Origin of the sequence: Pseudomonas citronellolis (assembly GCF_900112375.1) — a bacterium.
Taxonomy (GTDB): domain Bacteria; phylum Pseudomonadota; class Gammaproteobacteria; order Pseudomonadales; family Pseudomonadaceae; genus Pseudomonas; species Pseudomonas citronellolis.
Genome location: NZ_FOLS01000018.1, coordinates 1 through 55,143 on the forward strand (window position 1 = coordinate 1; position 55,143 = coordinate 55,143).

Annotated in this window: 51 protein-coding genes, 2 tRNA genes and 1 pseudogene (1 of these 54 only partly in view); 29 read left to right on the forward strand and 25 right to left on the reverse strand. The window is 67.6% G+C overall.

Translation table 11 applies throughout. The features are described 5' to 3' along the window. On the forward strand, positions 1 to 325 hold a 325-nt coding region (locus tag BM060_RS17460), incomplete at its 5' end, for a transposase (RefSeq protein ID WP_143096596.1). Positions 326 to 479: 154 nt separating this feature from the next. Here BM060_RS17460 and BM060_RS17465 read toward each other — a convergent pair. From BM060_RS17465 to BM060_RS17485, 5 genes are all read right to left on the reverse strand, one after another. Next, the gene (locus BM060_RS17465) at positions 480 to 1,043 is read right to left on the reverse strand and encodes a cytochrome b (protein WP_058073370.1); all 564 of its coding nucleotides are present in this window, start codon (positions 1,041 to 1,043) and stop codon (positions 480 to 482) included. Between the two features lie 119 nt (positions 1,044 to 1,162). Next, complete coding sequence (locus BM060_RS17470; protein ID WP_074981412.1) at positions 1,163 to 2,443, reverse strand: virulence factor family protein; 1,281 nt, start codon at positions 2,441 to 2,443, stop codon at positions 1,163 to 1,165. Position 2,444: 1 nt separating this feature from the next. Continuing rightward, positions 2,445 to 5,078, reverse strand: a complete 2,634-nt coding sequence (gene mprF / locus BM060_RS17475; protein ID WP_074981414.1) for a bifunctional lysylphosphatidylglycerol flippase/synthetase MprF — start codon at positions 5,076 to 5,078, stop codon at positions 2,445 to 2,447. A 164-nt stretch (positions 5,079 to 5,242) separates the two neighbouring features. Beyond that, a tRNA-Met gene (locus tag BM060_RS17480) sits at positions 5,243 to 5,319 on the reverse strand. A 114-nt stretch (positions 5,320 to 5,433) separates the two neighbouring features. Continuing rightward, positions 5,434 to 5,510 (reverse strand) — tRNA-Met (locus tag BM060_RS17485). A 147-nt stretch (positions 5,511 to 5,657) separates the two neighbouring features. On the opposite strand from BM060_RS17485, the gene dinB reads away from it, so the two are divergent. The 5 genes from dinB (at position 5,658) to gcvT (ending at position 13,380) form a co-directional block, all read left to right on the forward strand. Next, the gene (dinB, locus tag BM060_RS17490) at positions 5,658 to 6,785 is read left to right on the forward strand and encodes a DNA polymerase IV (RefSeq protein WP_255314670.1); all 1,128 of its coding nucleotides are present in this window, start codon (positions 5,658 to 5,660) and stop codon (positions 6,783 to 6,785) included. Positions 6,786 to 6,986: 201 nt separating this feature from the next. Next, positions 6,987 to 8,513 carry a transcriptional regulator GcsR gene (gene gcsR / locus BM060_RS17495; protein ID WP_074981417.1) on the forward strand — a complete coding sequence of 509 codons (1,527 nt, stop codon included), beginning with the start codon at positions 6,987 to 6,989 and terminating at the stop codon, positions 8,511 to 8,513. A gap of 265 nt (positions 8,514 to 8,778) precedes the next feature. Further along, entirely contained in the window at positions 8,779 to 9,156 is a 378-nt protein-coding gene (gene gcvH / locus BM060_RS17500) for a glycine cleavage system protein GcvH (protein ID WP_043271120.1), read from the forward strand. A 14-nt stretch (positions 9,157 to 9,170) separates the two neighbouring features. Beyond that, positions 9,171 to 12,032 (forward strand): aminomethyl-transferring glycine dehydrogenase, encoded by a 2,862-nt coding sequence (gcvP, locus tag BM060_RS17505; protein ID WP_074981420.1) that lies wholly within the window; start codon positions 9,171 to 9,173, stop codon positions 12,030 to 12,032. A gap of 235 nt (positions 12,033 to 12,267) precedes the next feature. Next, a complete protein-coding gene (gene gcvT / locus BM060_RS17510; RefSeq protein WP_074981422.1) occupies positions 12,268 to 13,380 on the forward strand; it encodes a glycine cleavage system aminomethyltransferase GcvT in 1,113 nt (370 codons plus the stop codon). Positions 13,381 to 13,676: 296 nt separating this feature from the next. Here gcvT and BM060_RS17515 read toward each other — a convergent pair whose 3' ends face one another. The 4 genes from BM060_RS17515 to BM060_RS17530 all read right to left on the reverse strand — a co-directional run bounded on the left by BM060_RS17515 (position 13,677) and on the right by BM060_RS17530 (position 18,367). Next, positions 13,677 to 14,078, reverse strand: a complete 402-nt coding sequence (locus BM060_RS17515) for an META domain-containing protein (protein WP_074981424.1) — start codon at positions 14,076 to 14,078, stop codon at positions 13,677 to 13,679. Further along, a complete protein-coding gene (locus tag BM060_RS17520) occupies positions 14,075 to 14,515 on the reverse strand; it encodes a hypothetical protein (RefSeq protein ID WP_074981426.1) in 441 nt (146 codons plus the stop codon). The genes BM060_RS17515 and BM060_RS17520 overlap by 4 nt, the downstream gene beginning before the upstream one ends. Positions 14,516 to 14,594: 79 nt before the next feature. Continuing rightward, the gene (locus BM060_RS17525; protein WP_074981428.1) at positions 14,595 to 15,584 is read right to left on the reverse strand and encodes a 2-hydroxyacid dehydrogenase; all 990 of its coding nucleotides are present in this window, start codon (positions 15,582 to 15,584) and stop codon (positions 14,595 to 14,597) included. 8 nt (positions 15,585 to 15,592) lie between these two features. Then, a complete protein-coding gene (locus tag BM060_RS17530; RefSeq protein WP_074981430.1) occupies positions 15,593 to 18,367 on the reverse strand; it encodes a response regulator in 2,775 nt (924 codons plus the stop codon). A gap of 140 nt (positions 18,368 to 18,507) precedes the next feature. Here BM060_RS17530 and BM060_RS17535 point away from each other — a divergent pair, with 140 nt between their 5' ends. Both BM060_RS17535 and BM060_RS17540 read left to right on the forward strand, forming a co-directional pair. Beyond that, the gene (locus tag BM060_RS17535) at positions 18,508 to 19,218 is read left to right on the forward strand and encodes a response regulator transcription factor (protein WP_074981606.1); all 711 of its coding nucleotides are present in this window, start codon (positions 18,508 to 18,510) and stop codon (positions 19,216 to 19,218) included. Next, positions 19,196 to 20,575, forward strand: a complete 1,380-nt coding sequence (locus BM060_RS17540; protein ID WP_074981432.1) for a HAMP domain-containing sensor histidine kinase — start codon at positions 19,196 to 19,198, stop codon at positions 20,573 to 20,575. Before BM060_RS17535 ends, BM060_RS17540 begins: the two co-directional genes overlap by 23 nt. Before the next feature lie 30 nt (positions 20,576 to 20,605). Here the strand turns inward: BM060_RS17540 and BM060_RS17545 are convergent, their stop codons facing one another. Further along, positions 20,606 to 22,834, reverse strand: a complete 2,229-nt coding sequence (locus tag BM060_RS17545; RefSeq protein WP_074981434.1) for a TonB-dependent receptor domain-containing protein — start codon at positions 22,832 to 22,834, stop codon at positions 20,606 to 20,608. A gap of 332 nt (positions 22,835 to 23,166) precedes the next feature. On the opposite strand from BM060_RS17545, the gene cysM reads away from it, so the two are divergent. The 4 genes from cysM (at position 23,167) to mazG (ending at position 28,607) form a co-directional block, all read left to right on the forward strand. Beyond that, positions 23,167 to 24,066, forward strand: coding sequence for a cysteine synthase CysM (cysM, locus tag BM060_RS17550; RefSeq protein WP_043271274.1), 900 nt, complete (start codon positions 23,167 to 23,169; stop codon positions 24,064 to 24,066). A gap of 1 nt (position 24,067) precedes the next feature. Continuing rightward, on the forward strand, positions 24,068 to 25,432 hold the full coding sequence (gene rlmD, locus BM060_RS17555) for a 23S rRNA (uracil(1939)-C(5))-methyltransferase RlmD (RefSeq protein WP_074981437.1): 1,365 nt from the start codon (positions 24,068 to 24,070) through the stop codon (positions 25,430 to 25,432). A 90-nt stretch (positions 25,433 to 25,522) separates the two neighbouring features. Beyond that, positions 25,523 to 27,781, forward strand: a complete 2,259-nt coding sequence (gene relA / locus BM060_RS17560; protein WP_074981439.1) for a GTP diphosphokinase — start codon at positions 25,523 to 25,525, stop codon at positions 27,779 to 27,781. Further along, positions 27,774 to 28,607 carry a nucleoside triphosphate pyrophosphohydrolase gene (gene mazG / locus BM060_RS17565; RefSeq protein WP_074981441.1) on the forward strand — a complete coding sequence of 278 codons (834 nt, stop codon included), beginning with the start codon at positions 27,774 to 27,776 and terminating at the stop codon, positions 28,605 to 28,607. The genes relA and mazG overlap by 8 nt, the downstream gene beginning before the upstream one ends. Before the next feature lie 96 nt (positions 28,608 to 28,703). Here mazG and BM060_RS17570 read toward each other — a convergent pair whose 3' ends face one another. Continuing rightward, complete coding sequence (locus BM060_RS17570) at positions 28,704 to 29,636, reverse strand: aspartyl/asparaginyl beta-hydroxylase domain-containing protein (RefSeq protein WP_074981443.1); 933 nt, start codon at positions 29,634 to 29,636, stop codon at positions 28,704 to 28,706. Between the two features lie 163 nt (positions 29,637 to 29,799). On the opposite strand from BM060_RS17570, the gene BM060_RS17575 reads away from it, so the two are divergent. Then, positions 29,800 to 30,339 (forward strand): DUF2058 domain-containing protein, encoded by a 540-nt coding sequence (locus BM060_RS17575; RefSeq protein ID WP_074981445.1) that lies wholly within the window; start codon positions 29,800 to 29,802, stop codon positions 30,337 to 30,339. A gap of 57 nt (positions 30,340 to 30,396) precedes the next feature. Here BM060_RS17575 and BM060_RS17580 read toward each other — a convergent pair whose 3' ends face one another. Genes BM060_RS17580 through purM form a run of 3 tightly spaced genes read right to left on the reverse strand, consistent with a single transcriptional unit; the run spans position 30,397 to position 32,835 of the window. Beyond that, positions 30,397 to 31,113 (reverse strand): DUF3108 domain-containing protein, encoded by a 717-nt coding sequence (locus BM060_RS17580; RefSeq protein ID WP_074981447.1) that lies wholly within the window; start codon positions 31,111 to 31,113, stop codon positions 30,397 to 30,399. A gap of 10 nt (positions 31,114 to 31,123) precedes the next feature. After that, positions 31,124 to 31,774, reverse strand: a complete 651-nt coding sequence (gene purN / locus BM060_RS17585) for a phosphoribosylglycinamide formyltransferase (protein ID WP_074981449.1) — start codon at positions 31,772 to 31,774, stop codon at positions 31,124 to 31,126. Beyond that, the gene (gene purM, locus BM060_RS17590) at positions 31,774 to 32,835 is read right to left on the reverse strand and encodes a phosphoribosylformylglycinamidine cyclo-ligase (RefSeq protein WP_074981451.1); all 1,062 of its coding nucleotides are present in this window, start codon (positions 32,833 to 32,835) and stop codon (positions 31,774 to 31,776) included. Before purM ends, purN begins: the two co-directional genes overlap by 1 nt. A 215-nt stretch (positions 32,836 to 33,050) precedes the next feature. Between purM and BM060_RS17595 the strand changes: the two genes are divergently transcribed. Next, positions 33,051 to 34,091, forward strand: a complete 1,041-nt coding sequence (locus tag BM060_RS17595) for a DUF2066 domain-containing protein (protein WP_074981453.1) — start codon at positions 33,051 to 33,053, stop codon at positions 34,089 to 34,091. Positions 34,092 to 34,235: 144 nt separating this feature from the next. Further along, positions 34,236 to 34,943, forward strand: coding sequence for a DnaA regulatory inactivator Hda (hda, locus tag BM060_RS17600; protein WP_009616904.1), 708 nt, complete (start codon positions 34,236 to 34,238; stop codon positions 34,941 to 34,943). Positions 34,944 to 35,181: 238 nt separating this feature from the next. On the opposite strand, the gene BM060_RS17605 is transcribed toward hda, so the two are convergent. From BM060_RS17605 to arsC, 3 genes are read right to left on the reverse strand one after another with little or no spacing between them, the layout of a single operon-like run. Next, a complete protein-coding gene (locus tag BM060_RS17605; RefSeq protein ID WP_043267557.1) occupies positions 35,182 to 35,601 on the reverse strand; it encodes a DUF2069 domain-containing protein in 420 nt (139 codons plus the stop codon). Then, complete coding sequence (gene wrbA, locus BM060_RS17610; RefSeq protein WP_064582419.1) at positions 35,602 to 36,198, reverse strand: NAD(P)H:quinone oxidoreductase; 597 nt, start codon at positions 36,196 to 36,198, stop codon at positions 35,602 to 35,604. After that, the gene (arsC, locus tag BM060_RS17615; RefSeq protein WP_074981455.1) at positions 36,195 to 36,548 is read right to left on the reverse strand and encodes an arsenate reductase (glutaredoxin); all 354 of its coding nucleotides are present in this window, start codon (positions 36,546 to 36,548) and stop codon (positions 36,195 to 36,197) included. Before arsC ends, wrbA begins: the two co-directional genes overlap by 4 nt. A 113-nt stretch (positions 36,549 to 36,661) precedes the next feature. Between arsC and BM060_RS17620 the strand changes: the two genes are divergently transcribed. Continuing rightward, complete coding sequence (locus tag BM060_RS17620) at positions 36,662 to 37,891, forward strand: YihY family inner membrane protein (RefSeq protein WP_074981457.1); 1,230 nt, start codon at positions 36,662 to 36,664, stop codon at positions 37,889 to 37,891. 158 nt (positions 37,892 to 38,049) lie between these two features. Continuing rightward, positions 38,050 to 38,247: a hypothetical protein gene (locus tag BM060_RS17625; RefSeq protein WP_074981608.1), complete on the forward strand. Its 198-nt coding sequence runs from the start codon at positions 38,050 to 38,052 to the stop codon at positions 38,245 to 38,247. Between the two features lie 3 nt (positions 38,248 to 38,250). Here BM060_RS17625 and BM060_RS17630 read toward each other — a convergent pair whose 3' ends face one another. Together BM060_RS17630 and BM060_RS17635 are read right to left on the reverse strand one after the other, a co-directional pair. Then, positions 38,251 to 38,649, reverse strand: coding sequence for a hypothetical protein (locus tag BM060_RS17630; protein ID WP_074981459.1), 399 nt, complete (start codon positions 38,647 to 38,649; stop codon positions 38,251 to 38,253). Positions 38,650 to 38,826: 177 nt separating this feature from the next. Beyond that, positions 38,827 to 40,239, reverse strand: coding sequence for a PilZ domain-containing protein (locus BM060_RS17635; RefSeq protein ID WP_074981461.1), 1,413 nt, complete (start codon positions 40,237 to 40,239; stop codon positions 38,827 to 38,829). Positions 40,240 to 40,269: 30 nt separating this feature from the next. On the opposite strand from BM060_RS17635, the gene BM060_RS17640 reads away from it, so the two are divergent. Both BM060_RS17640 and BM060_RS17645 read left to right on the forward strand, forming a co-directional pair. Beyond that, the gene (locus BM060_RS17640) at positions 40,270 to 40,740 is read left to right on the forward strand and encodes a TlpA disulfide reductase family protein (RefSeq protein WP_043267547.1); all 471 of its coding nucleotides are present in this window, start codon (positions 40,270 to 40,272) and stop codon (positions 40,738 to 40,740) included. Beyond that, positions 40,740 to 41,015 carry an acylphosphatase gene (locus BM060_RS17645; protein WP_074981463.1) on the forward strand — a complete coding sequence of 92 codons (276 nt, stop codon included), beginning with the start codon at positions 40,740 to 40,742 and terminating at the stop codon, positions 41,013 to 41,015. The genes BM060_RS17640 and BM060_RS17645 overlap by 1 nt, the downstream gene beginning before the upstream one ends. Before the next feature lie 19 nt (positions 41,016 to 41,034). On the opposite strand, the gene BM060_RS17650 is transcribed toward BM060_RS17645, so the two are convergent. The 3 genes from BM060_RS17650 to BM060_RS17660 form a co-directional block, all read right to left on the reverse strand. Next, complete coding sequence (locus BM060_RS17650; RefSeq protein ID WP_074981465.1) at positions 41,035 to 41,988, reverse strand: hypothetical protein; 954 nt, start codon at positions 41,986 to 41,988, stop codon at positions 41,035 to 41,037. Positions 41,989 to 41,996: 8 nt separating this feature from the next. Further along, positions 41,997 to 43,712, reverse strand: coding sequence for a proline--tRNA ligase (locus BM060_RS17655; RefSeq protein WP_074981467.1), 1,716 nt, complete (start codon positions 43,710 to 43,712; stop codon positions 41,997 to 41,999). Between the two features lie 160 nt (positions 43,713 to 43,872). Continuing rightward, on the reverse strand, positions 43,873 to 45,210 hold the full coding sequence (locus BM060_RS17660) for an OprD family porin (protein ID WP_074981469.1): 1,338 nt from the start codon (positions 45,208 to 45,210) through the stop codon (positions 43,873 to 43,875). Between the two features lie 711 nt (positions 45,211 to 45,921). On the opposite strand from BM060_RS17660, the gene BM060_RS17670 reads away from it, so the two are divergent. Next, entirely contained in the window at positions 45,922 to 46,344 is a 423-nt protein-coding gene (locus BM060_RS17670) for an HIT family protein (RefSeq protein WP_009616918.1), read from the forward strand. A 5-nt stretch (positions 46,345 to 46,349) separates the two neighbouring features. Continuing rightward, entirely contained in the window at positions 46,350 to 46,556 is a 207-nt protein-coding gene (locus BM060_RS17675) for a SlyX family protein (protein WP_009616920.1), read from the forward strand. A gap of 935 nt (positions 46,557 to 47,491) precedes the next feature. Here BM060_RS17675 and BM060_RS32520 read toward each other — a convergent pair. The 3 genes and pseudogenes from BM060_RS32520 to BM060_RS17685 form a co-directional block, all read right to left on the reverse strand. Continuing rightward, positions 47,492 to 47,722 (reverse strand): cold-shock protein, encoded by a 231-nt coding sequence (locus tag BM060_RS32520; RefSeq protein ID WP_134163507.1) that lies wholly within the window; start codon positions 47,720 to 47,722, stop codon positions 47,492 to 47,494. 60 nt (positions 47,723 to 47,782) lie between these two features. Next, positions 47,783 to 48,088, reverse strand: a pseudogene (locus BM060_RS33550) (cold shock domain-containing protein membrane protein); the annotation flags it as partial. Between the two features lie 216 nt (positions 48,089 to 48,304). After that, on the reverse strand, positions 48,305 to 48,775 hold the full coding sequence (locus BM060_RS17685) for a Dps family protein (protein WP_009616923.1): 471 nt from the start codon (positions 48,773 to 48,775) through the stop codon (positions 48,305 to 48,307). A 216-nt stretch (positions 48,776 to 48,991) separates the two neighbouring features. On the opposite strand from BM060_RS17685, the gene BM060_RS17690 reads away from it, so the two are divergent. The 8 genes from BM060_RS17690 to tolQ all read left to right on the forward strand — a co-directional run. Then, positions 48,992 to 49,255: an FmdB family zinc ribbon protein gene (locus tag BM060_RS17690; RefSeq protein WP_009616925.1), complete on the forward strand. Its 264-nt coding sequence runs from the start codon at positions 48,992 to 48,994 to the stop codon at positions 49,253 to 49,255. Between the two features lie 43 nt (positions 49,256 to 49,298). Beyond that, complete coding sequence (gene aspS / locus BM060_RS17695) at positions 49,299 to 51,077, forward strand: aspartate--tRNA ligase (protein ID WP_116423076.1); 1,779 nt, start codon at positions 49,299 to 49,301, stop codon at positions 51,075 to 51,077. A gap of 65 nt (positions 51,078 to 51,142) precedes the next feature. Beyond that, a complete protein-coding gene (locus BM060_RS17700) occupies positions 51,143 to 51,889 on the forward strand; it encodes a YebC/PmpR family DNA-binding transcriptional regulator (RefSeq protein ID WP_009616929.1) in 747 nt (248 codons plus the stop codon). 84 nt (positions 51,890 to 51,973) lie between these two features. Continuing rightward, on the forward strand, positions 51,974 to 52,498 hold the full coding sequence (gene ruvC / locus BM060_RS17705) for a crossover junction endodeoxyribonuclease RuvC (protein ID WP_061561011.1): 525 nt from the start codon (positions 51,974 to 51,976) through the stop codon (positions 52,496 to 52,498). Between the two features lie 26 nt (positions 52,499 to 52,524). Then, a complete protein-coding gene (gene ruvA, locus BM060_RS17710) occupies positions 52,525 to 53,130 on the forward strand; it encodes a Holliday junction branch migration protein RuvA (RefSeq protein ID WP_043267535.1) in 606 nt (201 codons plus the stop codon). A gap of 10 nt (positions 53,131 to 53,140) precedes the next feature. After that, entirely contained in the window at positions 53,141 to 54,205 is a 1,065-nt protein-coding gene (gene ruvB, locus BM060_RS17715) for a Holliday junction branch migration DNA helicase RuvB (protein WP_009616937.1), read from the forward strand. Between the two features lie 52 nt (positions 54,206 to 54,257). After that, complete coding sequence (ybgC, locus tag BM060_RS17720; RefSeq protein ID WP_074981475.1) at positions 54,258 to 54,704, forward strand: tol-pal system-associated acyl-CoA thioesterase; 447 nt, start codon at positions 54,258 to 54,260, stop codon at positions 54,702 to 54,704. A gap of 1 nt (position 54,705) precedes the next feature. Further along, positions 54,706 to 55,143, forward strand: the 5' portion of a protein-coding gene (tolQ, locus tag BM060_RS17725) for a protein TolQ (protein WP_009616939.1). 258 nt of this gene lie beyond the right edge of the window; only the first 438 of its 696 coding nucleotides appear in the window; its start codon is at positions 54,706 to 54,708; its stop codon lies off the right edge, out of view.

Sequence of the window (55,143 nt, forward strand, 5' to 3'; positions counted from 1 at the left end):
ATCAATCAGCCGCTTCGAGAGTGCCCGGGCGGTCGTGGCTTTTGCAGGACTCAATCCGAGGCTCAGGGAATCCGGCCAACACAAGGGCCAGGTGAGGATCTCAAAGATCGGCTCACGCCTCTTACGTGCAGGCCTGTTCATGCCAGCCATCTGTGCCATGAGCCATAACCAGGCGGTACGGGCATTGCGTTTACGGCTCGAAGAGAAAGGCAAAGCGGGTAAACAGATCATCTGTGCGGCCATGCGCAAACTGCTGCAGATTGCCTACGGCGTCCTCAAGTCGGGCCAGCCCTACAACGTGGAACTGGCCCTTGCTCGAGGCTAGGTGACACGGTATCTACGGTTCCAGGATGCACGGCTTTTCGTAGGATGGTGTTGAGCGAAGCGATACCCATCACCGCAACCGCATGGGTTTCGCAAGCTCAACCCATCCTACGGGACTCCGTCCGCGATTCGCGCGCAGGTGCGGGATGGCGCGGTTACTCCGGCCGCGCCTCGCCGGCGCCGGGCAGCATGCGCACCAGGGTGTTGTCGCGGCTGATGAAGTGGTGGAACAGCGCGGCGACGGCGTGCAGGCCGATCAGGAAGTAGCCGATGTTGCCGACGGTCTCGTGCACGGCCTTGACCTGCTTGGCCAGGTCCGGGTTCTCCGCCACCAGAGGCGGCAGTTGCAGGCCCCAGAAGGGGATCGGCTTGCCGGCGGCGCTGAGGATGGTCCAGCCGGCCAGCGGCAGGCCGATCATCATCGCGTAGAGCGCCACGTGCACGGTCTTGGCCAGCAGCATCTGCCAGGCCGGCGGGGCGGGCACGATCGGCGGGGTGGGGTAGATGAAACGGCCGATCAGGCGCAGCCAGACCAGGCAGAACACGCTCAGGCCGAGCATGAAGTGCCACTGGCTTAGCAGGGCGCGGGTGTCGCTGCCCTTGGGGTAGTTGCCCTTGAGTTCGATACAGGCGTAGACGCCGGCGATCAGCACCAGCATCAGCCAGTGCAGGGCGATGGACAGGCTGCCGTAGCGGCGCGGGTAGGGGGGCTGGCTCATGGAAACTCCTTCTCTTCAGGCTGTCCCGCTCGTGGCGGCGGGTCGGGGCAGCTTGCGTCCGCAGCCTGAAGCTGGGCTGAAGACGCAGCCAATGCCTGAAGTGTAAGCCAGCCTTCGGCTCAGGACTCGTTCGGCGGCACCTGGCGCGCGCGGATGGCGTTGACCAGGCGCTTGGCCAGGGCCGGGTAGTTCTCGTCGAAGTGGTGCCCGCCGGGCAGTTCGAGGTTCTCGCCGATGGCCTGGGGCTGGGTGCAGCCGCTCTCGTCCTTCTCGTCGATGCCGTACACGCAGAGCACCTTGGGCCCGGGCATGCGCGCCAGTTCCGGGCCAGTGGCGGCTTCCTGGCCGGCCTTGCCCAGCCAGCCCTGCACTTCGATCTCGAAGCTCCCGCTGCGCGCCAGGGCCAGCAGCAGCACGGCGCTGACCTGCTGCTTGTCGGCCTCGGGCAGGCGGTTGTAGATGGCCGGCAGCACGTCGGCGCCGAAGGAGTAGCCGGCCAGCACGAAGTGGGTGGCGCCCCATTTCTCGCGGTAGTGCTGCATCAGCAGGGCGAGGTCGGCGGCGCTCTGCTCGGGGCTCTTGTGCTCCCAGAAGTAGCGCAGCGCGTCGATGCCCACCACCGGGTAGCCCAGCTCGGCCATCTGCCCGGCGACGTCGCGGTCCAGGTCGCGCCAGCCGCCGTCGCCGGAATAGAACAGGGTGACGGTGGGCGACGGCTTGGCGGCCGGCACCTCGACCACCGGGAAGTCGTCGCCGCTGCCCTGGATCAGGCGCTTGAGCTGGTCGTCGAGGACCACCGGCAGGCTGTCGTAGTAGTTGGCGATGACGGTCTCGGCGTTCTGCTGGGTGCGGGCGAAGCGCGCGGTCCCGTCGTCCGGGTTGTCGTTCCAGGCCGCGGTCCAGTGGCCGTGGGGCGCGCTCTCGGGCAGCTTGGGCGCGGCGCAGTCGGGCTTGTCGAGGGCGAAGCCGACCGACAGGGCCTTGGCCTTGTCGCTGTTCTGCCCGGCCAGCCAGCGCCAGGCCCAGGCGCCGCCTTGGTGCACGCCGGCGACCAGGGTGGGCTGGGCGTCGAGCAGGTTCAGCGCGGCCTGCACGCGGTGCTGCTGGGCCACGCAGTCGTTGTCCGGGAAGAGGAACTGCACCACCCGCGCGCCATTGTCGTGGGCCAGGGCCAGCAGCTGGGCGTCGTCCAGCTTGTTGTCCTGGGGCACCGCCAGCAGCACGGTGGCGGTCGGATGCCTGGCGGGAATGGCCAGGCTCACCGGGCTGCCGTCGGGCAGCTTGCCGTGCTCCAGGCGCGCCTGGGACAGCGGGTGGAACCACAGCGCCACGGCTGCGGCGGCAGCGACGACTATCAGCAGCAGGACGATGGCCAACAGGCGCCAGCGACGTTTCGACATATCAGCGTTTCACCAGTCCGGACAGGCCACCCGCGATCAGGGCGGCGGTATCGGCCAGCGCCACCAGCGGATCCAGTCCGGCGGGCACGGCCAGGTAGCGGGGTTCCCAGTCGGGCTGGAACTTGTCCTTGAAGCGACGCAGCCCCTGGAAGTTGTAGAACTGTTCGCCGCGGTGGAACACCAGCGCGCCCAGGCGCTGCGTCAGCGGCGCGCCGCGGCGCGGCTGCAGGCCCGAGAGCGGCACCATGCCGAGGCTGAAGCGGGCGTAGCCGTGCTCCTTGTAGTGCAGGATCAGGCCGAGCATGAGGAATTCCATGGTCATCTTCGGCGCGTCCGGCACCACGCGCATCAGGTCCAGGCTGGCCAGCTCGCGGCTGGCGGTCTCCAGCAGGTTGACGAAGGCCACCGCGCGGCCCTGGTGGCGCACCACGGCGACGCGGAAGTAGCGCAGGTACTCGGGGGTGAAGCGGCCCAGGGAGAAGCCCTTCTCGCGGGTGGCCTTGCCGCCCAGCCAGGCGTCGGAGATCGCCCGCAGCTCGTCCAGCGGCGCCTGCCCGGCTTCATGGAATTCCACCGAGAGGCCGTCGCGCTGGCCGCGGTTCCAGGTGTAGCGCAGGTCCTTCATGTCCTTGCCCTTGGCTTCCAGGTCGAAGCGGCGCAGGTCCACGCGCGCCTCCTCGCCGAGCTTGAGGGCGGTCAGGCCGATGTCCATGTAGAACGGCAGGTTCTCTGCGCGCACCTGGTAGAACACCGGGCGCGCGTGGTGCAGGTCGCAAAGGTCGCGGAACTGCCAGATCAGCTCGGCGCGGGCCTGGGTCGGGCCGATCGGGTCGTACAGCGCCACCAGGCTGCGGCCGCGGCGGGCGTACATGAGGAAGGCGTCCTGGCTGGGGTGGAATAGCAGGGCCTTGTCGCCGGACAGCGCCAGGCCGCCGTCGGGCTGCTCGGAGCGGGCGAGGATGGCGGCGGCGCGGTCCAGTTCCTCGGCGCTCGGCTCGTGGATCGCTGGCGGCGAGGTGCGCAGCAGCCAGGTCAGGCCCACCGCGGCCAGCAGCAGGCAGCTGCCCAGCAGGGCGCGCAGGCCGCGCGGGGCGTCGGCGTCGAGGGCGAACTGCCACCACAGCTCGTGGCTGTAGGGCACGTCCTGGTAGGCGAACAGGAACAGCCAGATGGAGCTGGCCAGCACGCAGCCGGCGGCGGCCAGGTACAGCGGCGAGAAGGGCACTGCCATCAGCCGGCTGCGGCGGTAGAAGGAGCGGCGGAAGATCGCCAGGAGCAGGGCGGTGACGCCGAGGATCGACGCTTCCTCCCAGTCCACGCCCTTGAGCAGCGACAGCACCGCGCCGCTGAGCAGCAGCACCAGGGTGATCGCCCAGGCCGCCGACAGGCGCCGGCGCAGGCCCTGGGCCAGCAGCAGGCAGAGCACGCCGATCAGGCTGGCGGCGAAGTGCGAGGCGTCCACCAGGCGGTGCGGGACCAGGAAGTCCAGCTCCTCCAGGCGGGTGTCGATGGACGGGGTGGCGCCGGAGAACAGCAGGACGATGCCGGAAATGAACACCAGCACCGCCAGCACCGGCGCGGCCAGGCCGGAGGCCACGCGCATGGCCTGGCGCGCCAGGAGCATGCGCCGCGCCTCGACCACCAGCAGCAGCAGGCAGGCCAGCAGCAGCGGCAGCACCACATAGATGAGGCGGTACATCAGCAGCGCGGCGGCCAGCGGCGCGGCGCCGATCTGCCCGGAGAAGGCCGCCAGCAGGATCGCCTCGAACACCCCGACGCCGCCGGGCACGTGGCTGAGCACGCCGGCGGCCAGGGCGATCATGTAGACCAGCAGGAAGGCGCCGAACGGCGGCGCCTCGGGCAACAGCAGGTAGAGCACGGTGGCGGCGGCGGCCACGTCCAGCGCGGTGATCAGCAGTTGCAGCAGCGACAGGCGCAGGCCCGGCAGGCGCACCGAGCGGCGGCCGATGCGGATCAGCTGGCTGTCAGGCGACGGCTGCTCCGGCTCGCGGCGCCGCTCCATGCCGATCACCAGCAGCACGCAGAAGGCCAGGATGGCCACCGCCAGGGTCGCCACCAGCCACTGCGGCAGGTTCAGCGCCAGGGCGGCGTCGGGCAGGTCGCTGAGCGCCGCCATGGCCGCCAGCACCGGCAGCGCGCAGCCCAGGGACAGGCTGGCGAACAGCGTCATGCGCGCCACTTCCATGGCGTTCAGCCCGGCGCGGGCATACAGGCGGTAGCGCACCGAGCCGCCGGAGAGCATCGACAGGCCCACCGCGTTGCCGATGGCGAAGGCGCTGAAGCCGCCGGTGAGCAGCGTCGGCAGCGGCAGCTTCACCCCGGCGAAGCGGGTGGCCGACCATTCGTAGCCGAGCAGGCAGACGAAGCCGGCCACGGTGGCGGCCAGGGCGCCGAGCAGGGCGTTGCCGGGGATGTCCAGCACGGCGTCGTGCAGGGAATAGGGATCGATGTCGCGCAGCAGGTGGTAGCAGGCCACCAGCGCCAGGGCGAACAGCAACAGGGTGACGCCGACGCCGATGGCCTGGCGGTGGGCGCCGAGCCGTTCGATCAGGCGGGGGCGGGAAGGGGCGCTGGCAGTTTCCGGAGTCTCAGGCGCGGTGGAGTCGACGCGCATCGGGCACCTCAATGGCTGTTGCGCGACAGGTGGGGGCACCCGCGCGAATTCCCAAGTCCATGGGAACAAATGACTGCAATTATGGGGGCCGCGGCCTGGATCAGGCTCGGTCTTTTTCCGCTGTAACGAAAAAAGCCACTCCGCAGAGTGGCTTTTTTCTATGTTGGTTGCGGGAGCTGGATTTGAACCAACGACCTTCGGGTTATGAGCCCGACGAGCTACCAGACTGCTCCATCCCGCGCCGGCCATTCTACTCGGGATGAACACCCTGTCAATCGATTTCTGCTTTCCGATCAATTATTTAAATTGAGCGCAAATGAAAAAGGCCACTCCGAAGAGTGGCCTTTTTCTATGTTGGTTGCGGGAGCTGGATTTGAACCAACGACCTTCGGGTTATGAGCCCGACGAGCTACCAGACTGCTCCATCCCGCGGCGGCCATTCTACTCAGGACGGCTACCCTGTCAACCGTTTTTTCAGAAAAACTGGTTTTTCTTCAGATGCTTAGCGAAGCGGGGCCATAGCGGGCCGGCGGCGCAGGCGTTCGCGCCGTTTTGCATTACCATGGAAGCCTTCAGCTAATGCGCAGGAACGGACGGGGCATCTCCTCCGAGTTCCGGCGCTATCCCCTCCGAGCAGGTTCCGCGTTGAGTTCCCAGCAGCGAAAGATCATCCACATCGATTGCGATTGCTTCTACGCCGCCATCGAGATGCGCGACGACCCGAGCCTTGCGGGCAAGCCGCTGGCCGTGGGCGGCTCGCCGGACAAGCGCGGGGTGGTCGCCACCTGCAACTACGAGGCGCGCGTCTACGGCCTGCACTCGGCCATGGCCATGCGCACCGCGGTCAAGCTGTGCCCGGACTTGACCATCGTGCGCCCGCGCATGGACGTCTATAAAGGCGTGTCGCGGGAAATCCACGGGATCTTCCGCGACTACACCGACCTCATCGAGCCGCTGTCCCTGGACGAGGCCTACCTCGACGTCAGCGACTGCCAGCAGTTTTCCGGCAGCGCCACGCTGATCGCCCAGGACATCCGCCGGCGCGTCTGGTCGTCGCTGGGCATCACGGTGTCCGCCGGGGTGGCGCCGAACAAGTTCCTGGCCAAGATCGCCAGCGACTGGCGCAAGCCCAACGGCCTGTTCGTGGTCACCCCGGAGCAGGTCGAGGACTTCGTCGCCGAGCTGCCGGTGAAGAAGCTCCACGGCGTGGGCAAGGTCACCGCCGAGAAGCTGGCGCGCCTGGGTGTGCAGGACTGCCGGCAACTGCGCGACTGGTCGCGCCTGGCGCTGGTGCGCGAGTTCGGCGGCTTCGGCGAGCGCCTGTGGAACCTCGCGCGCGGCATCGACGAGCGCCCGGTGCAGGTGGACAGCCGGCGCCAGTCGATCAGCGTGGAGAACACCTTCGACCGCGACCTGCCCGACGTCGACGCCTGCCTGGCCGAGCTGCCCGGCCTGCTCGACGAGCTGCAACGACGGATGCAGCGCCTGGACGCCAGCTACCGGCCGGGCAAGCCCTTCGTCAAGCTGAAGTTCCACGACTTCACCCAGACCACCCTGGAGCAGGCCAACGCCAGCCGCGACCTGGACAGCTACCGGCAACTGCTGAACCAGGCCTTCCAGCGCGGCGCCCGGCCGGTGCGGCTGATCGGCGTGGGCGTGCGCCTGGTCGACCTGCGTGGCAGGGCCGAGCAACTCAGCCTGTTCTGAGAACCTGCCTACGATCTGCTGCGCGTCGGCATAACTGCGTTAAAAACAGGCGAGTGATGCTCATTTAGTGGACTAAACTGCGCTCCCTCCCCTGTTTTTGCCTTGTTCTGCTCTAGCTCGCGAGCTCGTAGACAGGTTCTGAGCGTTGTCGGCGCCGGGTAAAAGTCCGATCATGCGCAGCGCGTAGCCAGGGCCCCGAGCATGCGAATCCACGTCACCTTCACCGACCGCGTCGGCATCACCCAGGAAGTCCTGGCGCTGCTGGGCGCGCGCAACCTGAACCTGGACGCGGTGGAGATGGTGCCGCCGAATGTCTATATAGATGCTCCCGAGCTGCGCCAGGAAGTGCTCCACGAACTGCATGGCGCGCTGCTGCGGGTGCGCGGCGTGCTCTCGGTGCAGATCGTCGACATGCTCCCCGGCCAGCGCCGCAGCCTGCACCTGGACGCTCTGCTGGCGGCCATGGGCGACCCGGTGCTGGCGGTGGACGCCCAGGCCCGGGTGCTCCTCGCCAACCCGCGGCTCATCGACCTGTGCGGCCGCCAGCCGGCCGGCGAGTCGCTGTCCACCCTGTTCGACGAGCCGGGCCTGGCCGAGCACCTGATGGAGAAGGGCTTCCGCCTGCCGATGCACGAGGTCAGCCTCGGTGGCCAGCCGCTGCTGCTGGACGCCACGCCGATCCGCGGCACTGGCGATGCGCTGGATGGCGGCCTGCTCACGCTCTACCCGCCGAGCCGCATCGGCGAACGCCTGTCGCTGCTGCACCATGACCACGCCGAGGGCTTGCAAGGCCTGATCGGCCGTTCCGCGCCGCTGATGCAACTCAAGGCGCGGGTGCGCAAGGTCGCCGGGCTGGACGCGCCGCTGCTGATCCAGGGCGAGACCGGCACCGGCAAGGAACTGGTGGCGCGTGCCTGCCACGCCTTGAGCGCGCGCCGCGAGGAGCCCTTCCTGGCGCTGAACTGCGCGGCGCTGCCGGAAAGCCTGGCCGAGAGCGAGCTGTTCGGCTATGCCTCCGGCGCCTTCACCGGCGCCCAGCGCGGCGGCAAGCCGGGCCTGCTGGAGCTGGCCGACCGTGGCACTGTGTTCCTCGACGAAGTGGGCGAGATGTCGCCCTACCTGCAGGCCAAGCTGCTGCGCTTCCTCAGCGACGGCTGCTTCCGCCGCATCGGCGGCGAGCGCGAGGTGCGGGTGAACGTGCGGGTGCTCTGCGCCACCCACCGCAACCTGGCGAAGATGGTCGGCGAGGGCAGCTTCCGCGAAGACCTCTACTACCGCCTCAACGTGCTCAACCTGCAGGTGCCGCCGCTGCGCGAGCGCGGCCAGGACATCCTGCTGCTGGCCGAGCACTTCCTGCGCCTGGCCTGCACGCAGATCCAGCGCCCGCCCTGCCGCCTGGCGCCGGAAACCCACCCGCTGCTGCTGGGCAACCGCTGGGCCGGCAACGTGCGCCAGTTGCAGAACAAGATCTTCCGCGCCGCGGCCATCGGCGAGGGCGAGGTGATCGGCGTCGAGGACCTGGAGGTGGCCGGCACCGAGCTGGACACCCGCCAAGCCGCCGACGAGGAGGTCACCAGCCTGGAGGAGGCCGTGCAGCAGTTCGAGAAGTCGCTGCTGCAGCGGCTCTACGCGTCCTACCCCTCGACGCGCCAACTGGCCGCGCGGCTGCGCACCTCGCACACCGCCATCGGCCAGCGCCTGCGCAAGTACGGGATCGGCGAGCGCTGAGAGTGGAACGATTTCGCTCCGATGGAGCGTTTTCGTTCCATTTGGCGGCGGCCGCGCCAGCCGGGGCCCTGATGCGCTAAAAGCCAGAAGACTGGTTGGTTTTTGTGGAGCGATTTCGTTCCAATGGATAGATCGCACCTGGCGGTTATACTAATCAACTTATTGATTTATAAGTGTTTTATTGGTTTTGGCATCACCCTTGCTCTCGTGCCGGGAAAAATCGCGAGCCACCCGACGGCTCGATTCGAGACCAAGAGGACGACCCATGACCACCCTGCGCTTCACACCCGACCATGAATGGCTGCGCCTCGAAGCTTCCGGCGAAGTGACCGTCGGCGTCACCGACTATGCCCAGGAAGCCCTCGGCGACGTGGTCTACGTCCAGCTGCCGGAGCTCGGCCGCCATGAGCAGGGCGCCGAAGTGGCGGTGCTGGAGTCGGTGAAGGCCGCCAGCAACATCGTCATGCCGCTGGCCGGCGAGGTCACCGAGGTCAACCCCGCGCTGATCGACGGCCCGGAGCTGGTCAACCAGGCGCCGCTGGCCGACGGCTGGTTCTTCCGCATCCGCCTGGATGACGCCGCCGCCCTCGACACCCTGATGGACCAGGCCGGCTACGAAGCCTACCTGTCCGCCCGCGCCTGAACCGGGGAGCCCGCATGAGCAAGGTCCAACTGAGCACCAGCAACGAATTCATCGCCCGCCACATCGGCCCGCGCGAGGCCGACACCCAGGCCATGCTCGAGCTGGTCGGCTACGCCAGCCTCGACGCCCTGACCGACAGCGTCATCCCCAACAGCATCAAGGGCACCAGCGTGCTCGACGGCAGCGCGGGGCAGGGCGAGGCCCAGGCCCTGGCCGACCTGCGCGCCATCGCCGCGCAGAACCAACTGCTGCGCAACCACATCGGCCAGGGCTACTACCCCTGCCACACCCCGGCGCCGATCCTGCGCAACCTCCTGGAAAACCCGGCCTGGTACACCGCCTACACGCCCTACCAGCCGGAAATCTCCCAGGGCCGCCTGGAAGCGCTGCTGAACTTCCAGACGCTGATCAGCGACCTCACCGGCATGCAGATCGCCAACGCTTCGCTGCTGGACGAAGCCACCGCCGCCGCCGAGGCCATGACCTTCTGCAAGCGCCTGTCGAAGAACAAGGCCGCCCAGGCGTTCTTCGCCTCCGCGCACTGCCACCCGCAGACCCTCGACGTGCTGCGCACCCGCGCCGAGCCGTTGGGCATCGAAGTGGTGGTCGGCGACGAAGCCGCGCTGCAGGACTTTTCCGCCTACTTCGGCGTGCTGCTGCAATACCCGGCCAGCACCGGCGCGGTCATCGACTACCGCGAGCTGATCGAGCGCGCCCACGCTGCCGGCACCCTGGTGGGCGTAGCCGCCGACCTGCTGGCGCTGACCCTGCTCACCCCGCCGGGCGAATTCGGCGCCGACGTGGTCCTCGGCAGCGCCCAGCGCTTCGGCGTGCCGCTGGGCTTCGGCGGCCCGCACGCGGCCTACTTCGCCACCCGCGACGCCTTCAAGCGCGACATGCCCGGCCGCCTGGTCGGCATCTCCATCGACCGCTTCGGCAACCCGGCGCTGCGCCTGGCCATGCAGACCCGCGAGCAGCACATCCGCCGCGAGAAGGCCACCAGCAACATCTGCACCGCCCAGGTGCTGCTGGCCAACATCGCCAGCATGTACGCCGTCTACCACGGCCCGCAGGGCCTGAGCGACATCGCCCGGCGCGTGCACCGGCTGACCGCCATCCTCGCCGCCGGCCTGGCGCAGCTGGGCCACAAGGTCGAGCAGGAATACTTCTTCGACACCCTGAGCGTCGCTACCGCGCGCCCGGCTGCCGAAGTCCACGCCGCCGCCCAGGCCGCCGGCCTCAACCTGCGGGTGATCGACAACGGCCGCGTCGGCGTTTCCCTCGATGAGACCTGCGAGCAGGCCGCCGTCGAAGCCCTGTGGGCGGTGTTCGCCGCCGGCCAGGCGCTGCCGGACTTCGCCGCCCTGGCCGCCAGTGTCGGCGACCAGCTGCCGCAAGCACTGCTGCGCACCTCGGCCTTCCTGCGCCACGAGGTGTTCAACCGCTACCACTCCGAAACCGAGCTGATGCGCTACCTGCGCAAGCTGGCCGACAAGGACCTGGCGCTGGACCGCAGCATGATCCCGCTGGGCTCCTGCACCATGAAGCTGAACGCCGCCAGCGAGATGATCCCGATCACCTGGGCCGAGTTCGGCAACCTGCACCCCTTCGCCCCGGCCGAGCAGGCCGCAGGCTACCGGGCGATGACCGAGGAACTGGAGGCCATGCTCTGCGCCGCCACCGGCTACGATGCCGTGTCGCTGCAGCCCAACGCCGGCTCCCAGGGCGAGTACGCCGGCCTGCTGGCCATCCGCGCCTACCACGCCAGCCGTGGCGAGGGCCACCGCGACATCTGCCTGATCCCGTCCTCGGCCCACGGCACCAACCCGGCCACTGCCCAGATGGCCGGCTTGCGCGTGGTGGTCACCGCCTGCGACGCCCGCGGCAACGTCGACCTGGCCGACCTCAAGGCCAAGGCCGAGGAACACCGCGAGCGCCTGGCGGCGATCATGATCACCTACCCGTCGACCCACGGCGTGTTCGAGGAAGCGGTGCGCGACATCTGCGCCATCGTCCACGACAACGGCGGCCAGGTGTACATCGACGGCGCCAACATGAACGCCATGGTCGGCTTGTGCGCGCCGGGCAAATTCGGCGGCGACGTCTCGCACCTGAACCTGCACAAGACCTTCTGCATCCCCCACGGCGGCGGCGGCCCGGGCGTCGGCCCGATCGGCGTGAAGGCGCACCTGGCGCCCTTCCTGCCCGGCCACGGCGAGCAGCTGGAGCGCAAGCAGGGCGCGGTGAGCGCAGCGCCCTTCGGCAGCGCCAGCATCCTGCCAATCACCTGGATGTACATCCGCATGATGGGCGGCGCCGGTCTCAAGCGCGCGTCCCAGGCGGCCATCCTCGGCGCCAACTACATCGCCCGCCGCCTGGAAGAGCATTACCCGGTGCTCTATACCGGTGAGAACGGCCTGGTGGCCCACGAGTGCATCCTCGACCTGCGCCCGCTCAAGGAAACCAGCGGGATCAACGTCGACGACGTGGCCAAGCGCCTGATCGACTTCGGCTTCCACGCCCCGACCATGTCCTTCCCGGTGGCCGGCACGCTGATGGTGGAGCCCACCGAGAGCGAGTCGAAGCAGGAGCTGGACCGCTTCTGCGACGCCATGATCCGCATCCGCGAGGAAATCCGCGCGGTGGAACGCGGCGAGCTGGACAAGGACGACAACCCGCTGAAGAACGCCCCGCACACCGCGGCGGAGCTGGTCGGCGAGTGGTCGCACCGGTACAGCCGCGAGCAGGCGGTGTACCCGCTGGCCAGCCTGGTGGACGGCAAGTACTGGCCGCCGGTGGGCCGCGTGGACAACGTCTACGGCGACCGCAACCTGGCCTGCTCCTGCCCGTCGATCGCCGACTACCAGGACGCGTGAACCGTTAGGGCCTGTTTACGATCTCGCGAGCTAGAGCAGAACAAGGCAAAAACAGGCGAGTGAGCGCAGTTTAGTCGGCTAAATGAGCATCGCTCGCCTGTTTTTAACGCAGTTATGCCGACGCGCAGCAGATCGTAGACAGGTTCTTGAGTCCCCGCGCCCGCCTCGGTGGGCGCCGTGGCCGCGGTTGGCGCCGGATGCGCCGACGCGGCCTTTTTTTCGCCAAGGAGTTGCCATGAGCCTCGCCAAGACGCCGCTGTACGACCTGCACCTGGAACTGGGTGCGAAGATGGTTCCCTTCGCCGGCTACGAGATGCCGGTGCAATACCCGCTGGGCGTGCTCAAGGAGCACCTGCACACCCGCGCCCAGGCCGGCCTGTTCGACGTGTCGCACATGGGCCAGTTGCGCCTGCGCGGCGCCGACGCTGCGGCTGCGCTGGAAAGCCTGGTGCCGGTGGACATCCTCGACCTGCCGGTCGGCCAGCAGCGCTACGCGCTGTTCACCAACGCTGAGGGCGGCATCCTCGACGACCTGATGGTGGCCAACGCCGGTGATCACCTGTTCCTGGTGGTCAACGCCGCCTGCAAGGACCAGGACCTGGCGCACCTGCGCCAACACATCGGCGCGCGCTGCGAGATCGAATCGCTGTTCGACAGCCACGCGCTGCTGGCCCTGCAAGGCCCGGCCGCGGCCGAGGTGCTGGCGCGCTTCGCCCCGGCGGTGAAGGACCTGACCTTCATGCAGGTGGCGAGCGTCGAACTGCTGGGCGTGCAATGCAACGTCAGCCGCTCCGGCTATACCGGCGAGGATGGCTACGAGATTTCCGTGCCCGTGGCCCAAGCCGAAGCCCTGGCCCGTGCGCTGCTGGCCGAGGAAGAAGTGCAGCCGATCGGTCTTGGCGCGCGCGACTCGCTGCGCCTGGAAGCCGGCCTGTGCCTGTACGGCCACGACATGGACAGCGCCACCACGCCGGTGGAAGCGAGCCTGGGCTGGGCCATCTCCAAGGTGCGCCGCGCCGATGGCGAGCGTGCCGGTGGTTTCCCCGGCGCCGAGCGCATCTTCGCCCAGCAGCGCGAAGGCGTGGCCAGCAAGCGTGTCGGCCTGCTGCCGCAGGAGCGTGTGCCGGTGCGTGAAGGGGCGGAGATCGTCGATGAGCAAGGCACGGTGATCGGCAAGGTCAGTAGCGGCGGCTTCGGCCCGAGCCTGGGCGCCCCGGTAGCCATGGGCTACGTGGCCAGCGCCCATGCCGCGCTGGACAGCGAAGTGTTCGCCATGGTGCGCGGCAAGCGCGTACCGATGAAGGTGGCGCGCACGCCGTTCGTGCCGCAGCGGTATTACCGCGGCTGAAGAGCATCGCGGATGGAGGCCGCTCCTACGAAAAGCGGGGTAGGGCGTATAACCGTTCGCGGTTATACGCCGTGGTTCCGAGCGCCATGGTCATGCGGGTGCTAAATGACGCGTCCGAACGGCGGATAACGCTTCGCGTTATTCGCCCTACGCGTTTGCCGTGAGGCATGGCATTTCCCTGTAGGAGCGGATTCATCCGCGATTGTGCCGGCAAGGGCGCTCTCAGGCCTGGCGATGGAGTCCCCGGAAGCCTCGTTCGCGAGCAAGCTCGCTCCTACGAAGAGCCGCTGGGCGCCTCAATCCTCCGGCCACATCCGCAGCGCGCGGCTGTCGGCCGAGAGCAGGCGCAGTTCGCCCTTGTCTGTTATTTCCCAACGCTGCACTTCGCCCAGCGCCTGGAAGAACCGCTGCTCCTGCTCCATCAGCGCCGGCGCGCACATCCTTCGGGTGCTGCCGGGCTGGCCGAAGCTCAGCGTTTCGCCGTCCAGTTGGTAGCTGGCGAACCAGTGGTTGCAGCCGGCGTTGCCGAAGGCACGGCCCTGGCCGTCGAAGGTCAGGCTGACGTGGCTGCGGCCCACCAGCGGGCGCTTGCCGATCCATTCCACGCGGTAGGCCTGGTCGCTTTCCGGTTCCGTCGGGTGCTGGGCGCAGCCGGCCAGCAGCAGGGCGCCGAGCAGGGTCGTCAGCGTCTTGTTCATGGGTTCCCCCGGGCCTGGCAGGCGGGGCAGAGGTGGCGGTCGCCGTCCACCGTCCAGCCCAGCTCGGTGATGCGCGCGGTGGCGGCGGGGGCGTGGGCGGGCTTGCCGAGGCTGGCGTCGACGGCGAACTCGAAGTCCAGCATGGTGCCGCAGCCGTCGCACTTGACCTGCCAGTTGAGGATCGACAGTTCCTTGAACACCGGGCCCTTGGCCACCGCGGTCCATTGCCCCGGCGGGTTGATGAGGTGGCGCACCTTGTCCACCGTCAGCGTCATGCTCAGGTCGCGGCTGCCCTTGAGGCTGACCAGCAGGGTGTCGCCGTTCTGGATCGAGCCACCGTTGCCGGTGACCTGATAGAGGCCCGGGCCGAGCGCGCGGCATTCGTTCAGCGTGTGTTGCGGGTTGAGCAGGTTGTAGCGGAAATCGTGTTGAGCCATGGGTCCTCCGAAAGTCCGCCCATAGTAGGGGAAGTGGCCCGGACTCGCGACCGTGGCGGCGTGGCCACGGCCCCGGGGCTCAGGGTCCGACGAGGTTGACAGGGGCACCTTGGCGCCAGGCGCCGATGTTGTCCAGCGTGGTCCCGGCGATGGCCGCCAGCGCCTCGCGGGTGAGGAAGGCCTGGTGCGCGGTGATGATCACGTTGGGGAAGGTCAGCAGGCGCGCCAGCACGTCGTCCTGCAGCGGCAGGTCGGAGCGGTCGGCGAAGAAGATCTCCGCTTCCTCCTCGTAGACGTCCAGCCCCAGGTAGCCCAACTGGCCGCTCTTGAGCGCCTCGATCAGCGCCGGGGTGTCCACCAGCGCGCCACGGCCGGTGTTGATCAGCATGGCGCCGCGCTTCATGCGCTGCAGGCTGTCGGCGTTGACCAGGTGGCGGGTGGCGTCGTTGAGCGGGCAGTGCAGGCTGATGATGTCGGACTCGGCCAGCAGCTGGTCGAGGCCGACGAAACGCCCGCCGAGGGCCTCGATGGCCGGGCTGGGGTAGGGATCGTAGGCCAGCACCTGGCAGCCGAAGCCGCGCATGATCTGCGCGAACACCTGGCCGATCTGGCCGCTGCCGACCACGCCGACGGTCTTGCCGTGCAGGTCGAAGCCGGTCAGGCCGTGCAGCGAGAAGTCGCCTTCGCGGGTGCGGTTGTAGGCGCGGTGCAGGTGCCGGCACAGGGCCAGGACCAGCCCCACGGCGTGCTCGGCCACCGCGTGCGGCGAGTAGGCCGGCACCCGTACCACGGTCAGGCCCAGGGCGTGGGCGGCGGCCAGGTCGACGTGGTTGTAGCCGGCCGAGCGCAGGGCGATCAGCCGCGTGCCGCCGGCCGCCAGTTGCTCCAGCACCGGCCGCGAGAGGTCGTCGTTGACGAACGGGCAGACCACCTCGAAGCCCATGGCCAGGGCGGCGGTGTCCGGGCGCAGCGGGCTCTGCTGGAAGTGCAGTTCGAAGCCGTGGCCGGGGTTGGCGGCGAGGAAGCTCTCGCGGTCGTAGTTTTGGCTGCTGAACAGGATGATGCGCATGGCCGGCCTCAATGGGTGTCGTGGGGCGTGCGCTGCCCGGTGTGGCTTTCGGTGGCGCGGGTCAGTTCGCCGATGGCGTGGTCCAGGTCCTCCAGCGCGGCGCCGGACTGCGGGTCGTTCTGCTTGAGCAGGGTTTCCGTGCGCTGGCAGGCGGCGCGCAGTTGCGGCACGCCGCAGTAGCGGGTGGCGCCGTGCAGGCGGTGCACGCGCTCGATCAGGGTGGCGCGGTCGTTGCGCTCGCGGGCCAGGCGGATGGCCTGGCGGTCGGCGGCCAGGGAGGCGAGCAGCATGGCCAGCATGTCGGCGGCCAGGTCGGCCTTGCCGGCGGCCAGGCGCAGGCCTTCCTCGGGGTCGAGCACGGCCAGGCCGTCGGCGGCGAAGCGCGCGCCCTGGGCCGCCACGCCGCGGCCGGCCAGAGCCAGGCCGGTCCACTTGAGCACCACCTGGGCCAACTGGCGCTCGTCGATGGGCTTGGTCAGGTAGTCGTCCATGCCGCCCTGCAGCAGGGCGCGCTTCTCGTTGGCCAGGGCGTGGGCGGTGAGGGCGACGATGGGCACCGGGCTGACCTCGCGCTGGGCCTCCCAGTGGCGGATCGCCTCGGTGGCCTGGCGGCCGTCCATGCCGGGCATCTGCACGTCCATGAAGACCAGGTCGAAGCGCTCGCGCTGTACCGCTTCCACCGCGGCCAGGCCGTTGTCCACCGCGGTGACTTCCGCCCCCAGGTCGCTGAGCAGCGTCTGCACCAGCAGCAGGTTGGCCGGGTTGTCGTCGACGCACAGCAGGTGCGGCACCTGGCGCTCGGCCCGCGGCGAGGGCTTGTCCTTGCGCGCCGGGCGCAGGTGCAGGAGCTGGTCGAGGGCGTGCTGCAGCTTGCGCGTGCAGGCCGGTTTGCTCTGCACCTGGCCCTCGGGCAGCACGGCGTTGTACTGCGACTGGTCGACGGTGGGGCAGAGCACCAGGGTCTTGCAGCCCTTGAACTCGAAGTCGCGGATGGTCTGGCGCAGCACGTCCGGCTGGCTGTCGGCGAGGTTGACGCCGAGCACCGCCAGCTCGATCGGCGCGCTGCCGGCATCGGCGGGCTTGTCCAGGGCCGCGCGCAGGGCGTCGAGGTCCTCGAACTCGTGCACTTCCAGGCCGCAGTCCTCCAACTGGTGATGCAGCGCGGCGCGCGTCAGCTCATGGGGTTCGCAGAGCGCCACGTGGTGGCCGCTGGGCGGCGCCGGCAGGTTGTCGTCGCTGTCCTCGCGGGCCTTGGGCAGGCTGAGGCTGATCCAGAATTCCGAACCCTCGCCGGAGCTGCTGTCGACGCCGATCTCGCCGCCCATCTGCTCGATCAGGCGCTTGGAGATCACCAGCCCCAGGCCGGTGCCGCCGGCCTGCCGCGACAGCGAGTTGTCGGCCTGGCTGAAGGCCTGGAACAGCGCGCGCAGGTCGGCGTTGGTCAGGCCGATGCCGGTGTCGCGCACGCTGATGCGCAGCTGCGCGCGCTCGTCGTTCTCGTCCTCGAGCATGGCGCGCACGGCGATGGTGCCTTCGTGGGTGAACTTGATGGCATTGCTCACCAGGTTGGTCAGCACCTGCTTCAGGCGCAACGGATCGCCCACCAGGTTCAGCGGGGTGTCGCGGTAGATCAGGCTGACCAGCTCCAGGCGCTTCTCGTGGGCGGCCGGGGCGAGGATGGTGAGGGTGTCCTGGACCAGCTCGCGGAGGTTGAACGGGATGTTCTCGAGGATCAGCTTGCCGGCCTCGATCTTGGAGAAGTCGAGGATCTCGCTGATGATCCCCAGCAGGCTCTCGGCGGACTTCTGGATGGTGCCCAGGTAGTCCTGCTGGCGCACGGTCAGGTCGCTTTTCTGCAGCAGGTTGGTGAAGCCGATGATGCCGTTGAGCGGGGTGCGGATCTCGTGGCTCATGTTGGCCAGGAACTCGGACTTGATGCGGCTGGCCTCCAGGGCCTCCTTGCGCGCCAGGTCCAGCTCGATGTTCTGGATCTCGATGGTCTCCAGGTTCTGCCGTACGTCCTCGGTGGCCTGGTCGATGTTGTGCTGCATCTCTTCCTGGGCGCTCTGCAGGGCCTCGGCCATGCGGTTGATGCCGCCCGCCAGTTCGTCCAGCTCGTGGCTGCCGAGGGCCGGCAGGCGGGTTTCCAGGCGGCCCTCCTTGAGCTGCGCGACGCCCTGGGCGATCTGCCCCAGGGGCGCGCTGATGGCGCGGCTCATGCGCAGGGAGAGCAGGGCGGTGACCACCAGGCCGGTGACGATCAGCAGCAGGCTGGTGAACAGGCTGCGGTAGCCGCGCAGCAGGGTGCCGTGGTGCGAGAGTTCCAGCTCGACCCAGCCGAGCAGGCGGTTGGCGTCCTCTTCCGGGGTGCTGGACAGGCTGCGGTGGCGGCCCAGCACCGGCAGCAGGAAGTGCGTGGTGTCCAGGCTGCTGACCAGGCTCAGGTGGCTGCCGTCGCCGCTGGGCATGGGGGTGAGGATGCTCGGCCCGGCATGCACCAGGCGCACGCGCTCGGGGTTGAGGAAGGTCACCGCGCGCACGTCGGGCTGGTCCAGGGCCTCGTTGGCGATCCGCTCCAGCAGCGGCAGGTCGCCATGGTCCAGGGCGGAGGCCGACAGCGGGGCGAGCTGTTCGGCGATCAGTTGGCCGCGCTCGATCAGTTGCACGCGCATGTCCGACAGCTGCACCCAGGTGAAGTAGCCGCCCAGCACCAGCGTCAGCAGGCTGGTGGGCAGCAGGGTGAGCAGCAGCACCCGCCCCTTGATGCCGAGATCCTTGAACACGCGCGTCCTCCCAAACGGTTTCGGGGCAGTTTAGCGGGTCGCCGGGCGGGAATCCCGAACATTGACCGCCGGACGGCTGCGCTTGCCCTGGGCAGGTGCCGTCATGAATACTTGTCGTTCGCGAATAAGTCTTGTTTGTCATGACGCCGACCGCCACCAGCCAACCCCGCCTGCTGACCATCGAGGACGACCCCACCCTGGGCGCGCACCTGCACAGTCACCTGAGCCAGCGCGGCTTCGCCGTGACCTGGTGCCGCGACGGCCGCGAGGGGCTCGACCAGGCGCTGAGCGAGGCCTTCGACCTGGTCCTGCTGGACGTCATGCTGCCCGGCTGCAGCGGCCTGGAGGCCCTGCGCCAGCTGCGCCGCGAGCAGCGCGTGCCGGTGATCCTGATGTCCGCCCTGGGCGCCGAGCAGGACCGCATCGCCGGCTTCTCCCAGGGCGCCGACGACTACCTGCCCAAGCCCTTCAGCCTGGCGGAACTGAACGTGCGCATCGACGCCATCCTCCGCCGCGTCGCCCTGGAGCGCGGCAGCCTGCTGCCGGCCGGCCCCGCGGACGCCGGGCTGCGGCTGCGCGAGGAACCCTGCGAGGTGGTCTGGGAAGGCCAGACCGCGGCGCTCACCGCCACCGAGCAGCGCCTGCTGGAAACCTTCCTCGGCAACGTCGACGAGACACTGAGCAAGCCGTTCCTCTACCAGCACGTGCTGAACCGTGGCTACACCGCCCACGACCGTGGCCTGGACATGCACGTCAGCCACCTGCGCCGCAAGCTGCAGTCCATCGGTTATGCGCGCCATCAACTGCGCGCGGTCTGGGGCAAGGGCTATGTTTTCGCTAGCGCCGAGTGAGCGGCGCGTCCGCCAGGTACTGCCCAGCCGCCATTCGCTGTTCTGGCGCCTGGCGGTGCCGGTGGTGCTGCTCTGCCTGGTGCTGATCTGGCTGTCCTGGACCTGGGGCCGCCAGGTCGAGCGCCGCGGCTATTTCCTCGATACCCAGGCCCAGGCCGTGCTCCGCGGTTACGCGGCCGACCTGGAACGGGCCTGGAACGCCGGCGGCGAGGCCGCGGTGGACGACTGGCTGGCACGCATGCGGGCCAGCGAGCAGACCTGGATGGTGGCGCTGGACGGCCGCCTGCAGCCCCTGGGCAGCCAGCCGCTGAGCATCGAGGAGGCCACGCGCCTGACCTTCCAGCGCGGCCTCGACTGGCCGGTGAGCGAGCGCAGCCGGAGCCTGCCCTACATCGGCATTCCCTTCCCCGAGCACCCCGCCGACGGTCGCCTGGTGCTGCAGCTGCCGCAACGCTTCAAGCCCGCCGGCTACTCCACGCTGGCGCGGATCTTCACCCATGGGGTGGTGCCCGCCGCGCTGGCGCTGCTGCTGTGCGGGCTGCTCTACCGCCAACTGATCCACCCGCTGGCGCGCCTGCGCGAGCACGCCAACGCGCTGCGCGCCGACGACCTGGGCTCGGGCGCCGCCCGCGAGGTCAGCGTCCGCCGCGACGAGCTGGGCGAGCTGGGCCGCGCCTTCGACCACATGGCCCAGCGCCTGAGCGGCCACGTGGAGTTCCAGCGCCAGTTGCTGCGCGACCTGTCCCACGAGCTGCGCACGCCGCTCAGCCGCCTGCGCGTCGCCGCCGAGAGCGCGGCGGCCGAGGACCCGCTGCGCCTGCGCCTGGAGCGCGAGGTGGAAGTCATGCAGCGGCTGGTGGCCAACACCCTGGAACTGGCCTGGATGGACACCGAGCGGCCGCGCCTGCCGCTGGAGGACGTCGCCATCCTGCCGTTGTGGGAACTGCTGGTGGAGGACGCCGGCTTCGAGTCCGGCTGGGCGCCTTCGCGCTTCCACTGCGAGGTGCCGGCGGACTGCGTCGTCCGCGGCCACCTCAATGGCCTGGCGCAGGCCATGGAGAACCTGCTGCGCAACGCCATCCGGCATTCCCCGGAGGGCGGCTGCGTCCGCCTGCTCGGCCAGCGCGAAGGCGACTACTGGCACCTCTGCCTGGCCGACCAGGGGCCGGGGGTGGAGGCCGCCGACCTGGAGCGCATCTTCCTGCCCTTCACCCGCCTTTCCGCGGCGCGTTCCGGCGAGGGCTTCGGCCTGGGCCTGAGCATCGCCCGCAGCGCCATCCGCCTGCAGGGCGGCGAACTCTGGGCCGAGCGCGGCAACCCCGGCCTGCGCATGCACCTGCGCCTGCCGGCCGCCTGACGCCGTACGGCGCCAGGCGACCGGCGGCGGTCAGAACTCCATCACCGCCGACAGCCACAGCCGGCGCCCTTCCTCCAGGGTGCCGGTGGTCCCCGCGCCGCCCTGGATGTAGTGCGAGGCCCAGCCCGTGGTGCCGTTGGCGGCGGTGTAGGCGTCGCCGCCGAGGAAGTCCTTGTCGAACAGGTTGTACAGGGTGGCGTTCAGCGTCAGGTTGCGCGTGGCCTTGAACGAGCCGCCGAGGTGGAACACCTGGTAGGCGTCGAGGTCGCCCAACTGGTCGGCGATGGCCTGGTTGGTCGCGTTGAGGTTGGCGTAGCGCGCGGTGAAGCGCGCCCGCTCGCCGTGGTACTCGCCCTTCAGCCAGAGCTTCAGGCGCTCGCTGGCCTGCCAGTCCAGGCGCAGGTTGGCCATGTGCCGCGGGGTGTTGGTCAGCGGGGCGCCCTTGTCGTCGCCGCTGAGCTGCTCGCTGTCGGTGTAGGTGTAGTTCAGCGAGGCGCTCAGGGCCGGGGCGAAGGCCCAGCGTCCGGCCAGTTCCACGCCCTGGGTGCGGGCCTTGCCGATGTTCACCTGCTGGGCGAAGTTCTCCTGCAGGAAGCCGCTGCCCATGTCGATGCAGCCGGACTGGTTCGGCGCGTCCGGCCAGTTGCAGTTGGGGATCGGGGTGCCGCTGTCGATCTTGTCCTTGAAGCGGGTGTGGAACAGCGTGAGGTTGGCGTTGAAGTCGGCGAGGTTGTCGTAGTAGACGCCGAACTCGGTGTTGGTGCTGGTTTCCGGGTCCAGGTCGGGGCTGCCGAGGGTGAGCAGCTGGCCCTGGCCGCTGACGCCGTTGATGCCGTCGTGCAACTGGTTCAGCGTCGGCGTCTTGTAGCCCTGGCTGACGCCGCCCTTGAGCGTCCAGCTGTCGGTGGTGTTCCACACCAGGTAGGCGCGCGGGCTGAAGTGCCCGCCGAAGGCCTCGTGGTCCTCGTAGCGGCCGCCGAGGGTCAGCGCCAGGTCCTGGCGCAGGCGCCACTCGTCCTCGACGAACAGCGCCCAGGAGCTCTGCCGGAAGTCCTCGGCGGCGATGCCGTCCTCGACCTTCGCGTCCCAGTACTGACCGCCGAGGGTGAACATGTGCGCGTCGCCCAGGGGCATCACCAGCTTGCTGTCCAGCACCAGGTCGGTGGACTTGAGGGTGCGGTCGTCGCCGCCGACGATCGACGGGTAACCGCTGTAGGGCCGCCCGACGGTGCCGGGGATGGTGCGCCCGATGGTTTCGGTGGTGCTGTGCGTCAGGCTGCTGTCCAGGGTGCCGAAGCCCAGGCGGCCGGTGTGGGAGAGGGCGAACTGGTCGCGCTCGAAGCGCAGTTCGTCCTTGTAGCCATTGGCGCGTGTCGGCGCGTCGCGGCTGCAACCGTCGGTGGCGCTGCCGCCGGCCTTGCCGTCGAGGCTGCCCAGCTGGCAGTCGTCGTTGTTGTACACCTGGCGGCCGCGCTCGAAGTCCAGGGAGATGTCGTGCTCGGCGTTGGGGGTGAAGGTCAGGCGGCTGCCGATGTTGTAGTTCTGGCCTTCCACCGGGGAGGCGCCGCGGCGGCTGACGGTGGCGCCGTCGTCGAAGCTCAGGTCCGAGGCGCCGCGGTCGAAGAAGCTGCCGCGCAGGTTCAGGCCGAGCCGCTCGGCCACCAGCGGGCCGCTGGCGTAGAGGCTGGTGCCGCTGCTGTCGCCGTAGTCGCGGTGCTCCTGGATGGTGTGGTCGAGGCTGAGGCTGGCGCCCCATTCGCGGGCCACCTTGCGGGTGATGATGTTGACCACCCCACCCATGGCGTCGGAGCCGTAGAGGGTGGACATGGGGCCGCGGATCACCTCGATGCGTTCGATGGCCGAGAGCGGCGGCATGAAGCTGGTGGAGGTCTCGCCGAAGCCGTTGGGGGTGATGTTGCCGGCGCTGTTCTGCCGGCGGCCGTCGATCAGCACCAGGGTGTAGTCGCTGGGCAGGCCGCGGATGCTGATGTTCAGGCCGCCGGTCTTGCCGGTGCTCTGGCCGATGTCGACGCCTTCGACGTCTTCCAGGGCCTCGGCCAGGTTGCTGTAGCGCTTCTGTTCCAGTTCCTCGCGGGTCAGCACGCTGATGCTGGCTGGCGCCTCGGTGACTTTCTGTTCGTAGCCGGCGGCGGTGACCACGGTGTCGCCCAGGCTCAGGGTGTCGTTGCCCTGGGCCTGGCCGGTCATGGCCAGGGCGATGGCGCCGGCCAGGGTAGTGCGGGAAAGGGGGAGGGACATCGGTTGGCTCCTGACTGCTCGTGATGGCGGCGGAGCCTGTGGTTAACGCAAATCATTTTCATCTTCGCGGAAGTTACCGCATATGTCGGCAGGGGCCTCCAATCGCACCGCAGCCCCCGGCCCATGGGCGCTGGAACCCATCGAAGCAGTGTTTGAATTGCGGAGATTTCCTACTCGGATATTCCTGCGTCCGAGTAAGGATTCCTCGGCCGCAGAGCAGGGGCGGGCGCTGCCGCCGATGCCACTCGCTGCGCTTGCCGATATGGCCGGCGACGGTTTACCGGTATCATAGGCCGCTATTCAGATTGGCCTTGCTGACGACGAGCGACTCCATGACCGTGCAGTACCCCACCATCGCCGAGTGCATCGGCAATACTCCGCTGGTGCGCCTGCAGCGCCTGCCCGGGGAAACCTCCAACACCCTGCTGGTGAAACTCGAAGGCAACAACCCGGCCGGCTCCGTGAAGGACCGCCCGGCGCTGTCGATGATCACCCGCGCGGAACTGCGCGGCGACATCCGCCCCGGCGACACCCTGATCGAGGCCACCTCCGGCAACACCGGCATCGCCCTGGCCATGGCCGCGGCGATCAAGGGCTACCGCATGATCCTGATCATGCCGGACAACTCCACCGCCGAACGCAAGGCGGCCATGACCGCCTACGGCGCCGAGCTGATCCTGGTGAGCAAGGAGCAGGGCATGGAAGGCGCCCGCGACCTGGCCGACCAGATGCAGCGCGAAGGCAAGGGCAAGGTGCTGGACCAGTTCGCCAACGGCGACAACCCGGTGGCCCACTACCAGGGCACCGGTCCGGAGATCTGGCGCCAGACCAACGGCGAGATCACCCACTTCGTCAGCTCCATGGGCACCACCGGCACCATCATGGGCGTGTCGCGCTACCTCAAGGAGCAGAACCCGGCGGTGCAGATCGTCGGCCTGCAGCCGATGGAAGGCTCGTCCATCCCCGGCATCCGCCGCTGGCCGCAGGAATACCTGCCGAAGATCTTCGACGCCAGCCGCGTCGACCGCGTGGTGGACATGCACCAGAGCGAGGCCGAAGACGTGATGCGCCGCCTGGCCCGCGAGGAGGGCATCTTCTGCGGGGTGTCCTCCGGTGGCGCGGTGGCGGCCATGCTGCGCCTGTCCCGCGAGCTGGAGAACGCGGTGCTGGTGGCGATCATCTGCGACCGCGGCGACCGCTACCTGTCCTCCGGTATCTACGACCCCAGCTGACATGGCCAAGCAAAGAAGCGGGCTGCGTTTCCAGCCCAGCGGCGGCGCCCGCAACGCTGGCGTGCCGGTGGGCAAGAAGCAGCGCCTGCGCATCGAGCGCCTGGCCCACGACGGCCGCGGCATCGCACACCTGGAAGGGCGCACCTGGTTCGTCGCCGGCGCGCTGCCCGGGGAAGAGGTCGAGGCCCGCGTGCTGGCCGCGCGCAGCCAGGTGGTGGACGCCCGCGGCGAACGCATCCTGGCCGCCGCGCCGGAGCGCCGCGCCGCGCCCTGCACGGTGGCCGGCAAGTGCGGCGGCTGCACCCTGCAGCACCTGCCCCACGCCGAACAATTGGCGCTCAAGCAGCGCACCCTGGCCGAGCAGTTGCAGCGTTTCGGCGACATCGTCCCCGAAGCCTGGGCAGCGCCCCTGGCCGGCCCCGAATTCGGTTACCGCCGCCGGGCCCGCATCGCCGTGCGCTGGGATGCCAAGGCCGAGCGCCTGGAAGTGGGGTTCCGCGCCGCCGCCAGCCAGGCCATCGTCGCCTTCGACGACTGCCTGGTGCTGGTGCCCGAACTGCAGGCGCTGGCCCGTGAGTTGCCGGTTCTGCTGCAGGGCTTCCAGCGGCCGCGGGCCATCGGCCACGTCGAGCTGTTCCATGGCACCGCCTGCGCCCTGCTGCTGCGCCACACCGAAGCTTTGCCCGCCGCCGACCTCGAACGCCTCCGGGCCTTCTGTTCGGCACGGGATGTGCAGCTGTGGCTGCAGGGCGACGGCGAACCGACGCCGGCCGACGGCGAAGGGCGCCTGGGCTACCGCCTGGACGCCTGGGACCTGACCCTGGCCTACCGGCCGGGGGACTTCGTCCAGGTCAACGCGCCGGTCAACGCGGCCATGGTCGCGCAGGCGCTGGACTGGTTGGCCCCCGCACCGGCGGAACGGGTGCTAGACCTGTTCTGTGGGCTGGGCAATTTCGCCCTGCCGCTGGCCCGAAGCGCCGCCTGCGTGGTGGGCGTGGAGGGCGTGCAAAGCATGGTCGCGCGCGCCGCGGCCAACGCCCGGGCCAATGGCCTGGACAACGCCGTGTTCCACCAGGCCGACCTGGCGCAGCCGCTGTCCGCGGCGCGCTGGTTCGCCGGGGACGCGGCCCAGGGATTTTCTGCCGTGCTGCTCGACCCGCCGCGTGACGGCGCGTTCGAGATGGCACGGGGCATGCGTGAACTGGGCGCCGAGCGGGTACTCTATGTGTCCTGCAATCCGGCGACCCTGGCGCGCGACGCCGGCGAACTGGCCCGTCAGGGCTATCGCCTGAAGCGTGCCGGAATCCTCGACATGTTCCCGCAGACGGCGCATGTGGAGGCGATGGCTTTGTTCGAGGCAGGTTAGGACGACCTGCGCAATCCGACCGGCCCACGCCAGAAAGGCCGGCGCAGTCGAGCGGTGTGCCGCGGCGCACCGTGGGGAAGGGTAGACAAGATGGTACAGGTGAGAGCGCACCAGCCGGTCAACACCGACGGCAGCATCAACCTCGAGGCCTGGCTGGACCACGTCCAGACCCTGGTCCCGGTGCTGGATCGCAAGGTCCTGCTGGAGGCCTGCGAGTTCGCCCGCGAGGCCGAGAACAAGGCCGTCAGCCAGGTGGATGCCGCCTGGGCCGATGGCACTTCGAGCTTCCAGACCGGCCTCGAGATCGCCGAGATCCTCGCCGACCTCAAGCTCGACCAGGAGTCGCTGGTGGCCGCGGTGATCTACCGTGGCGTCCGCGAGGGCAAGGTCAAGCTGGAGGAAGTGCAGCAGCGCTTCGGCCCGGTGGTGGCCAAGCTGATCGAGGGCGTGCTGCGCATGGCGGCGATCAGCGCCAGCCTCAACCCGCGGCAGTCCATGGTGCTCGGCACCCAGGCGCAGATCGAGAACCTGCGCAAGATGCTGGTGGCCATGGTCGACGACGTGCGCGTCGCGCTGATCAAGCTGGCCGAGCGCACCTGCGCCATCCGCGCGGTGAAGAACGCCGACGAGGAGAAGCGCATGCGTGTCGCCCGCGAGGTGTTCGACATCTACGCGCCGCTGGCGCACCGCCTGGGCATCGGCCACATCAAATGGGAGCTGGAGGACCTGTCCTTCCGCTACCTGGAGCCCGACCAGTACAAGCAGATCGCCAAGCTGCTGCACGAGCGCCGCCTGGATCGCGAGCAGTACATCGCCACCGTGATGCAGCAGCTCAAGGACGCCCTGGCCGCCACCGGCATCAAGGCCGACCTGTCCGGCCGCGCCAAGCACATCTATTCGATCTGGAGGAAGATGCAGCGCAAGGGCCTGGACTTCAGCCAGATCTACGACGTGCGCGCGGTGCGCGTGCTGGTCCCGGAGATGCGCGACTGCTACACCGCGCTGGGCATCGTGCACACCCTGTGGCGGCACATTCCCAAGGAATTCGACGACTACATCGCCAACCCCAAGGAGAACGGCTACCGCTCGCTGCACACCGCGGTGATCGGCCCCGAGGGCAAGGTACTGGAAGTGCAGATCCGCACCCACGCCATGCACGAGGAAGCCGAACTGGGCGTGTGCGCGCACTGGCGCTACAAGGGCACCGACGTCAAGTCCGGCTCCAACCACTACGAGGAGAAGATCTCCTGGCTGCGCCAGGTCCTGGAGTGGCACGAGGAACTGGGCGACATCGGCGGCCTGGCCGAGCAGCTGCGCGTGGACATCGAGCCGGACCGGGTGTACGTGTTCACCCCCGACGGCCACGCCATCGACCTGCCCAAGGGCTCCACGCCGCTGGACTTCGCCTACCGCGTGCACACCGAGGTGGGCCACAACTGCCGCGGCGCCAAGATCAACGGGCGCATCGTGCCGCTGAACTACAGCCTGCAGACTGGCGAGCAGGTGGAGATCATCACCGGCAAGCACAGCGGCCCGAGCCGCGACTGGCTGAACCAGAACCTCGGCTACGTCACCACCTCGCGGGCGCGGGCGAAGATCGTCCACTGGTTCAAGCTGCAGGCCCGCGACCAGAACGTCGCCGCCGGCAAGGCCATGCTCGAACGCGAACTGGGGCGCCTGGCGCTGCCGCCGGTGGACTTCGAGAAGCTGGCCGAGAAGGCCAACTACAAGACTGGCGAGGACCTGTTCGCGGCCCTAGGCGCCGGCGACCTGCGCCTGGCCCACGTGGTCAACTACGCCCAGGCGCTGGTGGAGCCGGAGCGCGGCAACGAGCAGCTCGAACTCATCCCACGCAAGCCCAGCCGCCTCGGCCACGGCAAGCGCGGCGACATCCAGATCCAGGGCGTGGGCAACCTGCTGACGCAGATGGCCGGCTGCTGCCAGCCACTGCCGGGCGACCCGATCGTCGGCTACATCACCCTCGGCCGCGGCGTCACCATCCACCGCCAGGATTGCGCCACCGTGCTGCAGCTGGCCGGCCGCGAGCCGGAGCGGATGATCCAGGTGAGCTGGGGCCCGGTCCCGGTGCAGACCTACCCGGTGGACATCGTCATCCGCGCCTACGACCGTTCCGGCCTGCTGCGCGACGTGTCCCAGGTGCTGCTCAACGAGCGCATCAACGTGCTGGCGGTGAACACCCGCTCGGACAAGGACGACAACACCGCGACCATGCGCCTGACCATCGAGATCCCCGGCCTGGATTCCCTGGGCCGCCTGCTGGCGCGCATCTCGCAACTGCCCAACATCATCGAGGCGCGGCGCGACCGCGCGGGTGGCAAGGATGTATAAGCTCGACGACCTGCTGTACCTCATGGCGCGCCTGCGCGACCCGCAGCACGGCTGCCCCTGGGACCTCAAGCAGGACTACGCGAGCATCGCCCCCTACACCATCGAGGAGGCCTACGAGGTCGCCGACGCCATCGAGCGCGGCGACTTCGAGCACCTGCGCGAGGAGGCCGGCGACCTGTTGTTCCAGGTGGTCTACTACGCCCAACTGGCCCGCGAGGAGCAGCGTTTCGACTTCGACGCGGTGGTCCACGGCATCACCGCCAAGCTGGTCCGCCGCCATCCCCATGTGTTCCCCGACGGCGACCTGTACGGCGAACCCGACGCGGCGAAGCTGGCGGAAGCGGCGGTGAAGCAGCGCTGGGAAGAACTCAAGGCCGAGGAACGCGCGGCCAAGGCCGCCGAGCCGGTGCAACTGTCGCTGCTGGACGACGTGCCGGTGGCGCTGCCGGCCCTCAGCCGCGCGGCCAAGCTGCAGAAGCGCGCGGCCCAGGTCGGCTTCGACTGGCCGGAAGCCCTGCCGGTGGTGGACAAGCTGCGCGAAGAGCTGGACGAAGTGCTGGAAGCCATGGCCGACGGCGATGCCGAAGCCCAGGCCGAAGAGATCGGCGACCTGCTGTTCGTGGTGGTCAACCTGGCCCGGCACCTGAAGGTCGACCCGGAAACCGCACTGCGTGCGGCCAACGGCAAGTTTGAAAGGCGCTTCCGCTACATCGAGACCACCCTGCGCGACCAGGGCCGCAAGGCCGAGGAGTGCGGCCTGGAAGAGCTGGACGCGCTGTGGGGCGAGGCCAAGCGGGAGGAGAAGAACCCGCTGGGGTGTGGTTAGTTTCGCCGGAGTTACGAAAAAAGCCCCGCAGTGCGGGGCTTTTTCATGGGCTGGCTCTTTGTAGGAGCGAGCAAGCTCGCTCCTACGAAAAGCGCATCACCCAAACATCCAGCGAATCAGCAGCACCAGCACCAGCACCGCCAACACCGGCCGACCAATACGATAGGCCTTGGGATAGCGCCGCTTGAACTTCTTCACCTGCCCACCTACTCCGTTGCCGATACGAATCAGCACCGAGTAGGCCTGGTTGATCCCGCCGACGCGCTCGCCCTCGACGTTCTGCGGCGCGGTGGCGCGGCCGAGGAAGGCGCTGACGCGGCGGTTGATGCGCGTTAGCAGCGGCGACTTGAGCGGACGCTCGACGTCGCAGAAGAGGATCAGGCGCGATTCGTCCGTCTCGTTCTTCACCCAGTGCACGAAGGTCTCGTCGAACATCACGTCCTCGCCGTCGCGCCAGGCGTAGGGCTGGCCGTCGACGAAGATGCGACAACTGTCCGAGTTCGGCGTGGCCAGGCCCAGGTGGTAGCGCAGGGAGCCGGCATAGGGGTCGCGGTGCTTGTTCAGGTGGCTGTTCGGCGGCAGGCGGGTGAACATCGCGCCCTTGACGTTGGGGATGCTGCTGACCAGCTCCACGGTCTTCGGGCACAGGCGCTGCGCGGAGGGCAGGGGACCGTCGTACCAGGTCAGGTAGAAACGCGTCCAGCCCTTCTTGAAGAAGGAGCCGAAGCCCGCCTCGTTGTTGTTCAGGGCATCGCGGATGTAGCCCTCGTCGAACAGCTGCTCGGCTTCCTCGCGGATCATCTGCCAGTTGTCGCGCAGCTTGTCGAGTTCCGGGAAGCGCTCACGGTCCAGGTAGGGCTTGGACGGTACGCTGGAGTTCAGGTACATCAGCGAGTTGTACGGAGCGAACCAGGCCGAGTGGTTGACCACCTGGCGCAGGAACGGCAGGCGTACCTTGCCGCGCAGGTGCACGTAGAGAATGGCGATGAGGAAGATGGCGAGGATCGCGAGGACGAGGAGCTTGATCATGGGATGGCGAGTCCGCCCTGTTTGGCTGAAAAACGGCCGGCCACTTGCGCAACGCCGACACAGGCCCGAGGATTATACCCTCAGCGCGCGTCGCCGCTGAATTTTCCGCCACGTCAGAATTGTCCTGCGTCATATTCGCAGGCTGTCGGAGAGTCGTTAGCCAATGAGCATGTCATTGCGTGACCAGCTGCTGAAAGCCGGGCTGGTCAACGAAAAGCAGGCCAAGCAGGCCAGCAAGCAGAAGCAGAAACAGCAGCGCCTGGAGCACAAGGGCCAGGCCGAGAAGGACGACAGCCAGCGCCAGGCCGCGTTGCAGGCCCAGGCCGAGAAGCAGGCCCGAGACCAGGAGCTGAACCGCCAGCAGCAGGAGAAATCCGAGAAGAAGGCCCGCGCCGCGCAGATCAAGCAACTGATCGAAGGCACCCGCCTGCCCAGGATGGAGGGCGACGACTACTACAACTTCGTCGACGCCAAGAAGGTCAAGCGCATCGCGGTGAACGCCCTGATCCGCGACAAGCTCAGCCGCGGCAGCCTGGCCATCGTCAGCTACGACGGGCGCTACGAGATAGTCCCGCGCGATGCCGCGCTGCGCATCCAGGAGCGCGACGAGCGCCGCGTGGTGCTGCTCAACGAGCCCAGCGGCGAGCCGGATGATGATGATCCGTACAAGGACTACGTGGTGCCCGACGACCTCATGTGGTGACACTTGCGGAAACGAAAAAGCCGGGCAAATGCCCGGCTTTTTTCATCCTGCCCGAGGTTACGAGCCCTTGACCTGCTTGCCGTCGACGGTGCCGGCCTTGAGCATGATCTGGTACTCCTTGCCGTCGGTCTCCTGCTGGTACAGGCGCACGAGCAGGTAGTCCCAGTCCTTGGCGAACCAGAGGACGGTCTTGCGGTTGCTCTTGGTCGGGTCGCGCACGCGCTCGACCTTGATGGCGTCGATCTGGCCGGCCTGGGTGGCGACCTTCTCCTCGCCGAGCACGCGGAAGTCGTAGGTATCGGTGTCGGTACCCTCGATCACCTGGTAGCTCATGCTTTTCTTGCCGACGGCGACGTCGTGCTGCAGCACCAACTGGTAGGTGGACTTGTCGAGCTGGCCGCGGTTCAGCGGCAGGTGCACGGCGTCGCCGCGGTCGCTGCCGGTGACCTGTTTCTGCGCCCAGTTGAACTGCAGGTCGGTGGACTTGTTCTTGCCCAGGCCCTCGCGGGCCCAGTGGTAGGTCTGCGGCAGGTAGGTGTCGCCTTCGACCTTGAAGGAACTGCTCTCCTTCAGGCTGGCGAGCAGCATGGAGGCCTGGAAGTCGAGTTCCCAGTTGCCGCCGTCGCCTTGCTTGAGGCTGCGGGACGCGGTCCCGCTCAGCGGCATCTGCTTCCAGTCCGCGGTGTAGCTGGCCTCGAACGGCTTGATCTGGAACGAGGCGGCATACGCCGGCAACGTCAGCAGGGCCATCAGGAACAGCAGGACTCTACGCATCGCGAATCTCCTAGGTTCGGAACGGGTAGCCGGTGGCCGGCAACGCCTGGCCATCCAGCATGGCGCCTCGCTCGCCCAGGCGCAAACGGCCTTCGGCGAACCAGCGCATGGCCAGCGGGTAGATCAGGTGCTCCTGCGCGTGCACCCGCGCAGCGAGCGTCTCCGGCGTGTCTTGCGACTCTACCGGGATTGCCGCCTGTACGACCAGAGGGCCGCCATCGAGTTCCTCGGTGACGAAATGCACCGAGCAGCCGTGCTCGGCGTCACCGGCCTCCAGCGCCCGCTGGTGGGTGTGCAGGCCCTTGTACTTGGGCAACAGCGAGGGGTGGATGTTCAGCAGGCGGCCGTGGTAGTGGCGCACGAAAGCCGAACTGAGGATGCGCATGAAACCGGCCAGGACCACCAGGTCCGCGGCGTGGGCGTCGATGCGGCGGATCAGCTCGGCGTCGAAGGCTTCGCGGTCGGCGAAGCCCTTGTGGTCCAGGACCTCGGTGGCGATGCCGGCGGCGGCGGCGCGCTGCAGGCCATAGGCGTCCGCGCGGTTGGAAATCACCGCGCGGATGGTTGCCGGCGTGGCGCCGTCGGCCAGGCTGTCGATCAGTGCTTGCAGATTGCTGCCGGAGCCGGAAATCAGCACCACGACATTGCAAGGATGGGACATCAGTGGCCTTTCAGGTTGTTCAGCACCACGCGTTCGGCGTCTGCAGCGCAGGCGTCGATGCGGCCGATGACCCAGGGCTGCTCGCCGGAAGCGCGCAGGGAGGCGAGGGTGGCCTCGACCTGGTCCTGGGCGACGCAGATGACCATGCCCACGCCGCAGTTCAGCACGCGGTGCATCTCATGCTCGTCGACGTTGCCCTTCTCCTGCAGCCAGTCGAATACCGCCGGGCGCTGCCAGCTGGCCACATCGATGACCGCCTGGGCGTTGTCCGGCAGCACGCGCGGAATGTTGTCCAGCAGGCCGCCGCCGGTGATGTGGGCCATGGCCTTGACCGCGCCGGTCTGCTTGATCAGTTGCAGCAGCGGCTTGACGTAGATGCGCGTCGGCGCCATCAGCAGGTCGGCCAGGGGCTTGCCGTCGAGCTGGGTGGCCTCGATGTCGGCGCCGGAGACTTCGATGATCTTGCGGATCAGCGAATAGCCGTTGGAGTGCGGGCCGGAGGAGGGCAGGGCAATCAGCGCGTCGCCGGCGACCACCTTCGAGCCGTCGATGATCTCGGCCTTTTCCACCACGCCGACGCAGAAGCCGGCCAGGTCGTAGTCCTCGCCCTCGTACATGCCGGGCATCTCGGCGGTTTCACCGCCGACCAGCGAGCAGCCGGCCAGTTCGCAACCGGCGCCGATGCCGGTCACCACGGTGGCGGCGACGTCGACGTTGAGCTTGCCGGTGGCGTAGTAGTCGAGGAAGAACAGCGGCTCGGCGCCGCAGACCACCAGGTCGTTGACGCACATGGCGACCAGGTCCTGGCCGATGCTGTCGTGCTTGTTCAGGTTCAGCGCCAGGCGCAGCTTGGTGCCGACGCCGTCGGTGCCGGAAACCAGCACCGGCTGCTTGTAGCCGGCCGGGATCTCGCAGAGCGCGCCGAAGCCGCCCAGGCCGCCCATGACTTCAGGACGCGCGGTGCGCTTGGCGACGCCTTTGATGCGTTCGACGAGGGCTTCGCCGGCGTCGATGTCCACACCGGCGTCCTTGTAGCTCAACGAGGGTTGCTTGCTGCTCATGTATCCAGGCCTGTAGAAAGGAGTGATTCGTCTGCCGGCCGCGGCGCGAAGGATTCGCGGCGACCTCGCGGGAGGCGCGGGATTTTATCAGGCTTGCCCGGCAGCGGCCATCTCGCGCTGTTGCCGCTGACCGGAGGGCTGTTTAAGGTATAGGCCTTCCGGAAGGGCTTGCCAGGTGCCGTTCCCTTCCTTATTCCGTTCGTCGAGAGCCTGTCATGCGATTTACCGCCCGCCTGTTGATCCTCTGCCTGTCGTTGCTCAGCCTGCCGTCCTTCGCCGCCGCGCTGGGCAACCTCTACCAGGTGCATGAGCCGGTGGCCTCGCAGCAGCCGGACGAGCGCAGCGCCGGCCTGTCCCGCGCGCTGCAGACCCTGGTGCTGCGCCTGACCGGCGACCCCCGCGCCGCCCAGAGCGGCGCGCTGGCCGGCTACTTCAAGGACCCGCAGCAACTGATCAGCCAGTACGGCTACGAGAACGGCCCGCCGCTGGCCCTGGTGGTGGACTTCGACCCCACCTCGGTGAACAACGCCCTGCGCCAGGCCGGCCTGCCGGTCTGGGGCGCCAACCGCCCGAGCCTGCTGGCCTGGTGGCTGAACGAAAGCGCCGCCGGCAGCAGCCTGGTGGGCGACAGCCAGGAAGGCGCCGCGCCGCTCAATCGCGCCGCCCAGCGCCGCGGCCTGCCGCTGCTGCTGCCGATGGCCGACCTCTCCGAGCAGGGCGTGGGCACCGCGCAGAACATCACCGCCGCGCAGCCCGACGCGCTGCGCGCCGCCTCCGAGCGCTATTCCGCCGACGGCCTGCTGGCGGTCGACGCCAAGGAAGACGGCGGCAAGTGGCAGGCGCAATGGCGCCTGTGGCTGGGCGACTCCCGCGAGCAGGGCCAGGCCCAGGGCGACAGCCCGGACGCCCTGGCCGACGCCGTGATGCTGGCGGTCAGCCAGCGCCTGGCGCCACGCTTCGTCGGCGCGCCGGGCGCGGCCAGCGCCCTGAGCCTGCAGGTGCAGGGCGCCAACCTCGAACGCTATGCCCAGTTGCAGAAGCTGCTCGACCCGATGGGCGCGAAGCTGGTCCTGGCCCAGGGCGACAACCTGCAATACCGCCTCAACGCCAGCCCCGACCAGCTGCGCGCCCAACTGGGCCTGGCGCATCTGCAGGAGGCCCCGGCCGAGCCGGCCCAGCCGGCGCTGGACGCCAATGGCCAGCCGCTGCCGGCGCAACCCGCGGCGCCGAGCAACGTCATGCGCTTCCGCTGGTAATGACGCCGTGGGTGGGCCTGGCGCCGGATTCGCAGTATGCTGCGCCTCCGGCGCCTTTTCGGATGCGCCAAAATGATGATTTGGTTACACTTTTGATCCGTACGGCTTCACTGTAAGCGTTTTCGAAGAAAAGCCCCGCCCGGCATGAAACAACCTATGCAGCTCCCCCTGGGCATCCGTCTGCGCGACGATGCCACCTTCGCCAACTTCTACCCCGGCACCAATGCCGCGGCGCTGGGGTATGTCGAGCGGCTGTGCGACTGCGACGCCGGCTGGGCGGAGAGCCTCATCTACCTGTGGGGCGTCGAGGGCGTGGGGCGCAGCCACCTGCTGCAGGCGGCCTGCCTGCGCTTCGAGCAGTACGGCGAGACCTCGGTGTACCTGCCGATGGCCGAGCTGGTGCAATACGGCCCGGCGATCTTCGATGACCTGGAACAGCTGGAGCTGGTCTGCCTCGACGACATCGAGGCCCTGGCCGGCCTGCCGGAGTGGGAAGAGGCGCTGTTCCACCTGTTCAACCGCCTGCGCGACGCCGGCCGGCGTCTGCTGCTGGCGGCCTCGATGCCGCCGCGCGAGCTGCCGGTCAAGCTGCCGGACCTGAAGTCGCGGCTGACCCTCTCGCTGATCTTCCAGCTGCACCCGCTGACCGACGAGGAAAAGCTCCGCGCCCTGCAACTGCGGGCCTCGCGCCGCGGCCTGCACCTCACCGACGAAGTCGGGCGCTTCATCCTCACCCGCGGCGCGCGCAGCATGGAATTCCTCTTCGACCTGCTGGACGAGCTGGACAAGGCCTCGCTGCAGGCCCAGCGCAAGCTGACCATCCCCTTCCTCAAGGAAACCCTGGGTTGGTAGGCCCCTTTGGGGGAGCTGCAAGCCGCAAGCCATAAGCTGCAAGTTATCCGGAGCCGTACGCTCTTCGCCCTACGACGTTGCGCCGAGGCTTTTCGTAGGAGCGAGCTTGCTCGCGAATGGGTCCCGCAGCGGAATCTGTTCGCGAGCAAGCTCGCTCCTACGATGGGTCCGCCTCCGAACCCACCTGTAGGAGCGGGCCCTGCCCGCGAATCGCGCGCAGGGCGCGCTCCTACAGGGTCTAATCCTCCCCCGCCAGCTTGCGCTCGTACTGGAAGCGCCAGCGGGTGTACAGCAGCGCCGCGCAGAACAGGCTCACGCTGAGCAGCACCTCGGCCCAGCCGTAGATGCGCTGGCCCGGCTCGAAGGTGTTGAGCACGCCGGTGATGAAGTACAGGTTGACCACGTAGCAGGCCCAGGCGTGGCCGCGGGCGCTGCCGATCAGCATGCCCGGGGCGATGATCAGCAGCGGCAGCAGCTTGAGCGCGGTCCACACCTTCGGCACCCAGTCCGGCGCGCCACGGGCGTCGGTGAACAGCAGGCCCCAGGTGAGGATCAGCAGGACCAGGCCCAGCAGGCTGCCCAGGCTTACCGCGCGGCTCGCGGCCAGGCGCGGGCGCAGGTGCTCCAGGGAGGGCAGGGGTTTCTTCTTGCGGGCCATTCAGCGCTCCAGTTTGCCGGCGACCTCGGCCAGGCGCTTGCCCAGCGCGCGGCACAGGGTGATCTCGTGTTCGTCCAGGGCGCGCTTGCCGTCGGCGCCGGCGAAGTGGCTGGCGCCATAGGGCGTGCCGCCACCGCGGGTCTCCAGCAGGGCCGGTTCGCTGTAGGGAATGCCGGTGACCAGCATGCCGTGGTGCAGCAGCGGCAGCAGCATGGACAGCTGGGTGGTCTCCTGGCCGCCGTGCAGGCTGGCGGTGGAGGTGAACACTGCCGCCGGCTTGCCGACCAGGGCGCCGGTCAGCCACAGGCTGCTGGTGCCGTCGAGGAAGTACTTCAGCGGCGCAGCCATGTTGCCGAAGCGCGTCGGGCTGCCCATGGCCAGGCCGGCGCAGTCCTTGAGGTCGTCGAGGGTGGCATAGAGCGCGCCTTCCTCGGGCATGTCCGGGGCCACAGCCTCGCACTCGGTGGACACCGCCGGCACCGTGCGCAGGCGCGCCTCCAGGCCGCCCTGCTCGATGCCGCGGGCGATCTGCCGGGCCATCTCGGCGGTGGCGCCGTGGCGGCTGTAGTAGAGCACCAGGATGTAGGGCGCGCTCAAGGCAGGATCTCCAGCACCTTTTCCGGCGGCCGGCCGATCACCGCCTTGTCGCCGGCCACCAGGATGGGCCGTTCGATCAGCTTCGGATGGGCGGCCATGGCCTCGATCAGCTGGGCGTCGCTGAGCTGCGGGTCGTCCAGGCCGAGGGCCTTGTATTCATCTTCGCCGGTGCGCAGCAGCTGGCGCGCGCCTATGCCCAGCTTGCCGAGCAGCGCCTGCAGTTCGGCGGCGCTGGGCGGCGTTTCCAGGTAGCGCACGATGGTCGGGGCCAGGCCGCGCGCCTCGAGCAGTTCGAGGGCGCCGCGGGACTTGGAGCAGCGCGGGTTGTGGAAAAGTGTCAGTTGGCTCATATCCATGGGCTCGCTGGGCCGTTAAAGTGGCGGCTATTCTAACCGCCTCCCGAGGGTTGGCTGAACCATCGGCGTTCGGCCGGGCCGGCGGCCCTGCGACTTAAGGACACAGCATGCACCCGCGCCTGCGGAACCTGATCGAGTTCTGGCGTTATCTGCTCCAGCGTTTCCATGCCGACCGCGTCAGCAGCCACGCCGCCGCGCTGACCTACACCACGCTGTTCGCCGTAGTGCCGATGATGACCGTGACCTTCGCCATCGTCTCGGCCATTCCCACCTTCGAAGGCATGGGCGAGCGCATCCAGCTGTTCATCTTCCACAACTTCGTGCCGTCCACCGGCGAGGCGGTGGAAACCTACCTGCGCGCCTTCATCGTCCAGGCGCGCCACCTGACCTGGCTGGGGGTGGCCTTCCTGGCGGTCACCGCGTTCAGCATGCTGGTGACCATCGAGCGCGTGTTCAACGAGATCTGGCGGGTGCGCAAGCCGCGCCGCGGGGTGACGCGCTTCCTGCTGTACTGGGCGATCCTCAGCCTGGGGCCGCTGCTGCTGGGCGCCGGCTTCGCGGTGTCCACCTACGTCACTTCACTGTCGCTGCTCTCCGGGCCCCATGCCCTGCCCGGTGCCGGCATGCTGCTGAAGTTCATGCCGCTGCTGTTCAGCGTGGCGGCCTTCACCCTCATCTACGCTGCGGTGCCCAACGCCCGCGTGCCGCCGCTGCACGCCCTGGCCGGCGGGGCCCTGACGGCTTTCCTGTTCGAGGCGGCCAAGTCTCTGTTCGGCCTCTACGTCGGCCTGTTCCCCGGCTACAAGCTGATCTACGGCGCCTTCGCCACGGTGCCGCTGTTCCTGCTGTGGATCTACCTGTCCTGGCTGATCGTGCTGTTCGGCGCCGAACTGGTCTGCAACCTGTCCTCGACGCGCCTGTGGCGGCGCAGGGCGTTGCCGCGGCTGCTGGTGCTGCTGGGCGTGCTGCGGGTGTTCTACGAGCGCCAGCGCCAGGGCGAGGCGACGCGCCTGGCGCACCTGCACCGCGCCGGCTGGATGCTGCCGGAGGACGAATGGGAGGAGATGCTGGCCTTCCTCGAGCGCGAGCAGATGGTCTGCCGCTCGGGCGGCAGCGACGATACCTGGGTGCTCTGCCGCGACCTGGGCAGCTACAGCCTGCATCGCCTGCTGAACCGCTGCCCCTGGCCGCTGCCGTGCCTGGAGACGCTGCCGGACAGCCTGGCGGAGGATTGGTACCCGGCACTGCGCGAGGCCCTGCAGCGCTACCAGGCGGAGCGGGAGGTGCTGTTCGGCGGCAGTCTCGCAGAATGGTTGAGTCCGTCACATTCCAGGTGACGTAAAAGGTCAGTTTGCGGCGAAACGGAATGCTGGAAGCGGCCGGGCGAAGATGAAAATGCGTGGAATCGCGGGCCTCGAAAGTTTGGCACGCTTCTGGCTATAGCCGGTTCAGGACAGTGGTGTTCCCCAGAAGTTCCGAGAAGGCCCGCATCTTCATGAACAAAGACCTGAACAAAGTTGTACACCTGCACCAGCGCGACCCGCAGAGCGCCCTGGAGCGGCTGAATAGAATCACCGGTCTGCAGTTCAGCAGCTGGCCGGAGTCGCTGCTGCCCAGCGTCCATGCCGCGCTCGACGAGCAGGCTGCCAGCACCGCCGAGCCCGTCGGCGAACCCGCCCGCCAGCTGGGTTGAGCGCTACGACAGCTGGCCGGCGTTGATCCGCTGGTCGCTGGAGATCTGTTCCACCGCCTGGACGAAGAGTTCTTCCACCGTCAGGCGCGAAAGTCCCACCGCCGAACGCAATCTGATCTGCAGATTGTCGATCCTGTAGCGATACGGCAGCCGCGCGATGCCGGACAGCAATATGCGTCCGCTGGCGTTGAGGGTGCCGTGATCGATCACCACCTCGTGCTGCCGTTCGCCGTCGCCGTAGCTGGCCAGCAGCGTCACCGGCAGCTGGGCCATGCCCGGCACCTGCAGCCAGGCGGCGACGTTGTAGTCGCAAGCCCGCCCACCGTTGCTGGTACCGAGGGGCCTGGCATTGGCCACTATGTGTTCGGGCACCCGGCTGACGATCTGATCCGTGGGCTGCATATGTCTGTCGCTTCCGTGAATGGGTTCGGCCGGCGTACTTGGCGCCTGCGTGTTCTGACAGGATGTAGGGCCTGACGGAAGGAAAACTTCCGCAAGCCCCGCATTATAGGGAGCAACAAGCCCACAAAACGTGCGTGTTAGCGATCCTGGCTGTGACCTGTTTCCCAAATGACATCATCAGCCCAGCCGCAGCGGATGCCGGCTGACCAGGGGCGTGGTCAGGTTGGCCGCGGGCAGCGGGAGGATGGTCTGGTTGTCGAAGCTGGCCAGTTGCAGCCAGAGGTTCTCGCCTTCGACGAATTGCCCCTGGGGCAGCCAGATGCCGTGGTACCAGCCGTTGCCCGGTTCCGGGGTGCTCTGCAGGACCGCCGGGTGCCGCTGTGCGTCAGGCGTGCGGCGCAGCCAGGCCGGCCGTGGCAGGCCTTTGAGGAAGCGCAGGCCCAGGTGCAGGCCGTCACCGTTGAGGTGACGCCAGCGCACCATCGCCAGGATCGGCGAGCCCGGCTTGTCGAGGATCAGCAGCAGTTGCCCGACCGGCAGGCGCTGTGCCTGGCTGCCCTGGCAGACGATGCGCGCCCCGCCGGGGCTGGCGTCGGCCATCTGCGCCTCGCAACTGCCGGCGGCGCTGGCCAGCAGGTGGGCCTGGATGGCCGTCAGGCCGATCACCAACTGGCAGCTCGCATGTTTCTCGGCGCGCGTATGGCGGCGCGGTTGGTGGCCCAGCCAGTGCGGGCGGACACGTTCCAGCAGCAGGCTCTCGGCTGCCGGGCGCAGCGGCGCCGGGTCGTGCAGGGCGATCAGCAGCGCGCCCAGTTCCAGGCGGCGCAACTGCTCGGGCGGTGCCTCGGGCTTCTGGTCGAAGCCCAGGCAGGGGCGGTCGTCGCCGAGGTCGACCAGGTAGCCTTCCTGCTCCTCTTCCTCGTCGTCCCAGTCCTGCAGCCGGGCCAGGCCGGCCAGCGGCGCGAGGGCGCTGAACAGGTGCGGAGCCTCGCCCTCGGTGAGGTGGAAGGGGTTGCTCAGCGCCAGCAGCAGGGATTGCTGGTACAGGCCCCGCAGGGTTCCGGCCGGGGTGGGTTCGAAGGCAGCGGCGATGGGTTCGTCCAGGCACTGCTGGTATTCGCCTATCCAGTACAGCAGGTGGCTGTCGCGCCACAGCGAGCCCGGCGGCTGCTGGTACTGCTGGTAATGGCGCAGCAGGGCCTGGGCGAGGAAGTGCTCGGCCATGTACAGACACCACGCCAGGTGCGGGCGCGAGGGCTTGTGGCCGTTGAGTATCTGCAGCAGCAGGCGCTTGAAGCCGGCGGCCAGTTCGCCGCACAGGTGCACGAAGAGGGCCGGCGGCGTCTTCTCGGCGCGGATCAGCCGGGTGTAATGGCGATATTCTTCGGCGAGGCTTTGCAGCGCGCGCTGCCTTTCCAGTAAGGTCAGTGCGCAACGGTTGAGCCTGAAGAGGACGCCCAGGCAGTGCTGCAGGCCTTCGTGCAGGGGCAGCCGCCGGGCCTGCAGCAGTCCTGCCGACAGGTTGCTCGCCGCGTCGCCGTTGTCTTCGAGAATATCCGGCACTTCCAGGCGCAGGGCAGAGAGCATCATGACCACCCCGCATACACGAGGACTGAAGGCATGGGAGTACGGCTCCGTTTTGTCAGTGGACTGTTGGCCGGCCTGATCCTGGCCGGCTGCTCGGCGGATTACGGCGTCGATCAGTATGGAAAGAAGGTACCCACAGCAAGCCTAGATGGCCAGTGGCTAGTCATCAATTACTGGGCCGACTGGTGCGTGCCATGCCGCAAGGAAGTGCCCGAGCTCAACCGCCTGGCGGAGGACAGCCGGGACAAGGGCGTGCGGGTGCTGGGGGTCAACTACGATGGCCTGCGTGACGCCGAGCTGAGCAAGGCCGCGCAAGACCTGGGGATCCGCTACACGGTGCTGGCCGACGACCCGGCGCCGCGCTTCAAGCTGCCGCGCAGCGAGGCGTTGCCGGTGACCTACATCGTCGACGCCAAGGGCCAGGTGCGCGAGCGCATGCTGGGCGAACAGACGGCCAGCGGCGTACAGGCGCGCCTGCTGGCCCTGCAGGAGGAGAAGCGCTGATGGCGAGAATCTGCATGCACGGCTTCGTCAGTGGACGCGTGCAGGGCGTCTACTACCGCCAGGGCACCCAGGAGCAGGCCGACCGGCTGGGCATCGACGGCTGGGTGCGCAACCTGCCCGATGGGCGGGTCGAGGTGCTGATGGAAGGGGAGGAGAGCGCCGTCCACGCGCTGCGCGAGTGGTTGCACCAGGGCCCGGAGAAGGCCCGGGTGACGGACGTGGCGTTGCAGGACATGCCGGCCCAGGGCATCACCGGCTTCATCGTGCGGCGTTGAGCCCGGCAGCGGCCCGGGCTCAGTTGCTGGCGCCGGGGTCTGCGGCCAGGCGGCCGGCGTCGCTCAGCAGGCGCTGGAGGAATTCCTTCTGCAGCTCCGGATCGTTGCGCGTCAGCTCGATCAGGCTCTGTTCCAGCTCGCTGGCTTCCTCTTCCAGGCCGAGGTCGGACAGGCGCTTGACGCGGTGCACCCAGTGCTGCACGTCTTCGCCTTCAAGGTCGTCGTAGATCAGCGCATGAGCTTCGTGCAGCTTGCCCCGCAGCGTCGGGCTGACCAGCAGGCTGGCCTCGGCGTGGGCGCTGTCCTGGGCATCGCGCACGCTCAGCTGCAGGCGGCCGGCGCGGTACACGGCGTCGTCGCTGAAGGGGCTGTCCAGCAGGTTCAGGCGCAGGATGCCGTGACGGTCGGTCAGCAGTTCCTGGGTCTCCTTGCCGACGCTCACCTGCACCGGGCGCTCGGCCCAGGGCAGGCTGGAATACTCGGTGTGCCTGTTGCGCCGCTGTTCGTCGATGTTGGCCAGGTTCTGCTCGGCGCGGCCGTTGGATTGCACGTTCATGAACGGGTTCATGCCGTCGATGCCGTAGCTGATCCAGCCGCGGGTGACGCTTTCCGGCAGGTTGCCCAAGGCGAACACGTTGACCACGTTGGCGCCGATGCCGGCGACGAAGGTCAGCGCGCCCAGCGGCACTTCGTAGAACTCGCGCCAGCCCTGGTAGGGCGTGTAGCGGTCGTAGCGGCGGGTGACCTCGAAGGTGGTGACTTCGAAGGTCTTCTGCTCCTGCACGCGGACGCGGCGCTGCGGCAGTTGCAGGACGCCGGGCTCGCCGACGTCTATCTGCAGGCTGTGGTCGAGCAGCTTGCGCTCGACGCGCTCCTCGTGTTCGCTGCGCTGCGACATCTGGTTGGCGCAGCCGCTCAAGGCAAGGCTGCCGCACAGGACGGCAACCTTGAGGCGGGTGGTACTTCGGGACATCGCGCTGCTCAGTTGCCGATCTTCGCCTTGAGGAAGCTCATCACGTCGGCCACGGCGACGTTCTGCGACTCGCTGTCGCGACGGCCCTTGTATTCCAGGGTGCCTTCGCCCAGGCCGCGGTCGCTGACCACGATGCGGTGCGGGATGCCGATCAGCTCCATGTCGGCGAACTTCACGCCGGGGCTGGTCTTCTTGTCGCGGTCGTCCAGCAGCACTTCGTAGCCGGCGGCGGTCAGCTCGGCGTAGAGCTTGTCGGTGGCCTCGCGCACGCTTTCGGTCTCGTACTTCAGCGGCACGATGGCGACCTGGAAGGGCGCCAGGGCGGCCGGCCAGAGGATGCCGCGCTCGTCGTTGTTCTGCTCGATGGCGGCGGCGACCACGCGGGAGACGCCGATGCCGTAGCAGCCCATGATCAGGGTGACCGGCTTGCCTTGCTCGCTGAGCACGGAAAGGCCCATCGCCTCGCTGTACTTGGTGCCGAGCTGGAAGATGTGGCCGACCTCGATGCCGCGGCGGATCACCAGGGTGCCCTTGCCGTCGGGGCTGGGGTCGCCGGCGACGACGTTGCGCAGGTCGGCGACTTCCGGCAGCGGCAGGTCGCGTTCCCAGTTCACGCCGAAGTAGTGCTTGTCGTCGAGGTTGGCGCCGATGGCGAAGTCGCTCATCAGGGCCACCGAGCGGTCGACGATGCAGGGCAGCGGCAGGTTCAGCGGGCCGAGGGAGCCGGGGGCGGCGCCGATGGCGGCCTTGATCTCGGCTTCGCTGGCCATCTGCAGGGGGCTGGCGACCAGGGGCTGGTTGGCGGCCTTGATCTCGTTCAGCTCGTGGTCGCCGCGAACCACCAGGGCGACCAGCTTGCCTTCCTCGGCGCCGCGGACCACCAGGGTCTTGATGGTCTTCTCGATGGGCAGGTCGAACTTCTCCACCAGGTCGGCGATGGTCTTGGTGTCCGGGGTGTCGACCAGGCGCAGTTCTTCGGTGGCGGCGCCGCGTGCGGTTTCACGCGGTACGGCCTCGGCCTTCTCGATGTTGGCGGCGTAGTCGGAGCTGTCGCTGAAGACGATGTCGTCCTCGCCGGAGTTGGCCAGCACGTGGAATTCGTGGGAGCCGCTGCCGCCGATGGAGCCGTTGTCGGCCTGCACGGGGCGGAAATCCAGGCCCAGGCGGGTGAAGACCTTGCAGTAGGCCGCGTACATGCCGTCGTAGGTCTGCTGCAGCGATTCCTGGTTCAGGTGGAAGGAGTAGGCGTCCTTCATGATGAACTCGCGGCCGCGCATCAGGCCGAAGCGCGGACGGATCTCGTCACGGAACTTGGTCTGGATCTGGTAGAAGTTGATCGGCAGCTGCTTGTAGCTGGACAGCTCGTTGCGCGCCAGATCGGTGATGACCTCTTCATGGGTCGGGCCGACGCAGAACTCGCGGTCGTGGCGGTCCTTCAGGCGCAGCAGCTCGGGGCCATACTGCTGCCAGCGGCCGGACTCCTGCCACAGCTCCGCGGGCTGCACGGCCGGCATCAGCACTTCCAGGGCGCCGGCGGCGTTCATTTCCTCGCGGACGATGGTCTCGGCCTTGCGCAGCACCCGCAGGCCCATCGGCAGCCAGGTGTAGAGACCCGAGGCCAGCTTGCGGATCATGCCGGCGCGCAGCAGCAGCTGGTGGCTGATCACCACGGCATCGGCAGGGGTTTCTTTCAGGGTGGACAGCAGGTACTGACTGGTACGCATGGTTGGCCGTTATTCGATTGCGAGACAGAGGTAGGCGGGCATTGTACGGTGCGTGCCTGGCGCCGTACAGGGCGCGGCCGGGGGAGCTGGATGCCGCGGAACGCGGAAAAGGAAAAGCCCGGCGCGGGGCCGGGCTTTCCTTGACCTGCGGTCGTTCTGGTTACAGAACGGACAGCGGGTAGTCGACGATCAGGCGGAACTCGTTGTTGTCGCCTTCGGCCTGGTCGGTGTTGGCACGGTGCCAGGCTTGACGGATGCGGAAGGACAGGTCCTTCGCCGGGCCGTTCTGGACAACGTACTTGGCTTCCAGGTCGGTTTCGTGGTGCTTGCCGTCTTCGCCGTAACCGTAGGCCGCGTACGGGCTGGTCGGGTCGATGTGGGTGCCATCGATGTCCTTACCAGTGATGTAGCGGGTCATGAAGGTCAGGCCAGGAACGCCGTACTCGGCCATGTTCAGGTCGTAACGAGCCTGCCAGGATTTTTCGCCCGGGCCGTTGAAGTCGGAGTACTGGACGGAGTTGGCGAGGAAGATCGAGTCGCCACCGGCGTTGTTGTCGCCTACGCCGAGGTAGTCGAACGGGGTATCGCCGTTGACCTTCTGGAAGGCCAGGGTGAAGGTGTGCGCGCTGAGGGTGTAAGCGGCCGCCAGCGAGAAGGTGTTGTTATCGATATCGCCCGCTTTCGCGCTGCCGGAATCGGTAGTGCGATAGTAGTTGAAGTCGAAGCCCAGGGACTGATCGTCAGCGATCGGCAGGGTGTAGTTCAGGTTGGTGTAGTACTGATTCCACACGTCCTTGAACTTGGAGCCGTACAGCGAGGCGCTGAAGTTGTCGGTGAAGGCGTATTTGCCGCCGACGAAATCAACGGTGCGGGCATCCAGGTCTTCGTCGCCGAACCAGGCGTAGGTAGCGGTCAGCCTGCCGTCGCGGTTGGTGGTGTCCTGGCCGGTGCCGGAATAGTAGTGGCCGGCTTCCAGGTCGAGGCCCTGGATCTCGCTGCTCATCAGGCTGATGCCGCTGGCGGTTTGCGGCAGCAGACGGGTACCGCCGACGGCGAATACCGGAGCGGTCGGCTGCATGTCACCCAGTTTCAGCTCGGTTTTGGATACGCGGATCTTCAGCGCAGCGCCAGCCTTCCCGAAGGAGTCTGCCTTTTCGCCGTCATCGTGGACCGGCAGGTTGCCGGTGCCGCCATAACCGCTGCCGCCATCGAGTTTCAGGCCCAGGTAGCCGAAGGCATCGACGCCGAAACCGACGGTGCCTTGGGTGAAGCCGGAACTGAAGTTACCCAGGAAGCCCTGGGTCCAGTCGCGCTGGTCGGTGCTGCCGTTCTTATTGTCACGGTTGAAGTAGTAGTTGCGAACCAGGAAGTTCAGGCTGCTGTCTTCGACAAAGCCTTTGGATTCCGCTTGGTCGCTGACGAAGGCTTCGGCCATGGCCAGTTGCGAGGTGGCTGCAGAAATCGCCAGGGCAATGGCGCTCCACTTCATCACTTTCATCGTGATTGCTCCTTTGGTTTTGAAATTATTTGCCATCACTATGTGCCGCGGTGACGGCTCGTTCTTCTTGTCGGCGCTAACTTATAGCACGCGTGTTGTCTTGGCGATAGTTGCCGGAAACTTCAAACGGTTTCTTTATGGCACTGTCGCAAACATGTATGACAAGTGTCGCTTCCAAGTAGGTCTCATCTTGAGAATCTGCTTTTGCGACGACTTGACAGTCGCTTGTTTGTTTTATTTCCCCTTGGTGATGTCGCGTATCTTCTGGTTGTTTTTTGCTCAGTTGCGATCCGCGCTTTTGTTGTTCTTCCCGGTGGCGAGCATCTAGCAACATCCGTGCTCAAAACCCGATTCGCTCCCTCGAAGATTTCGCCATCGCTCCGGATGCTGCACGGTGTATGCCGTTGGCGCGCAGATTTCAAGATGTTGCGGGAATATTTGCGGCCCGTCCTAGTCCCGTGGTGGGCGCCCGGGGTTGCAGGTTCGTTCGAGAAGCCGGGGTTTTCCTGTCAGGTTCCTTTCCGTAGGCAGCAGATACCCCTGCTTCCCTGTTGTCGGAAAGTGCCCCGATTTGGCGCAGTGCACGAATAGGGTGCTGCGCCGCCGCGGGACGGCTGCCGTTCCCCGCCTGCCTCTAGTATCCTCCGCGCCCAGCGCTCCCCCGAGGGGGCTAAGCTTCTATTTCAAGACTGGTCGAACAGGAGAGGTCAGATGTTCGTCTTGGATTCCCGCCTGCAGCAGGACACCATCGCGCTGGGCGACTTTCCCCTGAGCCGCCTGCTGCTGATGAACGATGCGCAATATCCCTGGCTCATCCTCGTGCCGCGCCGCGACGATGTCAGCGAGATCTTCCAACTGGCGCCGGACGAGCAGCAGGAGCTGTGGCGCGAGGCGACCCATCTGGCGGAAGTGCTCAAGGACACTTTCAAGGCCGACAAGATGAACGTCGCCAACCTGGGCAACGTGGTCAGCCAGTTGCACATGCACGTCATCGTGCGCCGCCGCGACGACGCGGCCTGGCCGGGCCCCGTCTGGGGCCGGCATCCGGCGCGCCCCTACACGCCCGAGGAGTTGCTGGCGGTGCGTGGCAAGCTGCGCATGGCCCTGGGCGACGCCTTTCGTTTCGAGGAGTGAATGCCATGAGCCTGGAGGAACGGGTAACCGATCTGGAGAGCCGGCTGGCGTTCCAGGATGACGCTCTGCAGACGCTGAGCGACGTGGTCTATGAGCAGGAGCGGCTGATCGAGCGTCTGCGCCTGCAGATGCAGGTGCTACTGAAGCGCCTGGAGGATCTGCAGGGACAGGTCGGTATTGCTGAGGATGATGTGCCGCCGCCGCATTATTGAGTTGTGGTGGGGGGATGCCGTTTATGGGGGGGAGGCTAGTGCCTGCCGGTGGCGTTGGTGTTGGGGTCAAGAGCGCCCTCTCCCCAACCCTCTCCCGCAAGCGGGAGAGGGGCTGTCCTGAGTGGCTTGCCAGTCCGGCACCATCCTCACACCCCCGTCATTCCCGCGAACGCGGGAATCCAGAGACTTTTTGGGTTGGGCTCGGTGTAGCGCGCCGCACCGAGTGCTCGGATGTTTTTTGTTTCGCCCCCTCGGGCGAGTCCCTTTTGTCAAACGGTGGAAGGCCACCCCCGCAAAAAAGGAACCAAAAAGGCTTGCCCCGCATACGGGCCCGACAGAGTCGGGCTACCCTCGCGAACTCCCCCGCCACGGAGGCCCGCCCCGAGGGTACGTCCCTGTAGCCCGCGGGGCTCTCGCGACATCCATGTCGCATGACCTCCTGAGCGCGGGTTTCGCTCGGCCTTCTGAAGGGGCGTTCCGGTGCGCGCGGATGTTTCTCTGGAAATCCGTAGGGCGCATAACGCCTACGGCGTTATCCGCCGAATCGCGGACAGAGTCCGCTCCTACACCCTCCGGCAAGCACAAGACCCGTAGGATGGTGTTGAGCGAAGCGATACCCATCGCCATGACCGCATGGGTTTCGCAAGCTCAACCCATCCTACGAAGAGCACCCCGGCGCGGCTTGCAAGACAGTTGCTCCTACGGTTACAGGGAAGCACGGGCGTAGGAGCGGACTTGTCCGCGATTGGACTCCCCGGCCACGCCGGACACCCCGGTGGCGCGAACAGCCCGCTCTCCCTTCCAGGCAGGGCGCGCAGCCGGGGGTGGGAGGGGGCGCTCTTGAGCCAAAAATGAAAAATGCCGTTTCCCCCTGGAGGGAAACGGCATCTGTCTCAAGCAACCAGCATGCGCCGATCGGCGCTTCGGCTCGTTCCTCAGCGGCGGCCGGGCAGGGCGGCGATCACATCCTCCGCCTGCAGGCCCTTGTCGCGTTGCACCACGGAGAACTCCACGCGCTGGCCTTCGATGAGGATGCGGTGGCCTTCGCCGCGGATGGCGCGGAAGTGCACGAAGATATCCTCGCCGGTGTCGCGGGAGATGAAGCCGAAGCCCTTGGAAGTGTTGAACCACTTCACGGTGCCGGTCTCGCGGTTCTCGTCGCTGATCGGGGCTTCGGGGGCTGCGCCGGCGCTGGGGCGCTTCTGCAGGCCGCTGGCGAGTTGCAGGACCACGGCGACGGCCAGGATCAGCAGGGGCAGGACGATGGCCGGTTGGTCGCCGATGGACGGCAGCGGCGCCAGCAGGATGAGAATCTGCAGGACCACGGCCAGGGCGATCAGTGCCGATACCAGGCTCTGCAGCTGTTGCACCCGTTGGTTGGCGGGGGTGAGCAGCAGGGCGGTCAGGCCGAGCAGGGCCAGGTAGACGGCGTCGGGGTTCTGCAGGTAGGGAATGGCATCGGCGCGCAACGAAGGCGCGAAGGACAACACGAGGGCGGCAACGCCCGTTAGCAGGTGGACGATTTTCAGCATGGTTATGGATTCACCTTGAGCGATAAGCGTAAAGAGAAGCAGCCGGTCGTGCGGTCTGGTTCGCAGCGATGAAAATGACCTGAAAGAGGCCGGCGGCCTATGCGCGAGGCACACGGGCGGTATTTAACAGCAAACCGATAGCCTTCTCAAATCAACCGCTTAGCGCCTGGGGCGAGCAGAGGGGCCCGGCATGATGCCGGGCCCGGCGGGGAGGTGTCAGTGAGCGAGCAGGCTGCGCAGCATCCACGCGGTCTTCTCGTGGACCTGCATGCGTTGCGTCAGCAGGTCGGCGGTGGGTTCGTCGGCCGCCTTGTCAGCCAGCGGGAAGATGCTGCGTGCGGTGCGCACCACGGCTTCCTGGCCCTGGACCAGCAGGCGGATCATTTCCTGGGCGTCCGGCACGTCCTGCTCTTCCTTTATAGAGGAGAGGCGGGCGTAGGCGGCGTAGGTGCCCGGCGCCGGGAAACCGAGGGCGCGGATGCGCTCGGCGATGCTGTCCACCGCCAGGGCCAGCTCGGTGTACTGCCCCTCGAACATCAGGTGCAGGGTATTGAACATCGGACCGGTGACGTTCCAGTGGAAGTTGTGGGTCTTCAGGTAGAGGGTGTAGGTATCGGCCAGCAGGCGCGAGAGCCCCTCGGCGATGGCGGCGCGGTCCTGTTCGGCGATGCCGATGTCGATTTCCATGGCGTCTTCCTCTTGATGAAAATTCCCGGTCAGGCTAGCACGGGCTTTGACGGGAGCCTTTTGGTTTGAATCAAAGCTTCCGATAGCGGATTTCTATCGACTGCCCGCCGTGGGGGCCGCCGGAGGGCGGCTGCAAGTCATGGTTTTTTCAGGCTATAATCCGCGCCTTTGCCGCGGGATGCGGGCCCGCGGCCATGTAGCAGCCAAGGTGTCCCGATGCCGATTTACGAATACCAATGCCGTTCCTGCGGCCATCAGCTGGAAGCCATGCGGAAGCTCAGCGATGCGCCGCTGGTCGATTGCCCGGCCTGCCAGGCCCCGGAATTGAAGAAGATGGTCTCCGCCCCCGGCTTCCGCCTGAGCGGCGGCGGCTGGTACGAAACCGACTTCAAGACCGGCGCGAAGAAGAACCTGGCGTCCGCCGAGCCCGCCTGCCCCGCCACGGGCTGCGGCTCGGGCGCCTGTGCCGCCGGCGAATGAGCGGTTCCCTCGAATCCAAGACTTGCGAGAAGCGAAACACACCATGATGCGCAGCCACTATTGCGGCCAATTGAACGAGAGCCTGGACGGCCAGGAAGTCACGCTTTGCGGTTGGGTGCACCGCCGCCGCGACCACGGCGGGGTGATCTTCCTCGACATCCGTGACCGCGAAGGCCTGGCCCAGGTGGTGTTCGACCCGGATCGCGCCGAGACCTTCGCCAAGGCCGACCGCGTGCGCAGCGAGTACGTGGTCAAGGTCACCGGCAAGGTGCGCATGCGTCCGGAAGGCGCACGCAACTCGAACATGGCCTCCGGCGCCATCGAGGTGCTGGGCTACGAACTGGATGTGCTGAACCAGGCTGAGACTCCGCCGTTCCCGCTGGACGAATATTCCGATGTGGGCGAGGAAACCCGCCTGCGCTACCGCTTCATCGACCTGCGCCGCCCGGAAATGGCCGCCAAGCTGAAGCTGCGCGCGCGCATCACCAGCAGCATCCGCCGCTACCTGGACGACAACGGCTTCCTCGACGTCGAGACGCCGATCCTCGGCCGCCCGACCCCCGAGGGCGCACGCGACTACCTGGTGCCCAGCCGCACCTACCCGGGCCACTTCTTCGCCCTGCCGCAGTCGCCGCAGCTGTTCAAGCAACTGCTGATGGTCGCCGGCTTCGACCGCTACTACCAGATCGCCAAGTGCTTCCGCGACGAGGACCTGCGCGCCGACCGCCAGCCGGAATTCACCCAGATCGACATCGAGACCAGCTTCCTCGACGAGAGCGACATCATCGCCATCACCGAGAAGATGGTGCGCCAGCTGTTCAAGGAAGTGCTGGACGTGGAGTTCGACGAATTCCCGCACATGCCCTTCGAAGAGGCCATGCGCCGCTATGGCTCGGACAAGCCGGACCTGCGCATCCCGCTGGAACTGGTGGACGTCGCCGACCAGCTCAAGGAAGTCGAGTTCAAGGTCTTCTCCGGCCCGGCCAACGATCCGAAAGGCCGTGTCGCTGCCCTGCGCGTTCCGGGCGCCGCGTCCATGCCGCGTAGCCAGATCGACGACTACACCAAGTTCGTCGGCATCTACGGCGCCAAGGGCCTGGCCTACATCAAGGTCAACGAGCGCGCCAAGGGCGTCGAGGGCCTGCAGTCGCCGATCGTCAAGTTCATCCCCGAGGCCAACCTCAACGTGATCCTCGATCGCGTCGGCGCCGTGGATGGCGACATCGTGTTCTTCGGCGCCGACAAGGCGAAAGTCGTCTGTGACGCCCTGGGCGCGCTGCGCATCAAGGTCGGCCATGACCTCAAGCTGCTCACCAAGGAGTGGGCGCCGATGTGGGTCGTGGACTTCCCGATGTTCGAAGAGAACGACGACGGCAGCCTGACCTCGCTGCACCACCCGTTCACCTCGCCCAAGTGCAGCCCGCAAGAGCTGGAGGCCAACCCGGCCGCCGCGCTGTCCCGCGCCTACGACATGGTGCTCAACGGCACCGAGCTGGGCGGTGGTTCCATCCGTATCCACGACAAGTCCATGCAGCAGGCGGTGTTCCGCGTGCTGGGCATCGATGATGCGGAGCAGGAAGAGAAGTTCGGCTTCCTCCTCGACGCCCTCAAGTACGGTGCCCCACCGCACGGCGGCCTGGCCTTCGGCCTGGACCGCCTGGTGATGCTGATGACCGGCGCCGCGTCGATCCGCGAAGTGATCGCCTTCCCGAAAACCCAGAGCGCCGGCGACGTCATGACCCAGGCTCCGGGCACCGTGGACGGCAAGGCCCTGCGCGAGCTGCACATCCGCCTGCGCGAGCAGCAGAAGGCCGCCGAGTAATTCCAGATGAACCGCGGCGGCGCACAGCCTGCGCCGCCGCCGCAACAAGCTAGACGGAGTGAGTTATGGCTGGTCATTCCAAATGGGCCAACATCAAGCACCGCAAGGAGCGTCAGGACGCCAAGCGCGGGAAGATCTTCACCAAGCTGATCCGCGAACTGACGGTCGCCGCCAAGCAGGGCGGCGGCAACCCGGCTGACAACCCGCGTCTGCGCCTGGCCGTGGACAAGGCGCTGACTGCCAACATGACCCGCGACACCATCGATCGAGCCATCGCCCGTGGCGCCGGCTCGAACGACGCGGACAACATGGAAGAACTGACCTACGAAGGTTACGCGCCCAGCGGCGTGGCAATCATCGTCGAGGCCATGACCGACAACCGCAACCGCACCGCGGCGGAAGTGCGTCACGCCTTCAGCAAGTGCGGCGGCAACCTCGGCACCGATGGCTCGGTGGCCTACATGTTCGACCGCAAGGGGCAGATCAGCTTCGCCCCCGGCGTCGACGAGGATGCCCTGATGGAAGCGGCCCTGGAGGCCGGCGCCGACGACGTGGTGACCAACGACGATGGCTCCATCGACGTCTTCACCAGCTTCGCCGACTTCATCGCGGTGAACGAGGCGCTGACCGCCGCCGGCTTCAAGGGCGAGGAGGCGGAGATCTCGATGATCCCCTCGACCACCGCGACCCTGGACCTGGAGACCGCGCAGAAGGTGCTCAAGCTGATCGACATGCTCGAGGACCTGGACGACGTACAGAACGTCTATTCAAACGCGGACATCCCCGAAGAGGTGATGGCGCAGCTTGGCTGACGCCATCCCCGACATGGGCCTCGCGCCGGAAGCCGGAGCCGTCGGATTCGACCGCTCCGGCTTCCGGCTTTTGGTTTCCGGCATATGACCCTGATCCTAGGCATCGACCCCGGCTCGCGCATCACCGGCTTCGGCGTGGTGAGGGACACCGGCCGCGGCTGCGAATACGTTGCCTCCGGCTGCATCCGCACCGGCAGCGGCGCCCTGCACGAACGCCTGCAGATCGTCTTCCGCGGCGTGCGCGAGGTCATCCAGACCTACCACCCGACCATGATGGGCATCGAGCAGGTGTTCATGGCGCGCAACGCCGACTCCGCGCTCAAGCTCGGCCAGGCCCGCGGCGCGGCCATAGTCGCGGCGGCGGAGGAGGGGCTGGAAATCGCCGAATACACCGCCAGCCAGGTCAAGCAGGCCATCGCCGGCACCGGCGGGGCCGACAAGCTGCAGGTCCAGATGATGGTCATGCACCTGCTGAAACTGACGCAGAAACCGCAGATCGACGCCTCCGACGCCCTGGCCATCGCCCTGTGCCACGCCCACACCCGGCAGAGCCTGGTGCCCCATGGCCTGTCCACCGCGCGCCGCCGCGGCGGGCGCCTGCGCCTTTGACCGACAACCTGCAAGGACCCTGAGCCGTGATTGGACGCCTGCGTGGCACCCTGGCGGAAAAGCAGCCGCCGCACCTGATCCTCGACGTCAACGGCATCGGCTACGAGCTGGAAGTGCCGATGACCACCCTTTATCGCCTGCCCGCCCTCGGCGAGCCGGTGACCCTGCACACGCACCTGGTGGTGCGCGAAGATGCCCACCTGCTCTACGGCTTCGCCGAGAAGCGCGAGCGCGAGCTGTTCCGCGAGCTGATCCGCCTCAACGGCGTCGGCCCCAAGCTGGCCCTGGCCCTGATGTCGGGCCTGGAAGTGGATGAGCTGGTGCGTTGCGTGCAGGCGCAGGATACTTCCACCCTGGTGAAGATCCCCGGGGTCGGCAAGAAGACCGCCGAGCGCCTGCTGGTGGAGCTCAAGGACCGCTTCAAGGCCTGGGAGAACATGCCGACCATCGCCCCCCTGGTGACGGAACCGAAACTGGCCGCAACAGTCTCAAGCGCCGAGGCCGATGCCGTCAGCGCGCTGATCGCGCTAGGCTTCAAACCTCAGGAGGCGAGCCGCGCCGTGGCCGCCGTGGAGGAAAAAGATTTGTCCAGCGAAGAACTCATCCGCCGCTCGCTCAAGGGCATGGTCTAGGTAGCCGCGCATGATCGAGACCGATCGCCTGATCTCGGCCGCCACCGCCGGCCCTCGCGAGCGCGAGGAGCAACTGGACCGCGCCATCCGCCCGCTGAGCCTGTCCGACTACATCGGCCAGCCCAGCGTGCGCGAGCAGATGGAGCTGTTCATCAGCGCCGCCCGCGGCCGCAAGGAGGCCCTGGACCACACGCTGATCTTCGGCCCGCCGGGCCTGGGCAAGACCACCCTGGCGAACATCATCGCCCAGGAGATGGGCGTGGCCATCAAGAGCACTTCCGGCCCGGTGCTGGAGCGCCCGGGCGATCTCGCCGCGTTGCTGACGAATCTCGAGCCGGGCGACGTGCTCTTCGTCGACGAGATCCACCGCCTCTCGCCCATCGTCGAAGAAGTGCTGTACCCGGCGATGGAAGACTTCCAGCTCGACATCATGATCGGCGAAGGGCCGGCGGCGCGCTCCATCAAGCTCGACCTGCCGCCCTTCACCCTGGTCGGCGCCACCACCCGCGCCGGCATGCTGACCAACCCGCTGCGCGACCGCTTCGGCATCGTCCAGCGCCTGGAGTTCTACAGCGTCGACGACCTGGCGACCATCGTCGCCCGTTCGGCCGGCATCCTCGGCCTGGACATGGACCCGGCCGGCGCCTTCGAGATCGCCCGCCGCGCCCGCGGCACGCCGCGCATCGCCAACCGCCTGCTGCGCCGCGTGCGCGATTTCGCCGAGGTGCGCGCCAGCGGGGCGATCAGCAGCGAGGTGGCGGACAAGGCGCTGAACCTGCTGGACGTCGACGAACGTGGCTTCGACCACCAGGACCGGCGTCTACTGCTGACCATGATCGACAAGTTCGACGGCGGGCCGGTGGGGCTGGACAACATCGCCGCGGCCATCGGCGAAGAAAAACATACGATCGAGGACGTGCTGGAGCCCTATTTGATCCAGCAAGGCTATATCATGCGCACGCCGCGGGGACGGGTCGTCACCCGGCATGCGTACCTGCATTTCGGCCTGAAACTGCCGAAGCGGATGGGTGAGGGGGCGATGCCGGATCTTTTCTCCCCTGAAGATGGTAATTAATTGCATTTGTGGCTGATTGCCGATTGGCAAAGCCCCAACTTGGTTCTAGAGTATGCGCGCGCAACACGGGGGTCAGCCGTTCGAGCATCGATTCCGGGTCTATTACGAGGACACCGATGCAGGCGGCATCGTCTACTACGTCAACTACCTCAAGTTCATGGAGCGGGCTCGCACCGAGCGGCTGCGGGCTCTGGGCTTCGCCCAATCCCAGCTGGCAGGTGAGAACCTGCTTTTCGTCGTTCATTCGGCCGAAGCGCGCTACCACGCGCCGGCCCGCCTGGACGACGAACTGGTCGTCAGCGCCGAGGTCGAGGAGTTGAACCGCGCGAGCCTGCGTTTCCGTCAACAGGTTCGTCGAGCGTCGGATTCGGCCTTGCTATGCGAGGGCCGCTTCCTGGTGGCGTGCGTACGGGCCGACAACCTCAGGCCCCGCGCCATCCCCGAAGTGTTGCGTGCGGCATTTGCCGGCACTCCGGACACCCTTTCAGCAGGAGAATAACGTGGAACCGAACGTCGTCGACCATACCTCCATGTGGAGCCTGATCAGCAACGCCAGTATCGTGGTGCAGCTGGTCATGCTCACCCTGGTGGCCGCCTCGGTCACTTCTTGGATCATGATCTTCCAGCGCAGCAATATGATGCGCTCGGCCAAGAAAGCCCTGGATGGCTTCGAAGAACGCTTCTGGTCGGGCATCGACCTGTCCAAGCTGTACCGCCAGGCCGGCAGCAACCCCGACCCGGACTCGGGCGTGGAGCAGATCTTCCGTGCCGGCTTCAAGGAATTCTCGCGCCTGCGCCAGCAGCCCGGCGTCGACCCGGACGCGGTGATGGAAGGCGTGGCCCGTTCCATGCGCGTGGCCATCTCCCGTGAGGAAGAGAAGCTGGAAACCAGCCTGCCGTTCCTCGCCACCGTCGGTTCCACCAGCCCGTACATCGGC

What these genes read in the sequence shown, in the direction of transcription:
- mazG (WP_074981441.1), top strand. Translation starts at nt 27,774, where the DNA reads ATGTATAAGCTCGACGACCTGCTGTACCTCATGGCGCGCCTGCGCGAC.
- cysM (WP_043271274.1), top strand. Translation starts at nt 23,167, where the DNA reads ATGACCGTGCAGTACCCCACCATCGCCGAGTGCATCGGCAATACTCCG.
- BM060_RS17630 (WP_074981459.1), bottom strand. Translation starts at nt 38,649, where the DNA reads ATGCAGCCCACGGATCAGATCGTCAGCCGGGTGCCCGAACACATAGTG.
- BM060_RS17655 (WP_074981467.1), bottom strand. Translation starts at nt 43,712, where the DNA reads ATGCGTACCAGTCAGTACCTGCTGTCCACCCTGAAAGAAACCCCTGCC.
- BM060_RS17535 (WP_074981606.1), top strand. Translation starts at nt 18,508, where the DNA reads ATGACGCCGACCGCCACCAGCCAACCCCGCCTGCTGACCATCGAGGAC.
- BM060_RS17625 (WP_074981608.1), top strand. Translation starts at nt 38,050, where the DNA reads ATGAACAAAGACCTGAACAAAGTTGTACACCTGCACCAGCGCGACCCG.
- BM060_RS17540 (WP_074981432.1), top strand. Translation starts at nt 19,196, where the DNA reads ATGTTTTCGCTAGCGCCGAGTGAGCGGCGCGTCCGCCAGGTACTGCCC.
- BM060_RS17520 (WP_074981426.1), bottom strand. Translation starts at nt 14,515, where the DNA reads ATGGCTCAACACGATTTCCGCTACAACCTGCTCAACCCGCAACACACG.
- BM060_RS17575 (WP_074981445.1), top strand. Translation starts at nt 29,800, where the DNA reads ATGAGCATGTCATTGCGTGACCAGCTGCTGAAAGCCGGGCTGGTCAAC.
- ruvB (WP_009616937.1), top strand. Translation starts at nt 53,141, where the DNA reads ATGATCGAGACCGATCGCCTGATCTCGGCCGCCACCGCCGGCCCTCGC.
- BM060_RS17685 (WP_009616923.1), bottom strand. Translation starts at nt 48,775, where the DNA reads ATGGAAATCGACATCGGCATCGCCGAACAGGACCGCGCCGCCATCGCC.
- rlmD (WP_074981437.1), top strand. Translation starts at nt 24,068, where the DNA reads ATGGCCAAGCAAAGAAGCGGGCTGCGTTTCCAGCCCAGCGGCGGCGCC.
- BM060_RS17570 (WP_074981443.1), bottom strand. Translation starts at nt 29,636, where the DNA reads ATGATCAAGCTCCTCGTCCTCGCGATCCTCGCCATCTTCCTCATCGCC.
- gcvT (WP_074981422.1), top strand. Translation starts at nt 12,268, where the DNA reads ATGAGCCTCGCCAAGACGCCGCTGTACGACCTGCACCTGGAACTGGGT.
- mprF (WP_074981414.1), bottom strand. Translation starts at nt 5,078, where the DNA reads ATGCGCGTCGACTCCACCGCGCCTGAGACTCCGGAAACTGCCAGCGCC.
- BM060_RS17650 (WP_074981465.1), bottom strand. Translation starts at nt 41,988, where the DNA reads ATGTCCCGAAGTACCACCCGCCTCAAGGTTGCCGTCCTGTGCGGCAGC.
- aspS (WP_116423076.1), top strand. Translation starts at nt 49,299, where the DNA reads ATGATGCGCAGCCACTATTGCGGCCAATTGAACGAGAGCCTGGACGGC.
- BM060_RS17595 (WP_074981453.1), top strand. Translation starts at nt 33,051, where the DNA reads ATGCGATTTACCGCCCGCCTGTTGATCCTCTGCCTGTCGTTGCTCAGC.
- BM060_RS17700 (WP_009616929.1), top strand. Translation starts at nt 51,143, where the DNA reads ATGGCTGGTCATTCCAAATGGGCCAACATCAAGCACCGCAAGGAGCGT.
- ybgC (WP_074981475.1), top strand. Translation starts at nt 54,258, where the DNA reads ATGCGCGCGCAACACGGGGGTCAGCCGTTCGAGCATCGATTCCGGGTC.
- BM060_RS17605 (WP_043267557.1), bottom strand. Translation starts at nt 35,601, where the DNA reads ATGGCCCGCAAGAAGAAACCCCTGCCCTCCCTGGAGCACCTGCGCCCG.
- BM060_RS17545 (WP_074981434.1), bottom strand. Translation starts at nt 22,834, where the DNA reads ATGTCCCTCCCCCTTTCCCGCACTACCCTGGCCGGCGCCATCGCCCTG.
- BM060_RS17580 (WP_074981447.1), bottom strand. Translation starts at nt 31,113, where the DNA reads ATGCGTAGAGTCCTGCTGTTCCTGATGGCCCTGCTGACGTTGCCGGCG.
- dinB (WP_255314670.1), top strand. Translation starts at nt 5,658, where the DNA reads ATGCGCAGGAACGGACGGGGCATCTCCTCCGAGTTCCGGCGCTATCCC.
- gcsR (WP_074981417.1), top strand. Translation starts at nt 6,987, where the DNA reads ATGCGAATCCACGTCACCTTCACCGACCGCGTCGGCATCACCCAGGAA.
- ruvC (WP_061561011.1), top strand. Translation starts at nt 51,974, where the DNA reads ATGACCCTGATCCTAGGCATCGACCCCGGCTCGCGCATCACCGGCTTC.
- BM060_RS17635 (WP_074981461.1), bottom strand. Translation starts at nt 40,239, where the DNA reads ATGATGCTCTCTGCCCTGCGCCTGGAAGTGCCGGATATTCTCGAAGAC.
- BM060_RS17690 (WP_009616925.1), top strand. Translation starts at nt 48,992, where the DNA reads ATGCCGATTTACGAATACCAATGCCGTTCCTGCGGCCATCAGCTGGAA.
- arsC (WP_074981455.1), bottom strand. Translation starts at nt 36,548, where the DNA reads ATGAGCCAACTGACACTTTTCCACAACCCGCGCTGCTCCAAGTCCCGC.
- BM060_RS17525 (WP_074981428.1), bottom strand. Translation starts at nt 15,584, where the DNA reads ATGCGCATCATCCTGTTCAGCAGCCAAAACTACGACCGCGAGAGCTTC.
- BM060_RS17470 (WP_074981412.1), bottom strand. Translation starts at nt 2,443, where the DNA reads ATGTCGAAACGTCGCTGGCGCCTGTTGGCCATCGTCCTGCTGCTGATA.
- BM060_RS17660 (WP_074981469.1), bottom strand. Translation starts at nt 45,210, where the DNA reads ATGAAAGTGATGAAGTGGAGCGCCATTGCCCTGGCGATTTCTGCAGCC.
- gcvH (WP_043271120.1), top strand. Translation starts at nt 8,779, where the DNA reads ATGACCACCCTGCGCTTCACACCCGACCATGAATGGCTGCGCCTCGAA.
- hda (WP_009616904.1), top strand. Translation starts at nt 34,236, where the DNA reads ATGAAACAACCTATGCAGCTCCCCCTGGGCATCCGTCTGCGCGACGAT.
- BM060_RS17640 (WP_043267547.1), top strand. Translation starts at nt 40,270, where the DNA reads ATGGGAGTACGGCTCCGTTTTGTCAGTGGACTGTTGGCCGGCCTGATC.
- BM060_RS17620 (WP_074981457.1), top strand. Translation starts at nt 36,662, where the DNA reads ATGCACCCGCGCCTGCGGAACCTGATCGAGTTCTGGCGTTATCTGCTC.
- BM060_RS17465 (WP_058073370.1), bottom strand. Translation starts at nt 1,043, where the DNA reads ATGAGCCAGCCCCCCTACCCGCGCCGCTACGGCAGCCTGTCCATCGCC.
- BM060_RS17515 (WP_074981424.1), bottom strand. Translation starts at nt 14,078, where the DNA reads ATGAACAAGACGCTGACGACCCTGCTCGGCGCCCTGCTGCTGGCCGGC.
- BM060_RS17670 (WP_009616918.1), top strand. Translation starts at nt 45,922, where the DNA reads ATGTTCGTCTTGGATTCCCGCCTGCAGCAGGACACCATCGCGCTGGGC.
- BM060_RS17675 (WP_009616920.1), top strand. Translation starts at nt 46,350, where the DNA reads ATGAGCCTGGAGGAACGGGTAACCGATCTGGAGAGCCGGCTGGCGTTC.
- purM (WP_074981451.1), bottom strand. Translation starts at nt 32,835, where the DNA reads ATGAGCAGCAAGCAACCCTCGTTGAGCTACAAGGACGCCGGTGTGGAC.
- relA (WP_074981439.1), top strand. Translation starts at nt 25,523, where the DNA reads ATGGTACAGGTGAGAGCGCACCAGCCGGTCAACACCGACGGCAGCATC.
- BM060_RS17645 (WP_074981463.1), top strand. Translation starts at nt 40,740, where the DNA reads ATGGCGAGAATCTGCATGCACGGCTTCGTCAGTGGACGCGTGCAGGGC.
- purN (WP_074981449.1), bottom strand. Translation starts at nt 31,774, where the DNA reads ATGTCCCATCCTTGCAATGTCGTGGTGCTGATTTCCGGCTCCGGCAGC.
- gcvP (WP_074981420.1), top strand. Translation starts at nt 9,171, where the DNA reads ATGAGCAAGGTCCAACTGAGCACCAGCAACGAATTCATCGCCCGCCAC.